This window comes from Actinoplanes sp. HUAS TT8 (assembly GCF_051380535.1).
GTDB lineage: Bacteria > Actinomycetota > Actinomycetes > Mycobacteriales > Micromonosporaceae > Actinoplanes.
Genome location: NZ_CP195646.1, coordinates 2014964 through 2072516 on the forward strand (window position 1 = coordinate 2014964; position 57553 = coordinate 2072516).

Genomic DNA, 57553 nt, shown 5'->3' on the forward strand with positions numbered 1-57553 from the left:
CATTGTGGCGCTCGTGCTGGCCGGCGTGTCCCTGTTCCTGGTCCTGTGTGACTTCGGTGTGTCGGCGCTGGCCGCGGTCGTCGTCGGTGTGATCCACCTCCGGCGAACCGGCCGTGGTCAGCCCGGCCGTCGCCCTGCCGTGGCCGCGATCGTCATCGGCGCCCTCCTTCTGGTTCCGTCGGTGGTGCTGAGCATCGGTTTCTACTTCGTGAGCTTCGGGCCGTAGGGCACACGCCTGGTCATGAGGAGATCATCGATTCGACATGTGTGAGTCGCCGCCGGAACCGGGCGTGTGCCTACGTTCGGAGGTCATGAGTGCGCTGCCCGAGTGGGCCGACCCCGCCGTACCGGAAAATGATCTTGATCTTCAGGGTCTGAACCGCCGTGGCATCCTGAAGCGTGCCGGCCTGTTCGGCGCCGCTTTCGCCGCGACGACCGCGCTGCCCGGCGCCGCGCCCGCGTCGGCGACGAGCAAGCCGCCGGCGGATCATGACCCGGAGCTGGTCTACCTGGTCGGCGACCACCACGTGCACACGCAGTACAGCCACGACGCGAAGTACACGCTGTCGCAGGCGGCCCGCCGTGGCGCCCAGTTCGGCCTGGACTGGATGGTCCTCACCGAGCACAGCAACTTCGGGCACGAGAACATCGGTGCTGCTCAGGAGCACGCCGAGATCGTCAATGCCCGGGTGGAGAACCCGCGGGTGCTGATCTTCCAGGGCCTGGAGTGGTACATCCCGGGCGCCGAGCACGCGACGGTCTTCACGCCGCCCGGCGAGCACGAGGTCGACGTGCTCCGGCAGTTCGAGCAGACGTACGACGGCAAGCTCCTCGCCCGCACCGAAGGCACCCCCGCGAACGAGGCCCTGGCCGTTGCCGCGATCAAATGGCTCGCCGCGCAGAAGGCGTCCGGTTACGTCGACGACGCGCTCGTGCTGGCCAACCACCCGTCGCGGCTCGGCATCGACTCCCCGCACGAGATGCGTGCCTGGCGGGACGCCGCCCCCGACATCATGATCGGGATGGAGGGCGCGCCGGGCGCCCAGGGCGCGGCCCTGCCAGGTCTGCGGGGCGCGAACAGCATCCGCGGCGAGTACGAGAACAAGCCGTCTGCCCAGTCCTACGCCGGTTACCCGATCGGGGCCTACGTCACCTACGGCGGCTTCGACTGGATGACCGCGACGGTCGGTGGCCTGTGGGACGCGCTGCTCGCCGAGGGCCGGCTGTTCTCGATCACCACCAACTCGGACAACCATCGGACCGTGCACGACACCCTGCGCAACGGGGATTACCCGGCCGGCACGACCTTCGACAGCCTCGGCAAGGTGCCCGACCCGGTCGAGACCGGCGTCGAGCAGCCGGGCAGTGATTTCTGGCCGGGACAATTCAGCCGTACGCACGTGGGTGTCACCCGTTACGGATACCGCGAGGTGATGGCGGGCCTGCGCGCCGGGCGGGTGTGGGTCGACCACGGTCAGCTCGTCGACGGCCTTGACGTGCGGCTCTCCTCGGACCACGGCCGCTCGGCGACGCTGGGCGGCCGGCTGCGCGTGCGCCGTGGCGAACGCGTCACGCTGACCGTGACGGTGGACAGTGCTTCCCGTCCGAACTTCCATGGTGTTCTCCCCAAGCTTGCTCATCTGGACGTGATTCGTGGCGTGGTGACCGGTCGCCCGGCCGCCGACCCGGACTCGTGGCGCGCGCCGGACACCCGCGTCGTCGAGACGGTGGACGTGTCCCGCCGCAGTGGCCGTTACACGATCCGCATTCCGCTCGGCGTTGTGCGGGCCTCCGGTTACGTTCGAGTCCGGGGCTCGGACGGCAACCGGCACGGCGCCGGAGTGCTCGGCGCCGCGATCGATCCGCACGGCCCGATCGCCCACACCCCGGGTGACGGCGACCCGTGGCTGGACACCTGGCTGTACGCGAATCCCATCTTCATCGACGTTTTCTGAGTTGTCGGTAGTGCTGGCGTTACCTCGAATACTCACCCTGGCGTGATGGTCCGGGCCGGCCGGCTCCGGCAGGCTTGGACGCATGACGCAACGGATTCCCGCAACGCTCACCGCACTGGCCGCGTTCCTCGTCGCCGCGTTCGTGGTCGCCCCGGGTCCGCTCTCCGGCAGTCTGCCGGGCGGCCTCGGGGCGGCGCTTCGCGCGTCGTTCGAGGAGTACTGGCACGCCGACCGGAGTGACCACCTGCAGACGGTGGTCGACTACTGGTTCCGATATCACCTGTTCAAAGGCACGATCGCCGCGCTGCTCCTGGCTGTGCTGATCGCGCTCGGCGTTCTGCTGTGGAGAGCGTTCCTCCGTTCCGGCGGGCCCGCCCGTGCGGTGGCCGGTGTCGGCACGGGGCTGCTCGGCCTGGTCGCGCTGGCCGCAGTGATGGCCAACATCCAGGGCGCGGTCGCGCCGTTCGCGTCGCTGTTCCCGATGCTGCAGGGCAACGCGCTCGACGTGGTCGGCCCGCAGCTGAACGCGGATGCCCACCCGCCGGCGGCGGTCGCGACGATGGTCGACGACTTCGCGCGCTACCACGTGGCGATGGCGGTCATCGCCACTGTTCTCGCTGTTGTCTTCGTCGGCGGGAGCGTGCTGGCCGGCCGCCGGTTCGTGAGAACGGATCCGTCCGACCGGCGTGCCCGCCTCGCGATCGGCTCGTTCGGTGCGGTCGCCGCCCTGCTGTCCGTGGCCATGATCGTCCTGGCGGTGGCGAACACGACCGTCGCGGCGAATCCCGATCCGGCCTTCGCCGCCCTGGTCAACGGCAGTTGGTGAGCCTTGGACGAATGCCCCCAGAACCCCCGAGGGGAGCAAGCCTCAACGACGGGGAGACCGGCAATCCGCGTGGTCCGTGTGAGGTCCGTGAGGTCGAGCCTCAGCTGACCGGAACACGGTGATCTGCGGGCGGGTGCGAGTGCTTCCGGGCCGCGGGCGGCGGTTACGAGCGGCGGCGGCGACGCAGGAGAGCGGCGGTGACGGCGATGAGGACAGCCGCTCCGGCCAGCAGGAACAGGACCAGGGGGAGACGGGAGGACGACTCGGCGGCGACCGGGGCGGCGGCGAGGGCCGGCGAGGGTCGGGCGGACGGTGGGGCGGGCGACGCCGGAGCCGCCGCGGACGGGGACGAGGTCGAGGTAGGAGGTGAGGGGAGTGGATAGCGCAGGAGCGAGGGCTTCGAACCCTCGGAGACGGTGAGCAGCGCGGTGCCGTCGACCGTGTAGGCGACCGACTCGCCCTGGGGCTCGTCCGGCAGCGGGATCTGGCGCGGGGTGCCCGAGGTGAGGGCTGCGACCACGTCGCCGCCGGTCACGTCGTACTCGAAGGCGTCGGCGTAGGTGCGGAGGACCACGCGGGATCCGTCCGGGCTGGTGGCCGCGCCGGTGATCACGAGGCGGCCGGCGAACGAGAACGGGTTGCTGGTCGCGGTGATCGGGACCGAGACCGAGCCGGCGAGTTTCAGCTTCGTGGTTCCGCTGGCTTTCAGAGGGCCCGACAGTACGTAGATGCCGGCCGCTCCCGGGGTTTTCGTCACGATGATCGGCGTCCCGTCCGGGGCGATCAGCAGGGCTTCGGCGTTGTGGGCGCCGTCGGGGTACGACAAGCGGAACAGGCCCGGCTTGGACGAGCCCGGCGCCAGCTTCCACAGCGCGATCGTGTCCCGGGACGCGCCGTTGTCGCCGATGTCGCCGACCCAGAGCGTTCCGTCCCGGCCCAGCTGCAGATCCTCGGTGTCGCGGGGGCGGGACGGGTAGGAGACCGTACGGCGAACGGAGCAGTTCTTGGTCAGGTAGAAGATCTTCCGATGCGAGGCCTCGTCGGCACCGTCGTTGACCGTCACGTAGCCGTCGGCGGTGGCCACCAAGCCGGACAGCTCGTCCAGGCGCTTGTCGTCGATCTTGCAGACAGGGCCGGCCGCCACCGCGGCCGCGAGCAACGGGGCGAGCAGCATGCCTCATTCGACCACGCGCGTGCCACACCCGGGAAACGCCGGACGAAGTGGACCGTCCGCACGGCGCTCGCTCCGCCAGGGAAGACGCCGGGCGAGGTGGACCGTCCGCGCGGTGCGCGCTCCGCCAGGGAAGATGCCGGGCGAGGTGGACCGTCCGCGCAGCGCGTGCCACATCCGGGAAAATGCCGGACGTAGTGGACCAGTCCGTGCGGCGCGCGCCAGGCGGACCGGGAAGGGACGGCGGGTCGGGTTACTCCTCCGGGGATTGCGGCTGGAGGGGCTTGGTGCAGAGTACGTCGGGTACCGGCAGGTAGCCGTGCCGCTGCCAGAATCGCAGGCCGGCCTCGTTGTTCGGCATCACGAGCAGGTTGATCCGTGGGCAGCCGAGGGCTTCGAAGCGCGCCTCCAGCTCGTGGACCAACCGGGTCGCGATGCCCTCGCGGCGACGTGCCGGGTCGACAGCGAGGCGGAAGATCCATCCGCGGCGGCCGTCCCAGGTGCCGAGAATGGCGCCTGCCACGGCGTCAAGGCCGGCGCCGCCCGCGATGCCGTGGCCAGCGCTGGCCGCGGTGGTCGGGGTGTCGTGGCCAGTGCTGGCCGCGGTGTTGGGAGCAGTGCCGGTCGTGGTGTCGTGGCCAGTGCTGGCCGCAATGTTGGGAGCAGTGCCGGTCGGGGTGTCGTGGCCGGCGCTGGCCGCGGTGTCGGGGCCAGCGCCGACCGCGGTGTCGAGACCGAGGCCGGCCGGGGTGCCGGGGCTGGAGGTGGGGCTGGAACCGGGGCTGGGGCTGGGCGCGGGGTCGTCGGCGACCGCGACCAGGAACAACTCCGGGTCTCGGGTCAGCTTGGTCTCGAGTTCGGCGCGGGACAGGACGTCCGCCCCGGTCGCCGCCCACACGGCGGCGACCGAGTCGTAGTCGTCCCAGTCGAAGGTGCGGATCACTTGCGGGGCAGCGCGTCGGCCAGCAGTTGCACGAGGTGCACGCCCGACACGTCGGCCAGGTCGTCGGCCTGGGTCCGGCACGAGAAGCCGTCGGCCAGGAAGATGTCGCCTTCTTCGGCTTCGGCCAGTGCGGGCAGCAATTGTTGTTCGGCGACGGCCACCGACACCTCGTAGTGCCCGCGTTCCACCCCGAAGTTGCCGGCCAGGCCGCAGCATCCGCCGAGGCGTTTCACCGTCGCCCCGGTCTGCTTCAGCAGTTTGGCGTCGGCTTCCCAGCCCATCACCGCATGGTGGTGGCAGTGTGGTTGGGCGACGACTCGTACCCCCGCGAGTGAGGGCGGAGACCAGCCGGGGGTGGCGGCCAAAAGCTCGGCCACCGTCTTGGTCGCCGCGGCGACTTCGCGGGCGGCTTCGGTGTCGACGAGTTCGACCGCGTCCTGCCGCAGCACGCCGGTGCACGAGGGTTCCAGCCCGACGATCGGGATGCCCTTTTTAACGGCTTGATGCAGTTCGTTCACGGTGGTGCCGAGGATGCGCCGCGCCGCGTCGAGCTGCCCGGTGGAGATCCAGGTCAGTCCGCAGCATGCTTTCCGGCTGGTCACCTGTGGTGCGTATCCGGCGTCGACCAGCAGGTCCACGGCCGCCTGGGCGATCGCCGGCGCGAAGTGGTCAGTGAAGCTGTCCACAAACAGAATGACCGGCTTGCCAACTTTTACCGGCTTGAAAGACGACTTGAAGGTTCGAGGGGCGAATGTCGGGATCGACCGCCGCGAGTCGACTCCGGCCAGGTAGAGCGCCAACCCGCGAATACCGGGAAGGCTCGTCATCAGGTTCGCCAGGGCCGGCATCCGCGACGCCAGCCGCGACCAGCGCGGCAACCACCCCAGCGAATAGTGTGACCGAGGCCGCGTCCGCCCCTTGAAGCTCTGATGCAGGACCTCGGACTTGTACGCCGCCATGTCGATCCCTGTCGGGCAGTCCGAAGCACACCCCTTGCAGGACAGACAAAGATCCAGAGCATCGTGTACGGCATCCGAGCGCCAGTCCGGCGCCAGGTCCCCGTCGAGCATCTCCTGCAGCACCCGCGCCCGCCCGCGCGTCGAGTCTTTTTCGTCTTTGGTGGCCAGGAACGAGGGGCACATCACGCCCCCGAGGGTGGTCGTGTCGGCCCGGCACTTGCCCACGCCGGTGCACCGGTGCACGGCCTGGTTGAAGTCGCCGCCGTCGTGGTGGTAGGCGAGCGCGAGTTTCGTGCGCACCGGCCGGGCCTGGGACACGCGGATGTTCGCGTCCACCGGATCCGGGTCCACCAGGTTGCCCGGGTTGAGCAGATTGCCGGGGTCGAACGTGTGCTTGATCTGCCGGAACAGGGTCATCGCGGCCGGCGAGTACATCCGGCTGAGCAGTTCGCTGCGCGCCCGCCCGTCCCCGTGCTCCCCGGAGAGTGACCCTCCGTAGCTGACCACGAGGTCGGCCGCGTCCTCCAGGAACGCCCGGAATTTGCCCGGCCCGCCCGGCTTGTCCAGCGGGAAGTCGAGTCGCACGTGCACGCAGCCGTCGCCCAGGTGCCCGTACGGCATCATGCTCAGCCCGTGCCGCTCACCCAGCGCATCGAAATCCCGCAGGTACGCCCCGATCTTGGCGGGCGGCACCGCCGAGTCCTCCCATCCCGCGTGCGCCGGCAGCCCGCTCGGCGCGCGCCCGGCCAGCCCGGCCCCGTCCTCGCGGATCTTCCACAGCGGCGCCGCCTTGGCCGGATCCTCCTCGATCAGGTGGTCGATGGCCTGCGACGCCTCGATCAGCTTCTCTGTGCGGAATCGGACATCGTCGGGGTCATCGCCGGCGATCTCGACCATCAGCCAGGCGGTGCCGCCGGGCAGCGGGGGAACGGCGTCGGGCCCGCGACGGGTGCGGACCACGTCGCAGATCCGGTGGTCGAGCCCCTCGCACGCGGTGGGCTTGAACTCCAGGATGGCCGGGATGACGTCACCGGCCGTGCCGAAGTCCGGGTAGCCCAGCACGACCAGCGTGCGGTACTTCGGGTCGGCGACCAGACGCACCGTGGCCTCGGTGATCACGGCCAGGGTGCCCTCGCTGCCGACCAGGAACTCGGTCAGGTTGAACCCGTTCTCGGGCAGCAGGTGCTCGACCGCGTACCCGGAGACCTGCCGCCCGAACGTCGCGAACTCGGTCCGCCCGACGGCCAGGTTGGCCCCGATCAGATCCCGCAGCGCATCGACGACCTTCGACGACGCGAGGTCTTCGCCGTCGATCGTGAAGGCTTTCAGATCAAGAACATTGTCGGACGTACGGCCGTAGCCCAGTGTCCGCGACCCGCAGGAGTTGTTCCCGATCATGCCGCCGATCGTGCAGCGCGTGTGCGTCGACGGGTCCGGCCCGAACCGCAGCCCGAACGGCCGCGCCGCCGCCTGCAGCGTCGCCTGGACGGTGCCCGCCTGCACCCGGGCCGTCCGCGCGTCCCCGTCGACGTCCAGGACCCGGTTCATGTGCCGGCTGAAGTCCAGGATCAGGCCCGGACCGATGGCGTTGCCGGCCACCGACGTGCCCGCGCCCCGCGCCGTGATCGGAATCCCGAGCTCCCGGCCGACCGCCAGGGTCGCCAGCACGTCGTCGTCGTGCCGCGGCCGCACGATCGCCTGCGGCACGACCCGGTAGAGGGAGGCGTCGCTGGCATAGGCCGACCGGTGGGCCGCATCGGTCAGCACGTCGGTCACGCCGGCCCGGTTCAGGCTCCGGACGAGGTCGGTCGAGATAGCAGCGGTCGTCACGTTATTCCAGAACAATCTGTAGTCGGGCAGTCCCCGCACATTACCGACCGGCCCGTTGCCCGTGCCGGAGCCTTCCCGCAGCTCGGGACTACATCACACGGCTCGGGCCCGGGAGGATCAGTCCGGCAGGGTGGCGCTCAGGTCGGCGTCGTCGAGCGAACCGGGCGCGACCCCGTCGGCGAGAGCGCGATGCATGCGTGCCTGCATGGCCGCCGCCCCCGGCGTCGGCACCCCGTGCAACCGGCCGAGCAGCACGATCTCGCCGTCCAGGTAGTCGGTCTCGGGCAGCACGGCCCGGGTCAGGCTCTGCCGGGTCGAGGCGCCGACCGTCGGGTGCGACGCGATCACGCCTTCCCGGAAGTCGCCGAGGTCCAGCTCGGCCGGCTCGATCCCGGCCGCCCGGTAGACGGCCCGGGCCTCGGCCTGGAGCTTCTTCACGGCGGCGGCCCGCAGCGGACTGGCCGGGTAGAGCGCGTCGAGGGTGTTGGCCATGTTCCCGAGCAGCTTCCCGGCCTTGTAGGCCCGGATGTCGTCGACCACCCGCACGGTGAACCGGCCGGCCCGCAGCCCGTCGGCCACCCGGTCCGTGACGGCGTCCGGCCCGCCCGGGTAGCGCCCGAGGTGCAGCACGGCCGGAACCGGCTCGGCGTGGTTGACCACCTCACCCGGCACCACGAAGGTCGCCGGGATCGACACCACCCCGCCGATGACCTGCGCGAACGACCGCAGGACGGTCCGCTCGTTGTCCATCCCGTTCTGCAGCGTCACGATCGGCAGCTCGCCGGCCGCCACCCCGTCGCGCCCGTCGGCCCGCTTCACGGGCTGCCAGGCCCATTCCCGTACGGCGGAAGCGGTGTCCTGGGTCTTGGTGCTCAGCACGAGCACGTCGTCGCCGGTCAGCGCGACCTCACCCGGACCGCCGGCCACCGGGATCGTCAGCGTGTACTCGCCGTCCGGCCGGATGTACCGCAGCCCGCCGGCCCGCAGCGCGGCCAGCTGCGCACCCCGCGCCACCAGCACCACCTCGGCCCCACCGCGAAACAGCTCGGCCGCCACCGAAGCCCCGACCGCTCCCGCACCGATAATCACGAACCGCACAGCCCTCAGCCCCGTCCCCAGAGTTCCCGCCGCGCCCCGGAGTCGAATTCCGGGCGCCAGTTCACTTCGGTCAGACTAGCGATGACCGGACAAACCGGCCGACGCGCCACCGGCCGCGCGGGATCGGGTCGTTCGGCCGCAGGTCAGCTCCAGGTGACGCTCGTGGTGCGGCAGCGGCAGGTCGCGTCCGGCCCTCGACGGGTCACCCATTCGCCGCACCGGTGGCAGTTCAGGGCCAGGAACAGGGTCCGTGCGTTCTGCGCGAAAGAGCGGGCTTCGCCCCAACTCAAGGCTTCGGCGTACGGGTTGTAATGCGCTCCGGCCAGGTTGCGCAGCGCGGAGACGTCGTCGATCTCGCGGATCAGGGCCTCGATCGAGGACCGGCGCAACGCTTTGACGAGCCCGGGCCACAGGTCGCCCAGGGTGTACCGGTCACCTTCGGTGCGCTGGACACTGATCCGGAATCGCCAGCTCATCTCCGACCCGATGCGTTCCAGCAGGTGCCCGGCGGCTCCGACCGCCAGCGCGGGGTTCTCGCCGGCGAGGGCGGCGTCGACCCCGGCGAGCGGGCTCGGTGTCGCGGTGGACAGGCGCGGGCCGTCCCGGAACGTCCAGTCGATCAGACGATGCTCGGTGAAATCGTGGCCGCGTTTCTGCATCAGGGACCGCAGCTGCTGATACCAGAGCTGGTCGTGGATGGTGACGATCAGCTGCCAGTCGGCGAACTGTTCGAGGACGTGCGCCATCAGGCCCAGCCGGACTCCCGCATCGACGCTCTGGAACACGTCGTCCAGGGCGAGGACCCGGGCCTGGCCGCGTTCGACCGAGGCCCGGGCGACGGCCAGGAAGAAGAGCAGGGCGAGCAGGTCCCGGTAGCCCTCGCTGAAGATCTGCTGCGGGAACACCTTCTCGCCGTTGTTCAGCTCGACGACCATGTCCAGGCTGACCGGGCCGGACTCCCCGGCCAGCACGTGGATCTCCCGGACGTAGTCGGCCTTGGTCACCTTGAGGAAGCTGGTGGTCAGCTCGGCGCCCACCTCGGTCATCACGTGCCGCAGCTGGGCCGCCTCACGGTGGTAGGTGATCGGGTTGAGCATGTTGCCGGCCTGCTCGATGCCCTTCTTGGCCCGGCGGTAGTCGGACAGGGCGTGCTGGAGGGTGCCGATGAGGTCGCGCAGGTCCTGGTCGAGGCGGTCCCACACGCCCTCCTGGACGGCCTGCTCCTGGTTGAGTCCGCCGAAGACCCGGTCGCGGAGCGTCTTCTTCAGCGCCTCGGCGGTCTCGACCAGCTCGAACGGCACGCCGAGGCGTTCGCTCAGGTCGGTGGCGAGGGTCTTGCGGCGGACGCGGGCAGCGAAGAGCTCGTCCTGGAACAGAACCTGCCGTTCCTCGGGGCGGACGCCCATCCGTTCGGCGTCGCCCGGGAAATAGTCGAAGAAGACGGCACCCCGGGAGAGCGGATCGGTGTCGAGGAACCGGAGCAGGTCGGAGCGTTTGAGGGTGATCGGCGCCCAGCGGAATCCGGCGGTCGGTGGGGCGCCGTCGGCGACGAGCCGCCCCTGGTCGTTGTGCTCCAGGGTGCGGCTCACCACGGTGCCGTCGGACAGTTCCACGGTGGCGACGGCTTGCCGTTCGGTGTTGAGGTTACGCAGGACCGGCGCGAACGAGGAGTCGAAGTCGTGCGATCGCCCGACCCGTCCCTGGAGCGCGAACTCGATGCCGTCCACCAGGGAAGACTTGCCGACGCCGTTGTCACCGAAGATGAGGACGCTGGCCGGTCGTCCTTTGCGGCGGAAATCCATGCCCAGTTCGGAGCCGACGCCCCGGAAGTCGGACAGGGTGACGCCGGCGATCCGGATCCGGCTCTGCGACATGTCGGTCGCACCGATGTCGTCGCCGTCACCGGCCGCCTGTTCCCGGGCGCCGCGCAGCAACAGCGCCGCCGTGGACTCGGCGTTGCGCGGCGCCGACTCGGCCAGGACGGCCAGCTGCTGGTCGACCGGCGGGTGCAGAATCTCGCCGATCTGGCGGGCGGCCGCGCGGAAGTCGGACTCGGGGACCCCGAGCGCCTCTTCCCACGGGCTGCGGGGAACGCCCTTGACCTTCTCCCGTTCCGCGTTCAACCGGTTCAGGAACGGTGGTGGCTTGGCGACCGGGTTGGTGAGCAGGGCAGTGGCGTCGACGACGGCCGCCCGGTCGCCGGGCCGGGCGTCGCGGCCGCCGTTCAGGGCGATCAGAGCCTCGGCGGTGGCGATGACCGCCCGGCCCAGTTCCGGACGGCTGCGGCCCGAGGCGCTCTCGAGAAGCAGCCGGGCGTACGCGAAACGGGCGTGCACGGCGTCGGCCCAGGCCACCGAACCACGCAGCGTCAGGCGCAGCCTGTCGGCGCTCATGGCTCGGTAGCGTTCGTGGAGCCGGCGGTTCGGCTGCTTGGCGGTGACGATCCGGTCGATCACGTCCACCAGGGCATCGATCCCGGCCGGGGGGTGGTGCTGGAACATCCGGCAAGTATCCGTATCGGGCCCGGCCCACCGGCTCGGGGTCGGCGCCTACAGAGCTTTGCCCGGGTTGAGGATGCCCTGCGGGTCGAAGACCGCTTTGAGTCGGTGCTGCAGGTCGAGCGAGAACGGGCCCACCTCGCGGGCCAGCCACTGCCGCTTGAGGACGCCGATGCCGTGTTCGCCGGTGACCGTGCCGCCCAGGGCCAGGGCCAGTTCGAAGATCTCGTCGGCCGCCCGGGAGGCCGCCGCCGGGATCGGGGTTCCGTAGGCGCCGGCCACGATGATCGGGTGCAGGTTGCCGTCGCCGGCGTGGGCCAGCGTGCAGATCGGCACGTCGTGGCGGGCGGAGATCTCGCCGATGGACCGGACCGCCTCGGCGAGCCGGGAGCGGGGCACGGCGATGTCCTCGATCAGCGGGCGGCCCAGGCGTTCGATCGACGGCAGGGCCTGCCTGCGGGCGTACAGCAGCCGGTCCGGATCGTCGGAGACCTGGACCGAGACCGCGCCTTCGGCCAGTACGGAAGCGGCCTCGGCCGAGCCGTCGTCGGTCTGCACGATCAGCAATGCCGAACCCGACGACCGCAGGCCGGGGTCGATCGCGTCCAGGGTGGCCTGGTCGAGGAGTTCCGTCAGGACCGGCTGGATCCGCGCCTCGGCCAGGGCGACCGACGCCGCGGCGGCCGACTCGATGTCCGGGTAGTAGGCGGCGATCGTCGTGTCCGCGGCCGGCAGCGGACGCAACCGCAGCGTGGCCGAGACGATCACCCCGAGCGTGCCTTCGGATCCGACGAAGAGCCCGGTCAGGTCGTAACCGGCGACGCCCTTGAGCGTCGACCGTCCCGTCCTCAGAAGCTCACCACCGGGAAGAACGACTTCCAGCCCGAGTACGGCGTCACGCGTCACGCCGTATTTCGCGCACCGCAGGCCGCCCGCGTTGGTCGCGATGTTGCCGCCGATCGTGGACAGTTCCAGGCTGGCCGGGTCGGGCGCGTAGCGCAGGCCGTGCGCGATCGCCGCCCGGTCCAGGTCGGCCGTGATCACGCCCGGTTCGACGACGGCCACGCCGTCGGCCGGCCGCAGGTCGAGGATGCGGTTCAGCCCGGCCAGGTCGAGCACGACCTCGCCGGTGCCCGCGGTGGTCGCTCCGGTCAGCGCGGTTCCGGCTCCGCGCGGGACTATCGGGGTACGGGTCTCCTGCGCGCCCTTGAGCACGGCCTGCACCTCGGCGACCGAGCGGGGGAAGGCGACCGCCGCCGGCGTGCCCGCGGGCTCCCATCCGGACCGGTCGAGCCGCCGGGAGGCGAGGACGCCGGGCTCGGCGCTCCACGGCACACCGGTCCGCGCCAGCCACTCCAGGGTCACGGCTGCTCTTCGCGGGGCGAAGCGCCGGCCGGGACGGAGCCGGCCGGGGACGGGCCGGTCGCCGCGGGCCGCGACGGGTCCGACGACCAGGCCGACCACGAGCCCGGGTACAGGGCGGCGTCGATCCCGGCGACCGCCAGGGCGGCGATCTGGTGCGCCGCGGTCACCCCGGATCCGCAGTAGACGCCGACCGGCCCGCGCACGTCGGCGAAGCGTTCCCGCAGCTCGTCCGCGCTCTTGAAGTACGGGATCCCGCCCTGCAGGTTCTCCCCGGTCGGCTTGCTGATCGCCCCGGGGATGTGCCCGGCCCGCGGATCCACCGGCTCGACCTCGCCGCGGTAGCGCTCCCCGGCCCGCGCGTCCAGCAGCGTCCCGGTCCGCGGCAGCGCCGCCGCCTCGTCCGCGGTCAGCACCGGCAGATGCCCGCCGTCCAGCACCACGTCCCCGGCCGCGCGGGGCCGCGCCGATCCGGACGCCTCCGCGAAACCGGCCGCCCGCCAAGAGGCAAGACCACCATCAAGCAGGCGTACGTCGTCGAGCCCACCCCACCGCAGCAGCCACCAGGCCCGGGCCGCGGCGAGTCCGCCGCTGTTGTCGTAGACGACGACGGTGGTCCCGGCGTTGATGCCCCAGCGCCGGGCCGCCGCCTGCAGCTGCCGCGGCGAGGGCAGCGGGTGCCGTCCGGCCAGGGGTTCGTGCGGTCCGGCCAGTTCGGTGTCCAGGTCCACGTAGACCGCCCCGGGCAGGTGGCCGTCCCGGTAGTGCTTCTCGCCGTCCGGGTCGCCGAGCGCCCAGCGCACGTCGAGCAGCACGGGCGGGTTCGGTTCGGCGGCCCGGCGGTAGACCTCGTCGGCGTCGATCAGGACCGGCCGGCGCTCGTCCGGGAGGGCGAGGGTCGCGGCGAGGTCGTCGTCGCCGAGCGAACCGGCCGCGGTGCCCTCGGCGATCGCCCGGTGCACGCGGGCCTGGACCGCCGTGGCGGCCGGCGTCGGTACTCCGTGCAGGCGCCCGAGCAGCACGATCTCGCCGTCCAGGTAGTCGGTCTCGGGCACCGCCGCGCGGGCCAGGCTCTGCCGGGTCGAGTTGCCGGCGCGGGGGTGGCCGGGGATCTCGGCGAGTCCGAAGCCGCGCTGGTCCGGGGTGGCCGGCACGATCCCGGCGGCGGCGTAGACGGCGCGGGCCTCGGCGCGCAGCTTCTCGACGGCGGTGTCCCGCAGCGGGCTCGGCGGGTACAGCGCGTCGAGCGAGTTGACCAGGTTGCCGAGCAGTTTGGCGGCCTTGTGGGCGGTGACGTCGGCGACCACGTGGACGGTGATCCCGCCCTGGCGCAGCCCGGTGGCGACGCGTTCGGCCGTCTGATCGGGAACGGTCGCGGGGTAGCTGCCCAGGAACAGGACGGCCGGGACCGGGTCGGCGTGGTTGACGACCTCGCCGGGCACCACGTAGGTCGCCGGGATCCAGACCACCGCGCCGACCACGCGGGCGAACGAGCGCAGCGCGATCCGCTCGCTGGCCAGGCCGTTCTGCAGGGTGACGATGGGCAGGTCGGTGGCCGCGACCCCGGCCCGGCCGTCGGCGCGCTTGACCGGGCGCCAGGCCCACTCGCGGGCCGCGACGGCGGTGTCCTGGCTCTTGGTCACCAGGAGCAGGATGTCGTTCTCGGTCAGCTCGACCTCGTCCGGTCCGGCCGCGACCGGGATCCGCAGGTCGTGTACGCCGTCCGGGCGCACGTAGCGCAGCCCGTGCTCGCGCAGCGCGGCCAGTTGGGCGCCGCGGGCGACCAGGAGCGTGTCGACTCCGGCCCGGTGCAGTTCGGCGGCGATCGACGCGCCGACCGCGCCCGCGCCGATGACCACATACCGAGAGGAGTGGCCGACATCACCGATGGTTTCAATAGGAATTGGGGCCGAAGTCATGCAGGTCAGCATGGTCGTCGCGCGGCGGGTCTGTCCAACACTGAAATCCGATCGGAATCGAATGCGTTTGCTTATCGATGCGCTGCTAGCGTCCGCGGCATGGGACAGATCCTGGACATCGTCGCGCTGCGCAGCCTGGTCGCGGTCGCCGACTGCGGCGGTTTCCACCGGGCCGCGGCCACGTTGCGGATCAGCCAGTCGGCGGTGAGTCAGCACGTGCGCCGCCTGGAGAAGGTGCTCGGCCGGCCCGCGGTCGAACGCCAGGGGCGGGCCGCCGTGTTCACGCCCGAGGGGCAGGCGCTGCTGGGGGAGGCCCGGCGCATCCTGACCGCGCACGACGAGGCGCTGCGGCGGCTGATCGGCCCCGGCCGCCCGACGATCACCGTCGGCGCCACCGAGCACGCCGCCGACCTGATCCTCCCGGCGGTCACGGCGGCCCTGCCCGGGCACCAGGTCCGCTTCCGCATCGACCGGACCCGCCGTCTCGACGCCGCGGTGGACCGGGGGGTCCTGGACCTGGCCGTCCATCTGGCCGAGGCGTCCTCGGTCGACGGCGTCCCGATCGGCGCCCTGCCCCTGAGCTGGTACGCGGCTTCTTCCTGGCAGCCGCCGTCCGGCCCGGCGGTCCCCCTGGTGGCGATCGAGGAGCCGTGCGTGCTGCGCCGCCGGGCGGTGGCCGCGCTCTCGGCCAACGGTCGTGACCCCTATGTGGTGTGCGACAGCGGGTACGTCGCGGGCGTCTTCGACGCGGTCCGCGCCGGTCTGGGCGTGGCGTTGATGGCGACCGCGGCGTCCACTCCCGAGGGCCTGACCGAGCGCGCCGATCTGCCGCCGGTCACGCCGGCCCCGGTCAGCCTGCGCATCCGTGCGGGCGCCGACCCGCACCTGGCCGAGCTGGTCCGCGAGGGCCTGCAGGCTGTGCTGGCGCCCGCCTGAGGTCTGTTGCTCTGACCGCAACCACCCGACCACGTCGCCCTTGCGGGCCTCGCGTTCTGGCCGCGCCAGCGGCCTGCGAGGGTCGCAAGGGTCCCCGCGGGAGCGACGGTCTGTACCCCGGCGGACCGGGGCAATGAAGAATTTGAAGTTGATCTTGATCGGAGCCACCGGCGGACCGATAAGCGCACGCGATCGCAGCGATCGCGGAATCGTGTTGGACAGCGGAAACAAATCTCTACTAGTTTGGTGGGCGTTCTAGGGTTTGCCTACGGAAGGTCCCCAACCCATGACTCTCGCCTCCGAGGACACCGTCCTCACCTGGACCGAACCCGACCCGATCCCGCTGCGCGGGACGCTGGTCCTGCTCCCCGGACGCGGCGAGTCCGCCCAGGTCTACGAGCGTTTCGGCCGGCGCCTGGCCGCCGACGCCTACCGGGTGCACGCGATCTCGGCCCCGTCGGACGACCCGGCGCGCGTCGCCGACCGGCTCACCGACCTCCTGGAGGGCGCCGACCCGGAGAAGCCACGGATCGTCGTCGGCTCGGACGCCGGCGCCGCGTTCGCCGCCCACCTGGCCGCCAACCGCCGGCTGCCGCGCGCCTCGGCCCTGATCCTGGCCGGTCTCCCGGCCGGTCCGACCGCCGCCGCCAACCGCGACTGGGACGCCGAACTGGACGCCCGCAGCTCCTGCCCGACCCACCGCGGCCGGATCAGCGAGGCCGGCGTCCGCCGCGGCGAACTCTTCACCGACCTGCCGGCCGACTGGTTCGACCCGGACGTGCCCGGCGAGATCACCGTCCCGGTCCTGGGCCTGCACGGCGCGAACGACCCGATCAGCCCTCTCGACGGCATCCGCGGCTGGTACGCCGCCGTGCCCCGCGCCGACCTGGTCAGCATCGCCGGCGCCCCGCACGACGTGCTCAACGACCAGACCCACCGCACGGCCGCCGCGACCGTCGTCCTGTTCCTGGAACGCCTGCGCAACGGCGCGCCGCTCGCCCGCACCGAGAGGACCTACTCATGAGCATCCCCGATTTCGGTGAGACCCTGCCCGCGACCGCGTCGCCCGAGGCCGAGTTCATCAGCCTGACCCACCTGAACCCGTCGACCGAACTGAACCCGATCCCGAGCCGGGGCATCGACTTCGACTTCTTCAAGAAGTACGTGGCGACGCTCGAAGAGTCCGGCTATGACTACACGCTGCTGCCCTACGGTTCGAACAGCGCCGACTCGTTCGTCACCGCCGCCGCGGTCGGCCAGCTCACCGAGCGGATCAAGCCGATCGTGGCGCTGCGCCCGAACACCACCCCGCCGACCGTCGGCGCGCAGAAGCTGGCCACGCTCGACCAGCTCACCCAGGGCCGCGCGGTCGTCCACCTGATCTCCGGGGGCAGCGACGCCGAGCAGGCGCGGCAGGGCGACTACCTGCCCAAGTCCAAGCGGTACGCCCGCACCTCCGAATACGTCGACGTGCTGCGCCGCTCGTGGACCGAGCCGGCCGCGTTCAGCCACGAGGGCGAGTTCTACAAGTTCGACGAGTTCGGGCCCGGCTTCGCGCCCTACGCGGGTCCGATTCCGATCAGCATCGGCGGTCAGTCCGACGAGGCGTTCGCGGTCGGCGGCGCCAAGGCCGACATCTTCAGCTTCTGGGGCGAACCCCTGGACGACCTGCGCAGCGAGATCGACCGGGTGCACGGCATCGCCCGCGACGCCGGCCGGACCACCCTGCCCCGGATCTGGGTCACGTTCCGCCCGATCATCGCGAAGACCGACGAACTCGCCTGGGCCAAGGCCCACGACTACGTCTCCAAGATCGCCGAGAACTTCGCGAGGGTACGGCCGTTGCTGGCCGGGACGAATCCGCAGAACGTCGGATCCCAGCGCGCCCTCGCGTTCGCCGACCGTTCCGAGCTCTACGACCGCGCGCTCTGGACCCGCACGGCCGCGGTCACCAACGCCGCCGGCGCCTCGACCGCGCTGGTCGGCTCGCCCGAGACGGTGGCCGCGGCGATCCTGGACTACATCGACCGGGGCGCGTCCCTGGTGTCGATCCGCGGCTACGACACCCTGGCCGACGCGGCCGACTACGGCAAGCACGTGCTGCCGCTGGTCCGGCAGGAACTGGCGCACCGCAAGGCGACCGGTCAGCGCGGCCGGCTGCAGGCCGAGCACCTGGGCAACTACGGCACGGAATACCGCGAGTTCGCCACGGCCGGCCAGCCGTGACCAGCGCCGGAATATCCAGCCGGACCTTCGTGGCGCCCGATCTGTCGGACGCGGCCCTGGCGAAGGTCACCGCGGAGATCGCCGCCCACGCCGCCGAGTTCGACCGCACCGGCGACATCCCGTGGCCCGGTTTGGAGGCGGCGCACCGCGCGGGCCTGCTCACGGCCACGGTCGGCCCGCGTTTCGGCGGCCCCGGCGTCGGGCCGCGCGACACGGCCCGCATTCTCACCGCGATCGGCGAGGGCGACGCCTCCGTGGGTCTGCTCGCCGCCAACCTGCTCAACACGCACGCCGCTCAGGCTGCCCATCCGACCTGGCCGGCCGCGTACTACGACGACCTGCTGCGCCGGTCGGAGGAGGGCCCGGCGCTGGCCAACGCGATCCGCGCCGAACCCGAGCTGGGCGCCCCGGCCCGCGGCGGTCTCCCCAAGACCACGATCACCCGGGACGGCGATGGCTGGCTGCTCAACGGCCACAAGGCGTACGCCACCGGCGGCTCGGCCCTGGCCTACCACATCGTGTGGGCGGTGGCCGAGGAGCCGGCTGGCGCTGACGGCTCGGTTCCGGGCTCCGGGACAGCCGTGAGCACCAGCCGGGCACCGCGAGTGGGGCACGTGATCGTGCCCGGGGACAGCGACGGCATCACCTGGATCGACACGTGGGACCACATCGGCCTGCGCGCCTCCAACACCCACGACGTCGTCTACGAGAACGTCCGGTTGCCGCTGGACGCGTTCGTCGAGATCCCCCGCGGCGCCGACGGCGTCTACCGCGACCCGGCCGCCGCCACCGGACCCGGCAGTTTCGGTCACCCGGCCCTCTACATCGGCGTGGCCCGGGCCGCCCGCTCCGCTTTCGCCGACTACGCCCGCTCCCGGGTCCCCACCGCCCTGGGCCGTCCGATCGCCGAGACCGAACGGATCCAGTCGGTCGCCGGCGAGATCGAACTGCAGATCACCCAGGCCGAGACCCTGCTGCACGGCGCGCTGCTGCGCCTGGCCGCCGGTGACCAGCCGGACCTGTCGGCGATCAAAGTCGCGATCGCCCGGTCGGTGATCGCCGCGACCCAGACCGCGGTCGCCGCGCTCGGCAATCCCGGTCTCTCCCGCCATCACCCCCTGGAACGCCACCTGCGCGACGCCCTCTGCATCCGGGTCCACCCTCCCCAGGAGGACGCCGTGCTGCTGGCGAGTGGACGCCGCGTACTCAAAAAGGATAATTCATGAAAAGTAGATATACCGCCGTGGCCCTCGCCGGCCTGCTCGCCCTCGCCGGTTGCGGCGACGGCGCCGGATCGGCCGACGCCGCCCAGAAGACCCTCAAGGTCTCCTTCTGGCCGGACAACCCCACCTTCTCCTGCATCGACCCGTTCCAGGTCTACTGGATCGAGAGCCGCACGATCATCCGCAACTTCGCCGACTCGCTGACCGACCAGGACCCGAAGACCGGGAAGATCGTCCCCTGGCTGGCCGAGAAGTGGGAGATCGGCCCGGACGGCAAGACCTACACGTTCCACCTGCGCGACGGCGTCACGTTCGCCAACGGCAAGAAGCTCGACGCGCAGGCCGTCGCCGACAACGCCACCGGCTGGATCGACACGGTCAAGGCCACCAACGGCGCGGCCTACGGCGCGTCGTACATCCAGGGCCTGACCGGCGCCAAGGTGATCGACCCGCTGACCGTCGAGTTCGACCTGAGCGCCCCGAACTCGTCGTTCCTGCAGGCCACCTCGACCACCAACCTGGCCATCACCGACCCGGCCGAGTTCCAGCTCACCCCGGCCGACCGCTGCACCGGCAAGGGGGTCGTCGGCTCCGGCCTGTTCGCGCTGGACCACTACACGGCCAAGGTGGAGACCGTCCTGACCAAGCGGGCCGGCTACACCTGGGGTTCGGAGACGTCGACCAACCGGGGCGAGGCCAAGCTCGACAAGGTCGTCTTCAACTACGTCGCCGAGGACAGCGTCCGCACCGGCAACCTGGTCAGCGGGGCCACCGACATCGCCTGGCCGCGTAACCCGTTCTCGCCGCAGGACGAGCAGCTGATCAAGAAGTCGGGCGACACGGTGGAGAGCCGGTCGCTGCCGGGCGTCGCCTACAACCTGTACGCGAACACGGCGGCCGGTCACCCGCTGGTCGACCCGGCGCTGCGGCAGGCACTGAGCAAGGCGATCGACCGCAAGACGTACGCGACGACGATCTACGGCGCCGACTACCCGACCGTCGAGGGGCCGTTCGAGACCACCACGCCGTACTTCAAGTCCCTGGCGGGCAAGCTGGGCTACGACCCCGAGGGTGCGAAGAAGCTGCTCGACGGGGCCGGCTGGGCCCCGGGCGCGGACGGCATCCGGGTCAAGGACGGCAAGAAGCTCACGATCGACTTCCCGATCACCGCCGGTTTCGCCGGGCCGGAGCTGCTGCAGGCCGAGCTCAAGCAGGTCGGTATCGACCTGGCGCTGCGCACACTGACCACCGCGCAGCAGGCCACCTACCTGAAGGAGGGCTCGTACGACCTGACGAGCACCTACTTCACCCGGGCCGACCCGGGCGCCCTGCAGTTCATCCTGAACCCGGAGGTGGCCAACTCCAAGGCCCTGGCCACGAACGCCACCACCCCGGACGTCACCAAGAAGATCCAGGACCTGTTCGCCAAGGCGCTGCAGACCACCGACACCGCGCAGACCGAGGCGGCCTACGCCGAGCTGCAGGACTACCTGGTCGACCAGGGCGTCACCATCCCGCTGTTCGAGCGGCTGCAGAAGGCCGGCGTGAGCAGCAAGGTGCACGGGTTCGCGTTCACCTCGGAGAGCTTCCTCAAGCTCAACGACGTCACGAAGGACTGAGAGGACGCGACCCATGATCCGCTATGTCGTGGGTCGCGTCGTTCAGGCGATCGCCGTCCTCTGGGCGGCGTTCACCCTGACCTTCGCGATCCTGTACCTGCTGCCCAGCAACCCGATGCAGTTGCAGCTGGCCGCGGCCGGCATCCAGGAGGACAGCCTCACCCCGGACCAGTACGCCGCCATGAGGCACAAGTTCGGCCTCGACGAGTCCATCGCGGCCCAGTACTGGCACCACCTCACGGGTGTCCTGCACGGCGACTTCGGTGACTCGCTGACCCAGCAGGTACCGGTCACCGACCTGATCGGACAGCGGATCGGGCCGACCCTGCTGCTCAGCGTCACCGCCGCGGTGGTGTCGCTGATCGCCGGGTCGGCCCTCGCCTACCTCGCCACGTTCGTCCGCTGGAACCCGCTGCGGATCGTGCTGACCCGCCTGCCCGCGCTCGGCGCGTCGTTCCCGCAGTTCTTCATCGCGCTGTTCCTGATCCAGTTCCTGTCGTTCCAGCTCGGCTGGCTCCCGGCCACCGGCATCGAGGGTGTCCCGTCGCTGATCATGCCGGTCCTGACCATCTCGGTGGTGACGTCCTCGGTCCTGGCCCAGGTCCTGATCAAGAGCTTCGACGAGACCCTCGCCCAGGCCTACGTGACAACAGCAAGAGCAAAAGGCCTTTCCCGTACGGCGGTGCACCTGCGCCACGCGTTCCGCAACGCCGCCCTGCCGGCCATGACCATTCTCGGCGTGATCGTCGGCCTCACGGTGACCAGTTCGATCGTGGTCGAGACGGTCTTCACCCGGGAGGGCGTCGGCAAGCTGGCCCAGGAGGCCGTGCTGGCCCAGGACGTCCCGGTCGTCCTGGCCGTCGTGACGCTCGCGGCCACGATCTTCGTCACCGTCAACCTGATCGTCGACCTGCTGTATCCGCTGCTCGACCCGCGGATCTCGCACACCCCGGAGGTGGTGCCGGTATGACCGCCGTGGTCACCGAGGCGGTTGTCACCGCCACCGACGAGCACACTGTCCGGCGTGTCGGAAAAATCTGGACATTGATCCGCAAGCCCGGCTTTCTGCTGGCGTCCATTTACGTGGCTTTTGTCGTCGCAGTCGCCTTCCGGCCGGGCCTGTTCACCGGGCAGGATCCCTACGCGACCGATCCGGCGACCGCCATGCAGGCGCCCAGCGGAAGTCACCTGTTCGGCACCGACGTCTACGGGCGCGACCTGTGGAGCCGCGTCCTGCACGGCTCCCCGCTGACCATCAAGGCGACCCTGATCGCCCTGGTCATCGCCTTGATCGCCGGTCTCGGCCTGGGCATCCTGGCCGGCTTCTTCGGCGGCCTGACCGACTCGTTCCTGATGCGGATCATCGACGTGCTGCTGGCCATCCCCGGCCTGCTGCTCGCGCTCTCGATCGTCACCGCGCTCGGCTACGGCACCATCCCGGTCGCGGTGGCGGTCGGTGTCGGCATCGTCCCCGGCTTCGCCCGGACGACACGAGCCGAGGTGCTCCGGGTCAAGACGTTGCCGTACGTCGAAGCGGCCCGGGCCGGCGGTGCGAGCTGGGGTCGGGTCCTGCTGCGGCACATCCTGCCCAACTCGTGGGGCCCGGTGGCCGTGCTGGCCGTCCTGGACGCCGGTGTGGCCATCATCGCGATCGCGTCGCTCAGCTTCCTCGGTTTCGGGGCCGCGCCGCCGGCCGCCGAGTGGGGCACGCTGATCGCCGACGGCCGCAACTACCTGGTCACCGCCTGGTGGCTGAGCCTGCTCCCGGGCCTGTTCGTCGCCCTGCTCGTCCTGAGCCTCAATCACATCGCCAAGACGTTCCAGGAGCTGAACCGATGAGCCTCGTGGAGATCAGCGGACTCGACGTCGGCTATGTCCGGCACCGTCACCTGCAGCCGGCCGTGACCGGTCTTGATCTGACCGTCGGCGAGGCCGAGGTGGTGGCCATCGTCGGCGAGTCCGGCTCCGGCAAGACCACCACCGGCAACGCGCTGATCGGCCTGCTGCCGTCCAACGGCCGGATCACGGCCGGTTCGATCGTGGTCGACGGTGTCCAGACCGCCCACGCCGGCGAGCGCACCCTGCGCCGGCTGCGCGGCTCCACGGTCGGCCTGATCCCGCAGGACCCGATGGTCGGCCTGAACCCGACCAAGCGCATCGGGGCCCAGGTCGCCGAGGCCGTCAAGCTGCGCGGCATCGCCGGCCCGGCCGCGCACGCCGAGGTGATCGAGCACCTGACCCAGGCCGGCGTGCCCGAGCCGGAGCTGCGCGCCCGGCAGTACCCGCACGAGCTCTCGGGTGGCCTCCGGCAGCGCGTCCTGATCGCCATCGCCCTGGCCGGCCGCCCGAAAATGATCATTGCCGACGAGCCGACCAGCGCCCTCGACGTCACCGTCCAGAAGCGCATCCTCGACCACCTCGGCGGCCTGGTCCGCGAGCAGGGCATCTCCCTGCTGATCATCACGCACGACCTGGCCGTCGCGGCCGACCGCGCCGACCGGGTCGTCGTCATGCGGCACGGTCGCAAGGTCGACGAGGGCGACCCGGCGACCATTCTCAACACTCCGCGGGAGGGCTACACCCGCCAGTTGATCGCCGCCGCGCCCCGGCTGGCCCATGGAGGGCAATTAAAAGCCCATTTCGACGTACGGGGTGAGCCCACGCCCGACCCGATCCTGACGCTCACCGGGGTCGGCAAGACGTTCGCGGTCACCGATCCGCGCCGCGGCCGGCGGGGCTTCAACGCCCTGGAGGACGTGAGCGTGTCGGTGCCCCGCGGCCGCACCCACGCCCTGGTCGGCGAGTCCGGCTGCGGCAAGACGACCACCCTGCGGATCGCACTCGGCCTGGAGTCGGCCACCACCGGTTCGATCGTCCTGGACGGCACCGAGATCCGCGGACTGTCGTGGAGCCGGATGCGGCCGTTGCGGCGGACCGCGCAGCTCGTGCACCAGGACCCGTTCGCCACACTCGACCCGAAGTTCACCGTCCGCCAGTCGGTGACCGAGCCCCTGGTGTCGTTCCGGATCGGCGACCGGCGCAGCCGCGAGGCCCGCGCCCGGGAACTGCTCGACCAGGTCGCGCTGCCCGCCGCGTACCTGGACCGGCTGCCGGCCGAACTCTCCGGCGGCCAGCGCCAGCGCGTCGCCATCGCCCGCGCCCTCGCCCTGGAACCTCGGCTGCTGATGCTCGACGAGCCGGTCTCCGCGCTCGACGTGCTGGTCCAGGAGCAGATCCTGCGCCTCCTGGCCGACCTGCAGGAGCGGCTCGGACTCTCGTACCTGTTCGTCTCGCACGACCTGGCCGTGGTCGCGCAGATCTCGCACACCGTCTCGGTGATGAGTCAGGGCCGGGTCGTCGAGGAGGGTCCGGTCGCGCAGGTCTTCGGCGACCCGCGGAGCGAGTACACCCGCGAGCTGATCGACGCCATCCCGGGCCGCCGTGTCGACGCCTGACCTGCGCCGGAGGTCCGCCCTCGCCGCCCAGCTGGCCGGGGCCCGCGTCAACCCGGGAACGGCCGTCGTCGCCACCGTCGCCGGCCTGATCAACGGATCGACCATGGTGGCCGGTGCGTCGGCGATCGCCTGGGCCACCGATCACCTGGTCGTCCCGGCGCTCTCCGGCCGGCCCGTCCCGGCCCGCGCGTGGTGGCTGAGCGCCCTGTTCATCCTCGGGGTCTCGGCCACCCGGTGGGCCACCATCCTGATCCGCGGCGTCAGCACCGGCCGCGTCCAGTTCCGGGCCCAGGCCGAGACCCGGCGCGCGGTCGTGCGCCGCTACCTCGACCTGCACCCGGACTGGCACCGCGAACGACCACCGGGCAAGCTCCTCGCGCACGCGGGCGGGGACGTGGACGCGCTCTGGTCGCCCATGCAGTTCGCGTACTTCGCCGTCGGCATGGTGTTCATGCTGTTCCTGGCCCTGTCCGAGCTGTTCCGGCGGGCGCTGCCGCTCGGGCTGATCGGGCTCGCGCTGGTCGTGCTGGTGCTCGGGCTGAACGTGACCTATCAGCGGCTGCTCGCACCGCGCGCCCGCGACGCGCAAGAGGCCCGCGGGGTGGTCAGCGGCGTCGCGCACGAGTCGATCGAGGGCGGTCCGGTCGTACGCGCGCTGGGGTTGATCGAGATCGAGGACGCCCGGCTGGCCTCCGGAGTCGAGCGGCTGCGCACCGCCGACCTGCGGATGGCCTCGGTCAGCTCGGTCTTCGACCCGCTGCTCGAACTGCTGCCGACCGCGGCCGTGCTGGTCGTGCTCGCCGTCGGGGCGCCGCTCGTGCAACGCGGGAGCCTCACCGTGGGTGACCTGGTGGGCGTGGTCTATCTGCTGATCACCATCGCGATCCCGCTGAATGTGATCAGTCGATTCCTGTCCATGCTGCCGATGTCGGCCGCGGGCCGCGAGCGCGTCCAGGGTGTGCTGGGGAGTGCTCACGTCGTACCCAATGGTGATCTTGATCTGGGGTCGTCGCGGCCGATGCGGGTGGAGCTGCGTGGCGCCGGGGTCAGCCGGCAGGGTCGCCGCATCGTCTCCGACCTGGACCTGGTGCTGGAACCGGGCACGATCACGGTGGTCGTCGGGCCGGTCGGCTCGGGCAAGACGACGCTGCTCGACCTGGCCGGCGGGCAGACCCACGCGGACACCGGCGCGGTGCTGCTGGACGGCCTCGACGTGCGCGACCTGACCCGCGACGCGGTCCCGGCCCACGTCTCGGTGCTGTCGCAGAGTCCGTTCCTGTTCGCCGAATCGATCCGCGACAATCTGACGCTCGGTGGTGGTTTCACCGAGCCGGAGGTGTGGGAGGCGCTGCGGCAGGCCGCGGCCGACGAGATCGTGCGCGGGCTGCCGGACGGCCTGGACACCGTGGTGGGGGAGCGCGGCGCGACGCTGTCGGGTGGGCAGCGGCAGCGGATCTGCCTGGCCCGGGCCCTGCTGCGCAAGCCGCGTCTGCTGATCCTCGACGATGCGACGTCGGCGCTCGACGCCCGGGTCGAACGGCAGGTCCTGACCGCCCTCGCCGCCCTGGTCGCCGCCGGTGGCCCGACCGTCCTGCTCAGCACCAACCGCCCGGCCCCGCTGACGATCGCCGACCAGGTCGTCACCCTGCGGGCCGGCCGGCTCGAAGTCCCCCAGGAGTCGACAAGTGTCCACTGAGCTGCTCACCGACCTGTCCCGGGTCGGCCCGCGCCGCCTGATCGCCACCGCCGTCCGGGTCTCCCCGCAGCTGCGCCAGGGACTGTGGGTGACCGCGCTGCTGGCCCTGCTGGCCGGCGCCGGCCGGATCATCGCGCCGCTCACCGTCCAGCACGTGATCGACTCCGGCGTCGACCCGGACACCGTCGGCCCGGCCGTCGCGGTCGGCGCCGCCGCGGTCGTCCTCGCCGGAGTCTCGTCGCTGCTGCTCAACCGCCGCCTGCAGACCAAGGTCGAGGCGGCGCTGGCCGGTCTGCGCCGCGACGGCCTGCGCCGGGTCCACGACATGGCCGCGTCCACCGCCGACCGGGCGCCCAGCGCCGACCTGGTCACCCGCCTGACCAGCGACCTCGACCAGGTGACGACGTTCCTGCAGGGCGGCGGCATCCAGTTCCTGACCAACGCCGCCCAGTTGCTCATCGCCACCGGCATCCTGCTCGTCTACAGCTGGCAGCTGGCCGTGCCGGTCCTGCTGATCACCGCCGTACTGCTGGCCGTGATGACCCGGACCCAGCGCCTGATCGCCCGCCGTTACGACCGCGCCCGCCGCGACCTGTCGGCCCTGCAGAGCGCGGTCGCCGAAGCGGTCACCGGCGGCCCGCTGATCCGGTCCACCGGCACCCAGGCCCGCACCCGCGCCCGCCTCGACCAGGCCGTCGACCGCTCCCGGGACAGCCTGATCGGCACCCAGATCCCGCTGCACGCCAACGCGTCCCTGGGCGAACTGGCCATCTCCGCGATGACCGTGACCGTGCTGCTCGGCGGCGTGTGGTGGGGCCGGCTCACGTCCGGGCAGGTCGTCGCCATGGTGTTCCTGGTGACGTTCTTCGTCCGCCCGCTGCAGTTCGTCGTCCAGAGCCTCGGCGAGGCCCAGAACGCGCTGACCGGCTGGCGCCGCGCCCTCGAACTGGTCACCACCCCGGCCGCGCTGCACGGCGACGGCATCCCGCTGCCCCCGGGCCCGGTCGGCGTACGCCTGGACGGCGTCTCGGCCCGCTACGGGACCGGCCCGCTCGTCCTGCACGACGTCACCGTCACCATCCGGCCGGGCGAGCACGTCGCCGTGGTCGGCCGCACCGGCTCCGGCAAATCCACCTTCGCCAAACTCCTCACCCGGCGCCTGGACCCGGCCGCCGGCGACATCCACCTCTCCGGCGTGCCCCTGGCCGACCTGGCCGACCTGGCCGGGCGCGTCGCCATCGTCCCCCAGGACCCGTTCCTGTTCGACGGCACGATCGGCCACAACATCCGCCTCGGCGCGTCACCCTCGGCCGACGCCCACCAGATCCTGGAACGCCTCGGCCTGCGCGACTGGCTGGCCACCCTCCCGGACGGCCTGGACACCCGGGTCGGCGTACGCGGCGAACGCCTCTCCATCGGCGAACGCCAACTGGTCGCCCTGGCCCGCACCGCCCTGGCCGACCCCGACCTGGTCATCTTCGACGAAGCCACCTCCGGCATCGACCCGGCCACCGACGCCGTCGTCCAGCAGGCCCTGACGTCGCTGACCCGGGGCCGCACGACGATCTCCATCGCGCACCGGATGTCCCTGGCCGAGGCGGCCGACCGCGTCCTGCTCTTCGCCGACGGGCGGCTGCTCCAATCCGGGCCGCCCGCCGCCCTGCGCGAGACGCCGGGCCCCTACGCCACCCTGGTCGCGGCCTGGCAGACCTCGGCCTGACGCGTTTGTCCCGCCGGTCCGTCACCCGGCCCGGTGGCCGGGCCACGGCCACGAATCGGCGGCAGCCATCCCGCCCGCGGCGGCGAACGCATCCCTGATCTGCCGACGGTCGGCGCCGGTGGCCATGGCCAGATGCAGCAGGATCCGGGCCTTGTACGGATGCAGCAGCCCGGCCCCGACCAGCCCGCGATCGAGCAGGTCCCGCTCCGACCCGGAAAAGCCGTAGGTGTCGCTGAGGACCGCACCGGCGCCGGTCCGGGAGGCGAGCACGACCGGGATCCGGGCCGCGGCCTCGGCCAGCGCGGGCACCCAGCGCTCCGATACGTGCCCGACCCCGAACCCGGCGACGACCAGGCCGTCCACACCGGTCGCGACGGCCCGGAGCACCCGGTCGTCGTCGCCGAGCGTGGCGGTGTACAGCGCCACCACCGGCGTGGCGGCTGCCATCACCGGCAGGACGTGGCGCCCGGCCGGCCGGTTGATCAGGTGCGGCCGTCCCTCGATCACGTAGCCGACGGCCCCGCCGTCCGGCGACCCGAACGCCGCCACACTCGTCGAGTGCAGTTTCCGCACCCGGCGGGCCGCGTGGATCTCGTCGGCCAGCACGACGAGACAGCCGTGGCCACGAGCGGCCGGGTCGGCGGCGACGAGGATCGCGGCCAGCAGATTCGCCGGCCCGTCGGCCCCGGCCATCATCGGGTTCCGCATCGCCCCGGTGATGACCACCGGTTCCGGCCGGGCGTGCAGCAGATCGAGAACGTACGCGGTCTCCTCGATCGTGTCCGTGCCCTGCGTGACCACCACCCCGGCGACGCCCGTGGCGAGACGCTCCCCGATCACGCCGACCAGCTCGACAAGATCGTCGATGGTCAGTGAACCACCCGGCCGCGTCCGAAACGTCAGCGCCTCGACCTCGACCCCGGCCCGGTCCAACCCGGGAACCGCGTCGAGGAGCTGCCGGGCCGACAGGGTCGGCGCGACACCGCCGTCCCCGCTCGACGTCATCGCGATCGTGCCACCCAGCCCGACCACGAGAACCCGCGACCCGCCCGGCTCTGCAGCCAAAACCCGGCCTCCCTCACCGACGGTGACCAATATCGGTCAGCCTAACGGTTCGCCGTTGGGCCGGCGCTCGACACGGACCAGCCGCCACGTCGTATGGGACGATGTCGCGCGTGGAGTTACAAGCCGGTGGCCTGGTCGTCTGGGATGTGGACGGCACACTAATCCCGGCGGATCTGCGGTGGCTGCGCCGGGCCATCTCCAGGACGTACAGGCTGGACGAGGCGGCCGTCGTCTTCCCCGGGCAGAAGGTGCACGGCTACACCGACGAGTCGATCGTCGTGGACACGGCACTGGCGTCGGGCGTTTCCCCGGCCGACGCCGAGAACGGCATTGCCGAGTTCCCGGCGATCCTGGCCGCCGTGATGGAATCCGGGCGGGACGAGCTGCGGCAGGATCAACCGCCGTTCCCGGGCGCGCTCGCCACCATCGAGGAACTCCACCGGCGAGGATTCGTCCAGACGGTTCTGACCGGCAATCTCCGTTCCGCGGCCGAGGTCAAGCTCGACACGGCCGGCCTGAGCGAGCACCTGGATCTCGATGTCGGTGGCTACGGCTCCGATGACCGCGATCGATTCCGCCTCCCGGCCGTCATCGGGCGGCGATTCACCGAGAAATACGGGGTCCCGCTGGAACCGAGGCGTACGGTCGTCATCGGCGACGCCCCGAACGACATCGCCTGCGCCCGGCACGCGGGTTTCTGGGCCATCGTGGTGACCCACCGAGCCACCCGCGACGAATTGGAACCCTACGATCCCGATGCCCTCGTCGACCGGCTCGCCCCGGAAACGATCGCGTCGCTGATCGACTCCTTCGTGAACGGCGATCACATGCCGCCCACGAGCTAGGCCGCGCGCATCCGTTCGTCCAGCTGACGGACGGCCGGCTCGGAATCGGAACGGGCCAGCCGCAGCCTGGCCAACCGGGCTCGCTTGATACCCCGGATATTTCCCGCCGATTTCAGTTGCTCATAGGTGCTGCCCAAAAGCTGGCAACCCGCATCGAGACTGCCGGCCCGGACGTAAGCGCCGGCGAGGTCGACCCGGGCGGCGAGGGCGACATTGGCGTTCTTTCCGTCGCTCGCCAGTTCGCGGATGGCTCTCTCCAGAGCTACGACGGCCCGGCTGGGCCGGCCGAGGAGCAGATGACATGTTCCCTCGTAGACCAGGACCCGATTGGGATTCCAGTCGCTGTAGAGCCCGATCCGATCGCCGGGGTCGATCTCCGCTGCGGCCTTCCGGGCGCGGCCGAGCGCGTCCTCGGTCTCTCCGCGGAGGCTCAGCGCCGCGTATGTCTGCGCCTGTTCCGCCGCAATTCGCGCGCGAGCGGCCGGGCTCAGGTGCTCCGACGCCTGGGCCGCTTCGTCCAGGAGTCGCAGTCCGACGATCATGTCCCCGCCGGCGCCGATCAGCGCTGAGGCTTCCGAGTGGAGATTGCTCTCGAAGATCCTGGCGGTCGCGCCGAGACCGGGATTCTTCAGATCGTCCGCGAGGGTGCGGGCGTAGGCGCAGTGGGCCAGCGCGTTGGCGCGGTTTCCCTGTGCGCTCCACAGCCGGCTTGCCACGATGGAGGCCTCACCGAGCATCACGCCGATCTTTTCGCGCAACGGGTCCGAGCCGGCACTGCGAAACAGCGTCGACAGGCATTCCCGGTGTGCTTCGACCAGACTCAGCAGAGCGGCCGGGGCCACGGCCTGCCTCTGTCCGGCCAGCATTCGGGTGACCCGCGAGAAACTGTTCCAATCGCCGCCCGGCCGGGCATCGATCGGCTCGGGCGTGAGGGCCGGCCGCTGAAGTGCTGTACCGCTGATCCGGACGACGGAAATCCGCTGCCGGTTGACGTCGGCGATGATCTGGTCGTACGCCTCCACGAGGGAACGCTCGGTCCTGAGAACTACGTCGCAGCTTTCCCAGAACGTTCGTCCGATGATTTGCCGCCCGCATTCCACGTTGGCGATCGTGCTGCGGCCGTAATGGATGCGGCTGTCGTCTGCCAGCGAATCCTGGGTGAATCCCGCGGCCTTGCGATACGCCGCCAGCTGTCGGCCCAGTGCCCACCATGCGCCGTCGGCATCGGATTGCGAGGCTGATGTCATCGGCGGCCCCCGGTCGTCTCGACTGCCGCGGCCGTGCGGTGGCCGCAGGGTGTGGCGCGACTGTAGCCGAATCGAGTGTCGCCGTCGGCGAGCAGCCGTCATCTCCGACAATTCTCCGACAATGTCGGGCCGACGTGAATGTCGGCAATTTGTTGCCGTCAGCGCTCAGCACTTTCCGACATCGCGATCGGTGTCCGACCCTGAACCCTGTTTCCAAGTGGCTCGGGGGCGGGTGCCGCTGTCATCGCCGCCCGCCTCGGAGCAGTTCTGATCTCCATGCGATCGAGTCTGAAGGTGGCGGATATTGATCACGCAAAGTGAGTTGATCGCGGCGTTGACCGCGCTCGGCATCGACGCCGAGGTTCAGGTGGGTCTCGACGGCATCCCGTTGGGCATCGCCGGGCTGAGTCTGGACGAGCGGCGTGGAGTGATCTTCCTGCGGCCGCATCCGGAGAAGGTGCCGGACGCGCTTCGTCGTTTTGTCGCGGCTGTGGTCACCGCGCGGGACGACGGCCGTCAGGAGCACGCGGTGCGCCGTGACGCTCGCGGGCATTTCGAGCTGCTGCACGACGACGAGTAGGCGATCCGGGTGGGAACCACGGTGATGCTGATGGGGGCCCGGGAGATCGCGAATCGTCTCGGGCTGTCCCGGCAGCGGGTTCAGCAGCTGGCCGACCGGGACGACTTTCCCGCGCCGTTCCAGACACTGTTCATGGGCCGGGTGTGGCTGAGTCACGACATCGAGTTGTGGATCCGGGCCTCGCGGGCGGGCGACGTCGCCGCCGAAGGGGTTGCGGACTGTCCGGCCGCTCACGACTGCGCGCTCGTCGAGGACGAGCAGCTCGACGGGCGGGCGGAGGTCAGAACATCGGACCTATAGCGCCGCAGCCCATCGATGAGGCTTGCTTTGGGGCTTTTTCTTTGATAGACATCCGATCTATTACGTGTGTGTTTCCGGCGGGCGCCCGCTGAGAACGGTCGAGGCGCCGCGTCTCCCGAACAGCAAACCTCAGCAGCTCCCCCTCGTACGTGAATCGAGGACCACGATGAGGCACACCGGAACCCTGCTCGCCATCATTCTCCTGGCCTCCGCGTCGGCCGCCGCCTGTGGTGACGGCGGCGGGACCACCACCGACGGGAAGGGCGCGCCGGTCGGCGTGGACCTGCCGCGGGCCGATTCGGATTTCTGGAATTCCTACGCCAAGTATGTGCCGACGACCGCGTCCGAGCTCGGCATCAACCTGATGACCCCGACGAATTCGCAGAACGACGTGTCCAAGCTGGTCGCCAACACGCAGGCCCTGGTCAGCCAGGGTGCGAAGGCGATCGTGATGGCGCCGCAGGACACCGGCGCGATCGCGTCGACGCTGACCACGCTGGAGAGCAGGAAGATCCCGGTGGTCACCGTGGACACCCGCCCGGACAAGGGCAAGGTCTTCATGGTGGTGCGGGCCGACAACCGGGCGTACGGGCAGAAGGCCTGCGAGTTCCTCGGCGGGAAGCTGAACGGCCAGGGCAAGGTGATCGAGTTCCAGGGTTCGCTGTCGTCGATCAACGGCCGGGACCGGTCGGAGGCGTTCGCCGACTGCATGAAGTCGAAGTTCCCGGGGATCACGGTGTTCGCCGAGCCGACCGACTGGGAGGGTGCTAAGGCGGCGGCCGCGTTGCAGACCCGGCTGGCCCAGCACCCGGACATCAAGGGTATCTACATGCAGGCGGGCGGCGTGTTCCTGGCCCCGACGCTGCAGGTGTTGAAGTCGAAGGGTCTGCTGGTGCCGCCGACCGATCCGAAGCACATCTTCGCGGTCTCCAACGACGGTATTCCGCAGGAGTTCGAGGCGATCCGCAAGGGCGAGATCGACGCGACCGTGTCGCAGCCGGCCGACCTGTACGCGAAGTACGCGCTGTTCTACGCGAAGGCGGCGATCGACGGGAAGACGTTCAGCGCCGGCCCGACCGATCATGACAGCACGATCGTCGACGTCGGCAACGGCAACCTGGAGGACCAGTTGGCCGCGCCGCTGGTCACCAAGGACAACGTGGACGACACGGCCCTGTGGGGAAACCAGGTCGGCAAGTGACCGAGGTCGCGGCCACGGGGATCACCCGACGGTACGGTGCCACCACCGCTCTGGACGGCGTCGATCTCGCGGTCCGGAGCGGTGAGATCCACGCCCTGGTCGGCCGGAACGGCGCCGGGAAGTCGACCCTGGTGTCGATCCTGACCGGGTTGCAGCGGGCCGACGCCGGGGAGGTCACCTTCGACGGCCGCCCGGCGCCGCCGCCGGTCGATCGTGGTGCCTGGCGGCAGCGGGTCGCCTGCGTCTACCAGCAGTCGACGGTCATCCCGACGCTGACCGTGGCCGAGAACCTGTTCCTCAACCGGCAGCGCACCCGGCGCGGCCTGATCGACTGGCGCGGCCTGCGCCGGCAAGCCGCCGAGCTGCTGGAACGTTACGGCGTGGGCATCGATCCGGCCGTGCTCGCCCGGGATCTGACGGTCGAGCAGAGCCAGCTCGTCGAGATCGCCCGGGCGCTGTCGTTCGGGGCCCGGCTCATCATTCTGGACGAGCCGACGGCCCGGCTCGACGGCGCCGCGATCGGCCGCCTGTTCGAGCGGATGCGTGACCTGCGGGCCGACGGGGTGACGTTCCTGTTCATCTCGCACCACCTGCAGGAGGTCTACGAGATCTGCCAGACGGTCACGGTCTTCCGCGACGCCCGGCACGTGCTCACCGAGCCGGTCGCCGACCTGCCCCACGAGGCGCTGGTGCGGGCCATGACCGGCCACGACTCCCGGTCGGCGGCCGACGCGTCGCCGGCCGCGAAGCCGGGCGACGAGGTGGTGCTGACGGTCGACGACCTGCGCCTGCCCGGCCACTTCGACCACGTCGACCTGCGGATCCGGGCCGGTGAGCTGGTCGGTCTGACCGGTTCGGGCAGCAGCGGCAAGGTGGCCCTGGCCGAGACGATCGCCGGGCTGCGGCGCGCGCAGGGCGGTTCGGTCGCGGTCAATGCCACCACCATAAGATCCGCCGACGTACGGGCGGCTGTCGCGGCCGGCCTCGGCTACCTCCCGCAGGACCGGCATCGTGAGGGTCTCGTGCCGCTGCTGTCGGTCGCCGAGAACGCCACGATGACCGTCACCGACCGTCTCGGCCCGGCCGCCCTGGTCCTGCCGGCCCGGCAGCGCGCCGCCGCGAACCGCATGATCGCCGAGTACGACATCCGCACCGAGGGCCCGGACCAGCGGGTCGACGGCCTGTCCGGCGGCAACGCCCAGAAGGTGGTGCTGGCCCGGGCCCTGGCCCGCGACCCGAAGGCCCTGGTGCTGGTCAGCCCGACCGCGGGCGTGGACGTCCGGTCCAAGGAGTCCCTGCTCGGCGCGGTCGTCGCCGCCGCCGCGAAGGGCACCGGCGTCCTGATCGTCTCCGACGAACTGGACGACCTGCGCGCCTGCGACCGGGTCCTGGTCATGTTCCACGGCCGGATCGTCGCCGAGAAGCCCCGCGGCTGGACCGACGCCGACCTGGTCGCCGCTGTCGAGGGCCTGCCGTCCGGCCCGGCGAGAACCGAGGAGAGGACACCGTGACACAGACCCTCACCGCGCCGCCCGCCCAGCGGCCCCGGCTGCGCCTGACCCGTTTCCGTGACCTGGCCCTGGTCCCCGCGATCGTCCTGCTGGTGCTGGTCGGCGCCCTGATCGACCCGGTCTTCCTGAGCCGGGCCAACATCCTCAACGTCCTGCAGCAGCAGACCGAACTGTCGCTGCTGGTGCTGGCCGAGGCGGTGATCCTGATCGCCGGCAAGTTCGACCTGTCCCTGGAGTCGACCATCGGCCTGGCCCCGGCGCTCGCGCTCGGCCTGGTCGTCCCGGCCGCCAGCCATGGCCTCGGCACCGACTGGCCGACCGCTCTGGCGATCCCGTTGTGCCTGCTCACCGGCGCGCTGATCGGGGCGTTCAACGGGTTGCTGATCCTGCGGTTCAAACTGTCGGCGTTCATCGTCACGCTCGGCATGCTCATCGTGCTGCGCGGCCTGCAGATCGGGCTGACCGGCGGGCAGAACCTCTTCGACATCCCGCAGTCCGTGCTCTACCTGGGCAACGCGGTGTGGCTGGGCGTTCCGGCCTCGATCTGGATCTGCGCGGCACTGTTCGCGGTCGGCATCGTCGCGCTCGGGTTCGTGCGGCACGGCCGGGCCGTCTACGCGATCGGCGGCAACGTCGACGCGGCCCGCGCGGCCGGGATCCGTACGGAAAGAATCGTCTGGTCGGTGTTGATCGTCGGCGGTGTCCTGGCCGCGCTGGCCGGCCTGCTGATGACCGGACGGCTCGGCTCGGTGGCGGCCGCGCAGGGCCAGGGCATGATCTTCACCGTGTTCGCGGCGGCGGTGATCGGCGGGGTGAGCCTGGACGGCGGCAAGGGTACGCTGTTCGGCGCGCTGTGCGGCGTCATCGTGCTCGGACTGATCAACAACATCCTCACGCTGGGCGGGGTGTCGGCCCAGTGGATCCAGGCCATCTACGGTGGGATCATCCTGGTCGCGCTGATCCTGGCCCGGCTGACCTCGGGAAAGGCGCAGGACTAGCCGTGGCGGTGACCGACGAGGCGATCGAGAAGATCAAGGCGATGATCGTCTCGGGCGATCTGCGGCCGGGCGACCGGCTGCCGCGCGAGGCCGACCTGGCCGAGCGGCTGGGGTTGTCGCGCAGCTCGCTGCGGGAGGCGGTCAAGGCGCTCTCCCTGATCAGAGTCCTGGACGTGCGCCAGGGCGACGGCACCTACGTCACCAGTCTCGCGCCGCAGCTGCTCCTCGACGCGCTCAGCTTCATCGTCGACTTCCACCGCGACGACACGGTTCTGCAGTTCTTCGAGGTGCGGCGCATCCTGGAACCGGCCGCGACCGCGCTGGCCGCGCAGCGGATGACCGACGCCGACATCGCCGAGCTGCGGAAAGTCCTGCACAGTCTGCGGGACGACGCGACCGTTGACGAGCTGGTCGCCAACGACCTGGACTTCCACCACCGGATCGCCGCCGGGGCCGGCAACGACCTGCTCTGCTCGCTCATCGACAGCCTGTCCGGGCCGACCACCCGCGCCCGGATCTGGCGCGGGCTGACCCAGGCCGGCGCGGTCGACCGGACCCGCGAGCAGCACGCCGCCATCCTCGACGCGATCGCCGCCCGGCAGTCCGACCTGGCCCGCTCGTGGGCCGTCGTTCACGTGGCCGGGGTGGAGGAGTGGCTGAGGCTGGCACTGCGCGGGGCCTGACCGTGCTGGGCCACGAGCCGGCCCAGCAGCGCGCTGACCGGTCGGGTCTGCACCAGCCGCATCACGCCGGCGACCACCCGGATGCCGGTCCGGGTGCGCGGGGCATACATGGCGACGCGCCCCGGGAACATCCGCTGCGCGGCCTCCGCCCGAGGTTCCATCACCTTCTCGTACGTCTCCAGGGCCTGCGGGTCCCCGGAGAGCAGGGCCGTGGCCAGCGCCTGCGCGCCCTGCAGGGCCAGGGCGGTGCCCAGACCGCTGAGCGGGCTCGCGCACCAGGCGCTGTCGCCGAGCAGCACCACCCGCCCGCGATGCCAGCCGCCGCCGACCACGATCTGGTCGTAGGTGTCGAGCGCGAAGTCCTCGGCCTCCCGGGCCGCGGCCAGGAACTCCGCGGTGCGCCAGCCGACACCGGCGAACGTGCGCTCCAGCAGCGCGAACCGGGCCTCCCGGTCGTGCCGCGGGGGCAGCGAGCCGGCGCGGAACGACATCCCGACCTCCTGCTCACCCGGGTGCCCCGGGCGGGCCGCCACCAGGAGACTGCCCGGGACGTTGCACAGCGTCATCCAGCCGTCCAGGCCGGGCGTGCCCGGACGCTCGGTCAGCGTGAACCAGGCGTGCGCGAAACCGAGCGGCCGCCGAAAGTCCTCCTCCGGCCCGAAGACCAGCGACCGCACCCGTGAGTGGGCGCCGTCCGCGCCCACGACCAGGTCGAACGTCTCCGGTTGCCGGTTACGGAACACCGCCCGTACGCCATCGGGGGTCTCCTCCAAAGCGTCCACGGTCTCGCTGAACAGGTGCGTGACGTGCTCGGAGGCGGCGCGGTGGAGCACCCGCGCGAGATCGGTGCGCAGCAGTTCCTCCTCGGAGACGAGACCGTGGCCGCCGAACGCCTCGACCGGCATCTCGGCCAGCCGGCGCCCGGTCTCGTCGATCCAGGTGACGCCGCGCTGCGGGACCAGACGGGCCAGGCACTCGTCGAGCAGGCCCAGCCGATCGAGCACGTCGCGCGAGTCACCTCGCAGGTCGACGGTCTGCCCGCCGGCCCGCAGCCCCGGCGCGATCTCGGCGACGGTGACGTCCCAGCCGGCGCGTCCGAGCAGCGTAGCGAGTGTGTCGCCACCGATGCCGGCGCCGACGATCAGGACCTTGGCCATGACTGCCTCCCTCTTATTGCGAATCACTTCGCATTTAACGTACGGCGAGGAAGGCTACAAACGCAACCCGATTCGCGTTAAAGTCGTCGGCATGACACAAGCCACCGGCACCGCACGCCCCGGAGGCCGGACGGCCCGCACCCGCGAAGCCGTCCACGCGGCCGTCCACGCCCTGCTCGCCGAGTCCGGTGACGGCGTCATCCACCTGCCCGAGGTCGCCGCGCGGGCCGGAGTGCACCCGGCCACGCTCTACCGGCGCTGGCGCACGGCCGAGGCGCTGCTGCTGGACGTGGCGATCGCCGACGTCAACGAGCGCTCCCCGGTCCCGGCGACCGGTGACCTGCGGGCCGACCTGCTGGCCTACGGGAACCGGCTGGAGGCGAGCGTGTCGCGCCCCGGCGGTCTCGGCCTGCTGCGCGCGCTGATCTCGGCCGCCGCCGACCCGGAGGTCGGCCTGCTCGGCGCGGGCGCGTTGAGTCAGCCCCGGTTGGCCCAGTTCCAGGTGCTGCTCGACCGCAGCGGCACCACCGAGCTGACCCCGATCGACCTGTTCGAGCTGATTCTGTCCCCGATCTACATCGCCGGGATGATGCGCCAGGGCACGCCGTCCCCCGACGCCCCGGAGTTCCCCGGCCGCGTCGACCGCCTGGTCGACAACGTCCTGGCCGTCCGCAACCACCGCCGCGCCGCCACCCCCTGACCCGGCTGGTCCTCACGGTCGCTCCCGAGCAGAAAAACAGCCGTGAGCACCAGCCGGGGCCTCGGCTGGTGCTCACAGCTGGATCCGGGCTTGAGAACGACCGTGAGCGCCGGCCGGGTGGGCTACTCGGTGCGCAGGGCTGTGGCGGTCCGGGTCCGGGCGGCCCAACCGGCCGGGAGCAGAGCGCCGATCAGGGCGATGGCCGGGCCGCCCAGGAACAGGGCGGTGAGCAGGAGCGGGCCGTAGACGTCGAGGAGTGAGTCCGGCAGGTGCAGGCCGCCGCTGGCCGCCATCGCGGGCACGACCAGGCGCTGCAACGCCACCCCGGCCGGGGCCCCGAGCAGTCCGCCGGCCAGGCCGATCCCGGCCACCGAGGCGACCACCATCGTGATCGTCTGGCGCGGGGTCATCCCGAGAGCCTTGTGCACTCCCAGGTCGTGGACCCGGTCGCGCAGGTCGAGGATCAGCATGTTGAGCACGCCGAGCGCGGCCACGGCGATGAGCAGCAGGGTCAGCGTGGCGGTCAGGCCCTGCACGACCAGCAGGATCGGGTCGATCTCGGCGCTGTTGGACCGGGCGGTCAGGTTCCACCTCGTCAGCGCGCCGCTCAGTGCCTGGGCGTACGCGCCGGTGTCCGTGCCCGAGTTCAGCGCGATCCGATACTCCATCGGGTCCAGTCCGGTGACCGCGCCGGTGAACACGCCGGTTCCGGTGTCGAAGACCTCACCGACCAGGCGCAATCGCAGCGGTTGGCCGTTCAGCTGCACGGTGACGGTGTCGCCGACCCGCGAGCCGGTCGCCTTCAGGAACGGCGCGCCCGCGACCGCCTCGCCGGGCGCCGCGAACCAGCGGCCGGACACCATCACGAAGCCGTCCCAGGTCGCGTCGCCGGTGATCGCGTTCAGCGCGAGCGGGTCGCTGTAGCCGGACGCGACCACCGGCGCCTGCGCCAGCCCGTAAGCCGCCCGCGTCCCGTTCGTCGCCGTGATCGCACCCAGCACCGAGGCCGGGTCGGCCCCGGAGGCGTCGGACCTGCCGCCGGAGGTGCCGGACGTGCCGGGTCCGCCGGCCGAGAGGCCGGAACCCCGGCCGGGGTCGGCGCGCACGACGACGTCGGCCGCGTCCTGCTGGGCGGCCGACTGGATGTGCAGCAGCGACGCGCCGAGCCCGGTCGCGAACGTGACCGCGGCCGTCCCGGACGCGACGGCCAGCAGGATCGCGCCGGTGCGGACCGGCCGGGCGAACGGCCGGGCCAGCCCCAACCCGATCGGCCGGGGCAGCGGCAGCCGCGCGGCCAGCCGGGCCGCCCGACGGCCGCGGACCGGCCCGGAGGCGCGTCCGACGGCGATCGCCTCGACCGTGCGCAGGCGTCCGGCCCGCAGCGAGGCCGCCCACGCGGTCGCCGCGACCACGGCGAGCACGCCGGCGGCGGCGACCAGCGTGACCCACCAGTCGATCGCGGTGTTGGCCGAGCCGTACACCTGCTCGGTCTCGGCGAGCACGGGCAGCGCGATCACGTTGCCCACGACCGCGCCGGCGAGCGCACCGGCCGCGGCCGGGACCACGGCCTGGGTCACGTAGGCGCGGACGATCCCGGCCGGGGTGCAGCCGAGCGCCTTGAGGATGCCGATCCGCCGGGTGGCCGCGCCGACCGTCCCGGCCACCACCGTGCCCACCACCAGGACCGCCATCACCATGCCGAGCAGCGCGAACGCGACCAGGAAGGGCACGAAGACGGCGGCGTCCTCGACCGCGTGCTGCCGGACGTCGAGCCAGGAGCGGGCGGCGACGACCGCGCCGGGCGGCAGGGCCGCGGTGATCGCGGCACGACCGGCGTCGACCTCGGCCGCCGTGTCGGCGGCGGCCAACCGGTAGAGCATCTGGTACCCGTGGTCGGCGTCCGGCCGGTCCAGCGCGGCGACGGTCGCCGGTGACGCCCAGGCCGCGGCGGTGGCGCTGACCGAGCGGGCCACCCCGACGACCGTCAGCTTCCTGCCGTTCGCGCTGGTCAGACGGGATCCGACCGGGAGCCGGACCGCGCCGCCGCCCATCACCAGCTCGTCCGGGCCGGTGGCCCAGCGCCCCGAGCTGAGCTCGACCCGGTCCACCTCGCCGCCCGCGTCGGCCCGGCCGACCACCGTCAGCGACAGCGCCGGCATCCCGTCCGAGGATGCGAAGGCGACCACCACCATCCGGTACGGACCGGAGGCCGCGACCACGCCGGGCGCCGCCGCCGACGCCGTGAGCTGGGCCTCGGTGACCGCGGCGGGATCGGCCCGCACGCTCAGGTGCGCTCCGCGCTGGGCCTTGAACGCGTCGTCGTACGGCGCCCGGGACGCGACCAGCAGGCCCGCGCCGAGCACGGTCGCGGTCACCGCCGCGGCCGCGACCAGCGCGATCACGACGGTGTGGACGCGCCGGCGGCGTACGCCGGAGCGGATGACCGTGCCCAGCCCGGTCATCGGATCGCCTCGATCAGGCCGTCGCGCATGCTGACCGTGCGGGTCGCGCACGCCTGCGCCAGCCGCGGGTCGTGGGTGACCAGCACGATCGTCTGCCCGCTGGCGTGCAGGTCGTTGAGCAGGTCCCGGACGTCCTGGCCGGCGGCGGTGTCGAGCGCGCCGGTCGGCTCGTCGGCCAGCAGCAGCGACGGCCGGTTGATCAGGGCGCGGGCGACGGCGACGCGCTGGCGCTCCCCGCCGGAGAGTCGGCCCGGGTAGGCGGCGGTGTGCTTGGCGATGCCGAGCGAGTCCAGCAGCCCGGCCGCGCGTTCCCGGGTTCCGCGGCCGGACGCGCCGGCCAGCTGCGCGGGCAGCAGCACGTTGTCCAGCACGGTCAGGTCGTCGAGCAGGTTGAAGAACTGGAAGACCAGGCCGACGTGGTCGCGGCGGAACCGGGCCGCGGCCGCCTCGCCGAGCCGCTCGACCCGGGTGCCGGCGACGGTCACCTCCCCGGCGTCCGGGCGGTCCAGGCCGGCGATCAGGTTGAGCAGGGTGGACTTGCCGCTGCCGGAGGGGCCGACGACGGCCACGCTCTCGCCCTCGGCGATGGTCAGGGAGATGTCGTGCAGTGCGGGCGGGCCCTCGTCGTAGCGGCGGGTCACCCCGGTCAGTGCGATCATCGGCTGCGTCATGGCGACGACGCTAGGAGCGAGGGCGGGGCGCACGCGTCGGCCGGGCGGGGCAACGGCCGTACCGTCGCAAGTGGATTTTCGGTGACGTCATCCTTGCGATGTAGTCGCCCTGCACACCGCGAGGGACGACGGGCCTCGCGGGAACCGGCCAGAATGGCCGGATGAGGTGGATGGAGGCGGTCGGGCCGCTGCCCCGGCCGGGCTGGCGGGCGCTGCTGTTGGACGCCGCCCTGGCCGCGGTGCTGGGGCTGATCTGTTTCCAGACCGCGACCGACGACGTGTCCGTTCCGCGGCCCCCGGTGCTGCCGCTCGGCCTGCCCGAGGTGGCCAAGGCGCCCGGTTCGGCGTTCGGCGCGCTGATCCTGGTCTTCGTCATGTGCGCGCCGCTGGCGCTGCGTCGACGCTACCCCCTCGCGGTTCTGTGGGCGACCATGGCCGCGTCCTCATTGGTGCTGGTCACCGGCGGTGCGGACCAGCCCGACCTGTATCCGTGCGTGGTGCTGGCCTGCCTGGTCGGCGTCTACAGTGCGGCCGCGCACAGCCCCTACCGGTTCGCCGCCCTGGCCACCGTGCCCCTGGCCGCGGTGCTGGTGACCGTGCTGCGCGAGCTGATGCTGATCACCGTGCCGGCCGACTACCTGCCGTTCGTGCTGCTCGCGCCGCTGGTGGCGGCGGCCGGCGGCTACCACGTGTGGCGCCGGCGGCTGGGGGAGGACCGGCAGCGGCTGGCCGCCGAGGCCCGCGCGCAGGAGCACGCGCTGCGCGACGCGGTCGCCGGCGAACGGGCCCGGATCGCCCGTGAGCTGCACGACGTGGTGACGCACCACGTGAGCGTGATGGTGATCCAGTCCGGTGCGGCCCGCGCGGTCCTCGGCACCGAGCCCGAGCAGGCCCGGGAGGCGCTGCTGGCGGTCGAGGGCACCGGCCGGTCGGCGCTGACCGAGCTGCGCACCGTGATGGGCCTGCTCGCCGAGACCGCCTCGGACGGGCCGGAGGAGCCGCAGCCCGGCCTGGACGCGGTGCCCGAGCTGGTCGCGCGGATGCGGGAGGCCGGCGTGCCGGTGCGGCTGACCGTCGCCGGGGAGCAGCGGCCGGTCACCTCCGGGATCGGGCTGGCCGCGTACCGGGTGGTGCAGGAGGCGTTGACCAACATGGTCCGGCACGCGCCGGGCGCGGCGGCCACGGTCGTCGTCGAGTACACGCCGCAGGCCCTGCGGGTCGAGGTCGGCAACACCGCCGCCCGGAGCCCGGCCGCGGCCGGCCGGACCGGTGGGCGGGGGCTGATCGGCCTGCGGGAACGGCTCGCCCTCTACGGTGGGACCCTGCGCACCGGCGCGCTGCCCGGCGACGGCTACCGGGTCGAGGCCCTGATCCCGCTGGAGGCGGCGTGAGCGTACGAGTGGTGATCGCCGACGACCAGGCCCTGGTCCGCACCGGCTTCCGGATGATCCTGACCGCCAACGGCGTCGAGGTGGTGGCCGAGGTCGCGACCGGCGCCGAGGCGATCGCCGCGGTCCGGCGCACCCGCCCCGACGTGGTGCTGATGGACGTGCGCATGCCTGAGCTGGACGGCCTGGAGGCGACCCGGCGCATCCTGGCCGACGCCGGGTCGCCGCCGCGGATCATCATCCTGACCACGTTCGACCTGGACCAGTACGTGTACGCGGCGCTGGCCGCCGGGGCCAGCGGCTTCCTGCTCAAGGACGTGACCCCGGAGCAGCTGGTGGCCGCGGTGCGGATGGTCCAGGACGGTGACGCGCTGCTCGCCCCGGCGATCACCCGCCGGCTCGTGCAGCGGTTCGCCCGGCGCGACCCGCAGACCGCCGGGCGGCACCGCGACCTGGCCTCGCTGACCCCGCGCGAGACCGAGGTGCTGCGCCTGCTGGCCGGCGGTCTCAGCAACGCCGAGCTGGCCGCGCACCTGACGCTCTCCGAGGCGACGGTGAAGACGCACGTGGCCCGGATCCTCGGCAAGCTGGGGCTGCGCGACCGGGCCCAGGCGGTGGTCGTCGCCTACGAGACCGGGCTGGTCAGCCCCGGATCCGGGTCGGCCGAGGGCTGAGTGTCCGGGCCGGCCGTGGGCTGACCGGGGCGGCGGCGGGCGGCGATCTTCGCGCGGACGCGGGCCTCCTTGACCGCCTTGCGCAGGGTGTCGGCGTCGTACGCGTCGTAGTGCCGGCGCCCGTTGATGAAGAACGTCGGCGTGCCCGAGACCCCGCTCAGGTCGGCCGACTCCACGTCCTCGTCGATCCGGGCGGCCGTGGCCCCGGCCAGCATGTCCTCGTGGAACCGGTCGGTGTCCAGGCCCAGCTGCTCGGCGTACCCGAGAATGTCCTTGATCTTCAGATGGTCCTGCCGGGACAGCAGCAGGTCGTGCATCGCCCAGAACGCGCCCTGAGCGGCCGCCGCCTCGGCCGCCTGCGCCGCCATCTGCGCCTGCGGGTGCACGTCGGTCAGCGGCAGGTGACGCCACACATACCGCAGGTCGGTGTCGGTCAGCAGCTCACGGACGGACGGCTCGGCCAGGCCGCAGTAGGGGCACTGGAAGTCCCCGTACTCGACCACGGTCACCGACGCGTCGGCCGGGCCGCGCACGTGATCGCGCTCGTGGTCGACGTCCGGGACCAGGTCGGTCAGCTGGTCGGCGTCGCCGAGCAGCAGCACCGCCTTGCGGGCCGGGGACAGCAGGAACGTCACCCGGAACACCGCCCAGGTCACCGCCGACGAGGCGACCGCGGCCAGCAGCACGCCCAGCTTCGCCTCGGCCAGCGCGTCCCCCTCGAACGCCAGGTTCGCGATCAGGAACGACACGGTGAAACCGATCCCGGCGATCGAGCCCGCCCCGAGCACCGACGACCAGCCCGCCACCGGCCGCATCCGGCCCCGGCTCAGCCACGTGACCAGGGCCGACACCCCGGTCACGGCGATCGGCTTGCCGAGGACGTAGGCCAGGAAGACGCTCACCGTCAGGGGCGAGGTCAACGCCGTGCGCAGGAAGTGCGCGTCGATCCCGATCCCGGCGTTGGCCAGGCCGAACAGCGGCACGATCAGGTAACTCGTCCAGCCCTGGTAGGTGCGCTGCAGCCGGTCGTTGGGGGAGAGCGCCTGCACCAGGCTGACCCGGGCGTACCGGGCCAGTTCCACGGTCGGCTGCTCGCGGAACGACCGGAACAGATCACTGGCCTGGCGCAGGGCGTCGCGGGCCGGCGTGTAGGCGGGCGCGATCAGCCCCAGCGCCAGCCCGGAGACCACCGGGTCGACGCCGCTGGCCAGCATCGCGAACCACATGGCGACCCCGATGGGGAGGTACGCGTATCCGGAGCGGACTTTCAGGCGTACGAGCGCGAACGCCACCGCGAACAGCACCGCGGCCACGACCAGCGGCATCATCTCGACGTGCTCGGTGTAGGCCACGGCGATCACCAGCAGCGCCACCAGGTCGTCCACCACCGAGACGGTGACCAGCAGCAGCCGGGCCTGGTCGGGCACCCGGCGGCCGACCAGCGCGAGCAGGCCCAGCGCCAGCGCCGTGTCGGTGGACATCGCCACACCCCAGCCGGCCGCGTGCGGGCCGCCGTGGTTGACCGCCAGGAAGATCGTCACCGGCAGGGCCATGCCGACGATCCCGGCCAGCGCCGGCAGGACGAACCGGCGCCGGTCGCGCAGGTCACCCAGGTCGAACTCGCGCCGCGCCTCCAGGCCCACGACCAGGAAGAAGAACGTCATCAGGCCGCTGTTGACCCAGTCCCGCAGGGGCAGGTCGACGCCGTGCTCGCCCAGGCGCAGCGCCAGAGGGGTCTCCCAGAACCGCTCGTACGACCCGTCGGCCACGTTCGCCCAGATCAGCGCGGCGACGATCGCGGCCAGCAGGACGCCGGCGCTGCCCGCCTCGGTGCGCAGGAACGCGCGGACGGCGGTGTCCGGCCGTCTCGTTCTGACTGTCTCGCCCCGCAGTTGCCCGTTCACGCCCCCACCCAAGCACGACGGCGGGCGATGATCCACTCCTGGTTGCCACCGAATCGCAACCGGTACCCGTTCACGACGGGGGCATTCCGGCCGTTGAAGACGTACATGCAGCAGACCGAGCGCGAGGCCGCCCGCCTCGCCGCCGTCGACAGCTACGGTCTGGTCGGCGGCGCCCGCCCCGAGATCCTCGACGGCCTCACCCGGATCGCCACCGAGGTCTTCGACACACCGATGGCGTCGGTCACCCTGGTGCACCGCGAGCAGCAGTGGTTCGCCGGAAGCACCGGGCTGGCCGAGCCGGGCACCAGCCGGGCCGTGTCCTTCTCGGCCCGGCTGCTCGACGACCCGCGGCCCCTGGTCGTCGCCGACACCCGGGACGACCCGCTGTTCCGCTACCTGCCGCACGTGAACCAGGCGCCGCCGATCTGCTTCTACGCCGGCGTGCCGCTGATCGACGCCGACGGTCACGTGCTGGGCTCGGTGGCGGTTTTCGATCACCGCCCGCGGCTGGTCGGGGAGACCCGGATGGCGTTGCTGGAGAGCCTCAGCGCGCAGGCCGGCGCGTACCTGCAGGCGCGCCGCAACGCCGAGGTCCTGGCCTCACTGCGCGCACGGCTGGGACGGCTGCGCGACCAGGAGGACGACGTGATCGCCGCGGTCTCCCACGAGCTGCGCACGCCGGTCGCCACGATGCTCGGCTATGTCGAGATGCTGGGCGATCTGGCCGGGCATCAGGATCTGCTGGAGCCGCTGGGGCAGGCCGGCCACCAGCTGATCCACACGCTGGAGCGGATCCTCGGCATCATCAGATCCAACCCAGCCTCCTAGGACACCTCAGGCGTTGTGCGGCGGCCCGCCGTCGAGCTCTGGAATGATCAGCTGATGGATCTGCACCTGCGCGACAAGCGCGCGATCGTCACCGGAGCCAGCCGCGGTATCGGCCTCGCGGTGGCCGAGGCCCTGGCCGCCGAGGGCGTGCGCCTCGCCCTCGTCGCCCGGGGCGCCCCGGCCCTGGAGAGCGCGGCCGAACGCCTGCGCAAGGACGGCGCCGACGTGGTCGTGCTGCCCGCCGACACGACCGACGACGCGGCCGTCCGGGCAATGGCCGACGCCGCCGTGGCCGCTCTCGGGGGAGTGGACATCCTGGTCAACGCGGCGGCGGAACCGGCCGTGCCGGGCACCCCGCACGATCTGGCCCGGCTGGTCGACCAGGACCTGCGCGACGAGATCGAGACGAAGGTGCTGGGCTATCTGCGGACCGCCCGCGCGGTGGCCCCGCACATGGTGGCCCAGCGCTGGGGCCGGATCGTCAACGTGAGCGGGCTGGCCGCCCGGTCGTCCGGTTCGCCGTTCGGCTCGATCCGCAACGTGTCGGTGGCTGCGCTGACCAAGAATCTCGCCGACGAGCTCGGCCCGCACGGTGTGAACGTCACCGTCGTGCACCCGGGACTGACCGTGACCGAACGGCTCCCGGCGCTGGCCGAGGCCCGCGCCCGGGCCGACGGGTCCACTCCGGAGCAGGCCCGGCTGGCGCTGGCGAGCGGTGTCTCGATCGGCCGGCTGGTGACGGCGGCCGAGGTCGCCGATGTGATCGTGTTCCTGGCCAGCCCGCGCAGTGTCGCCGTGAACGGGGATGCCGTCGCGGTCGGTGGCGGCGTCAAGGGCCCGATCCATTACTGACTTTCCAGGCGGTGGCAACCTTTCTCCGGTCTCGGGGCGTATGTAGGACCCGTGAGATGGAGATCAAGGGTGCGGGGGCCTGATGCGCGATCACGATGAGGAGGTGACGGCTTTCGTCCGGGCGCGGTACGGCGCGCTGCTGCGGACGGCCTACCTGTTGTGCGGTGATCGGGGCCGGGCCGAGGATCTGGTCCAGACGACGCTGGCCAAGACCGTGGTGGCCTGGTCCCGGCTGCAGCGTTCGGACGGTATCGATCATTACGTGCAGCGGGTCCTGTTCAACACGTTCGTGAGCAGTCAGCGGCGTCGGTCCTGGTGGGAGCAGCCGCTGGGTCGTCTGGTCGAGGGCCGGGCCCGGGACGAGTACGTGGCGGTCGAGCAGCGTGACTGGCTGCGCCGGGCCCTGGACGGGTTGTCGGCCCGGCAGCGCGCGGCGGTCGTGCTGCGCTTCTACGAGGACCTGTCGGAGCAGGACACGGCCAGAGTGCTGGGCTGCTCGGTGGGCACGGTCAAGAGTCTTTCCTCCCGGGGTTTGCAGGCGTTGCGCGCGCAGTGGGCCGAACACGAGGTGCGGTATGTCTAGTCCGACGGAGTTGCGAGAGGGCCTGGCCGAGCTGGCCGAGCCGGTGATCCCCACCGAGGGTTTCGAGGCGCTGATCTTCCGGCGGGCTCGTCGCCTGCGGGCCCGGCGGCGGTTCGCCGGTGCGACGGCGGTGGCCGTCTGCCTGGCGGTCGTGGTGGCGACGTTCCGGCTGGTCGCGGTCGGTCCGGCCCCGCAGTTGGCGGCGGTGCCGCCGGACGGCCCGTTCCTGGGCTGGTCGGCCGCCGGTGACGTGGATGCCGGTCTGCTCCGGGAGGCGACCGAGGTCTGGGATCGGGGCGGCCCGCACACCGCGGTCCGGCCGCTGGTCGCGGCCCACGACCGGGAGCTGCACTCGGTGGTCGTCCTGCAGGGCTACGACGAGCGCAACGCGGCCCGGCTGGCGTTCTTCACCAGTGACACGACCGCGGCCGACGCGTTGCGGCTGCGCGCCGACCGCCCGGCCCCCGACCCGGTCCGTACCCAGGTGGTCAGTCTGATCAGCTCCCGGCTGAAGGGTCCGGCCGGGCGGGCGGGTCAGTCGTTCTGGGACACGTACGCCATCGCGGTCGCCATGCCCGGGGTCACGTTGGTACAGATGTCGACCACGACTCTCGACGACGAGTACCGGCAGGGCCCGGAGACGGCCACGGGGCGTTTTGTCGTCAAGGCGCTGCCCGACGCGACGGCCGAGACGACGACGGTCCGCGGCTTCGTGAAGCCGGCGAAACTGTTCGCCCAGTGGCGGAGGGTGTTCGCGGTGCCGGGCGACGGTGGCGCCTCGGGTGATGCTCAGGGGGTGCGCGGCCAGGTCGTGCGGCGCAGTGATCAGCAGATCGTGGTGGCCGTCCGTGCGGTGCGGCCTGGTCAGCTCGCGGTTGTCGCCGAAGGGCTGGTCGGGCGGGTGGCGTCGGTCGACGAGGCCCGCGGTGAGGCCACGATCGACCTGGTGACCAGCCCGGCCTTCACCATGGCGGCCTGGACCAACATCAGCAACGTGCCCGGGACGGTCCGGGGGACCGGGGGGAAGCTGCTCATGACCGGTGTCCCGGCCGGCGAGAAGATGGAGATCAACGTGACCAACCGGGTCGTGGTGGCCGACCCGTCGCAGGAGAACGGGATCGGCGCGGTGACCATCGGCCGGGCGACCGTCGCCAAGCCGGCCGACGCGGACACCGTGGAACTGACCCCGACGGCGAACCTGGCCGGCCTGCGCGAAGTGTCGATCATGACCCCGCCGGCGGTGGGCTGAGCATCTAAAAGTAACGAATCCTTCGTATTGTGGCGGCGTGAATGATCGGCTGCATCTTCTGCCGCCCGCCGAGCAGCAGGCCTACCGCCTGCTGCTGCGGATGGCCGGCGCCGGCCCCGACGACCTGGCCGCGCAGGCCGGGATCGAGGCCGGCGAGGCCGCCGCGCTCCTGGAGGCGTTGCGGGACAAGGGTTTGGCCACCGGCGGCCCGCCGTTCGACGCGTTGCCGCCGGATGTCGCGCTGGGCGAGGTGCTGTTGCGGGAGCAGCAGGATCTCGACGCGGCCCGCCGGATGGTGGCGTCACTGAGTGAGGAGTACCGGTCGACCGCCCGCCGTCGCAGCGCCGATCACCTGGTCGAGGTGGTGGTCGGGGTCGCGGCGTTGCGGCAGCGGTTGCGGGAGATGCAGGATTCGGCGCGGGAGGAGATCCTCTGGTTCTGCCGGGCCAATCCGATCGCCATGCAGGGCCCGGAGAACACCGAGGAGACCCCGGCGCTGACCCGTGGTGTGCGGTACCGGGCGATCTACGAGCGGGAGTTGCTGGAGAAGCCGGGGGAGTTGGAGAGCATCGTCGAGGCGGTCCGGCTGGGTGAGCGGTCGAGGACGTTGCCCACCCTGCCGGTGCGGTTGGCCATCGCCGACCGGACGATGGCCATCTGCCCGCTGGTGCCGGACGCGGTGCGGGGTCTGGGGGAGCCGACGGCGGCGGTGATCCGCTCCAGTGAGCTGCTCGACGCGCTGATCGCGCTGTTCGAGAGCTACTGGGAGCGGGCCACCCCGTTGTTCTCCGACGGCTCCGCCGAGGAGCCCGACCGTCTACTGTTGTCGCTGGTCGTGGCCGGGATGCCGGACAAGTCGATCGCGACGCATCTGGGGGTCAGCAAGCGGACCGTGCAGCGGCGGCTCGACCGGTTGATGGATGTGGCGGGGGTGGACAGCCGGGCCGGTCTGGCGTTCCAGGCGGCGCGGCGGGGCTGGTTGTAGGCCCCATTCGATCGGGATCATGATCGTCCGTAGGCGCGGAGCACGGTCTGCTTGACCGTGTTGCCGTCGCGGTCGGTGGCGGTGACTTTGATCGACACGGTGCCCTTTCCGGCCGGCACGACAAACCCACTGCCTATGGCGTACGTCGTTTTCCAGGTCTTTCCCTCGTCGGCCGAGAGTGACACGGCCACCGTGCGGGCGCCGGGAACGTTGATCCCGAGCAGGTGGGTGCGGGTGGTCGCGGTGCCGTTGAGCGAGACCGGTGCCGCGTATCCGATCTGCAGCAGCGGCAGGGTGCCCGCCCGGGCCGACCGGAACGTCCACTCGGTGCTGGTCGAGCGCCCGTACTGCCATTCGTCGCCGCCCCGCGCGGTGGTCAGGGCCAGCCGGTAGGTGGCGGCCGCGGCCGGGATCGGGATGTCGCGCCAGGCGTCGCGGGTCTCGCTGATCAGGGTGCCGTCGCGGTAGAGCCGGGCCGCGGACTGGTCGGCCTCGTCGATCGTGAAGTGCTTGTCGCCGGCGTCGACGAAGTCGGCCACCCGCAGGTTGAGCACGTTCCCGGTGCGGGTGTTGGCGTATCCGGCCGGGGTGGCCGGCCGGACCACCGGTGCGGCCCAGGTCTCGGTGGCGGCGCCGGGTCGCGGGTAGGAGCGGGGCCGGTCGGCGAATCCGGTGTCCAGGGCCGAGTCGAGGTCGCTCCACGGGTAGTCCTGGTGCACGTGGTGCTGCCAGAGGCTGTCGCCGGAGGAAACCCATTCTTCGCGTACGGAGGGTGTCGCGGCGGCCCGCTGCCGGTCGTTCCACGCGTAGTCCTGCCACGGCCGCCACCCGAAGCGCTGCTCGCGCACCCAGGCGAGCCCGCCGTTGTACGAGTATCGGCTGGTGACGCGGTAGGAGTTGGCCGCGGTCACCTTGTGGACGATCTGGGCGGGGACCCGGCCGGTGGAGACCTGGATGACGTCGTACAGATAGGGGCTGTCGGGTGTCATGGTTATGTCGATCTTGTCGGAGGTGATCCGGATGTCGTCGGCGATCAACAGGGCCGGGATCGGCAGGCGCTCCTCGGCCGAGGGGTCCCAGGTGCTCCAGGCGGCCATGTCCGGTCCGCGTCGCAGCAGCACGAGGGCGGCTCCGGCGTCGGCGGCCCGCTGAACGGCCTCGTACTCGTCGCCGTCGACCGGGATGATCATGGCCCGGTTCTTGCTGGCCGAGGGGGACAGCGAGTACTGCCGGGTTCCGGTGAAGACCGGGGTGGTCGGCATCGGCCGCAGGTCGTAGGTGCCCGACCCGGCGAACGTGGCCCGCGCGAACGGCGCCACCAGCTGCCATCGGGACGAGAACTCGTAGGCGCCCGCGCGCAGCGGCGCGGTCGGTGTCACGTTGACCTTCTCGGTCGCGCTGAAGTCCATGAACCCGTTGTCGATCTGCCGTCCGGTGCCGGTGACGCGGTGCACGTAGTAGCTGAGCACCGCCTGCTGCTCGGCCGGTTTCGGCGTCTCGATCCGGATCGGCCGGGCCTTGCGGGCGTCCAGGACGACGGTCAGGTCCCGGTCGATGTGCAGTTCGGGGATGGTGACCAGGGCGTCCTCGGGGTGCCGGCCGGTGCCCGCGGCCAGGGTGGCGTCGACCAGGTAGTCGCCCTCGGCCACGTCGACCCAGCCGGATTCGCCGCGGTCGAGGTAGCCGAGGGTGTCGAAGCGCTGGTCGTCGCCGAACATCTGGAACACCGGCACGGCGGTGGGTTGTCCGTCCTGGCCGACGGCGGTGAAGGTGACCCGGTGGTGCGGCGGGTCGACGGTGGCGCCGAGCGCGGTCGTGACCAGGACGCCGCCCGGTCCGGTGGCGGTCAGCCAGCCGCCGAGCACCCCCTTGCTGCCGGTCGTGCGGTCGAGGGTGAGCGGCACGGTGGTGCTGGCCCCGGCCGGCACGGTCACGCTCGCCGCGACGGTCACGCCGGGCATGCTCGCCGTCAGGGCCAGCGTGATCGGGGTCGTCCCGGTGTTGCTGTAGGTGACGGTCCGGCTGACCGTCTCCAGGCCGAAGTCGGCCACGCCGGTGCCGGTCACGGTCTGGGTGGTGGCCCGGGTCAGGTCGACCCGGCCGGCGCCCTGTCCGTACACGGTGGCGGTCTTGGTGGTCAATGCGGTGCTGACCAGCGCGTCCTTGAGGACGTGGCCGGACCAGTCCGGGTGTTGCTGGGCCAGGATCGCGGCGGCTCCGGCCACGTGCGGGGTCGCCATCGACGTGCCGGACGCGGTCGTGTACAGGTCGTCGACCGGTGTTCCCATCGTGGTGCCGGCCGCGCGGGCGGCCACGATGTCCACGCCGGGGGCGGTGATCTCCGGTTTGAGTCCCTGGTCGCCCAGGCGCGGCCCGCGGCTGGAGAAGCCGGCCAGCTGGTTGTCGGCATCGACCGCGCCGACGGTCAGGGCCGAGGTCGCGGCGCCGGGCGTGCCGACGGTGTAGTCGCCGCCCTCGTTGCCGGCCGCGACGACGAACAGGGCGCCGCGTCCGCTGAGTTCGTCGACGGCCGCGCTCATCGGGTCGGTGCCGTCGGTGGCGCTGCCGCCGAGACTCATATTGATCACTTTGGCGCCGCTGTCGACGGCCCACTGCATGCCCTCGATGATCCCGGATTCGTAGCCGCTGCCGGTGTCGTCGAGGACCTTGCCGACCAGCAGCCGGGCGCCGGGCGCGACACCCTTGGCGCCGACCGCGATCGAGGCGACGTGGGTGCCGTGGCCGAAGTGGTCGACGGTGTTGCCGCTGCCGCTGAAGTCCTGCGCGGCGGCGACCCGCCCGGCCAGGTCGGGGTGGCCGGCGTCGATGCCGGTGTCGAGCACGGCGACGGTGACGCCGGCCCCGGTCAGCCCGTTCTTCCAGGCCGTGGGCGCGCCGATCTGCTCGATGCCCGGGTCGGTGGTCGCTTTCACCCGGCCGTCGAGCCAGATCCGGCCCGGCGCCGCCGCGGTGCGGGCGTCCTTCCGGCTTCGCCAGAAGGACGACAACGAGAGCTTGTCGGCGCGCACGGCCACTGCCCCGACGCTGGGCAGTGCGGTGGTTCCGCCTGAGGCGAGGGTACGGAGGTTGCCGGCGCCCGCCGACTGCACGATCAGTGGCAGCGTGGTGCTGTCGGCGTCGCCGTAGCCCTCGGCGAGCAGGTGCTGAACGTCGAACAGTTCGGCGTCCAGCTGACCGCTCTTGATCAGCGGCACGGCGTCCAGGGGCAGCACCTGCAGTCCGTTGCCGGCCTCGGTGGTGCGGAACGCGATGTTCTCCCGCCCGGGGGCCGGTCGCACGGTCGCCGCGTACCGCCCGTCGCCCGCGTCGGTGACCGACACGACGTCCCCGGTGATCAGCGTGATCGCCTGCGCTCTGGTCGTCGCCGTGGTCTTCGCGGGCGCAGCGGCGGCTGCCGTCTGGCTCAGTGCTGTTCCGGCTCCGATCAGGACACCGACCACCACTGCCGCGGTTCCAGCTCTTCGTCGCACGGCCGTCTCCTTTGCGTAACCGGCGCCCCGCGTGATGGTGGGGCGGCGACTCGCATTTTCAAGAACGCCGATACGTACGGAACAGCCTCCTGACCTGCCCGACCCTTGCCATGGCGCGATGTGGACAGGTCAGGGGTGCTGGCTGTGCAGGGCGAGCAGCGCGCCGTCGAGGGCCGCTTCGAGGGGCTCGATGGAGTTCTTGGCCTGCATGACGAGCAGCCCGCCCTGCAGGGCGGTGAAAACCATCAGGGCGAGACGTTCCGGGTCCGCTTCCGGCTTGATCAGGCGCTTCGCGCGCAGTTTGCGTACGCCGGCGGTCAGGTGATCGAGCCAGCGGTCGGCGTAGGCGCCGATGGCGGCGGCGAGCTCCGGATCGGTGGGGGTGACCTCGTTGACGAACGCGGTGAGCGAACAGTAGAGGTGGGTGAGGCCGCGGTAGTGCGCGACGACCGCATCGCGCCAGCCCTGCCAGGACTCCCAGCTGTCCAGGTGGTCGAGCCACGGGCGCTGGGCCTGCTCGACCCGGCCGCTCTGGAACTCGGCGATCGCCGCGACCAGGTCGCGCTTGCCGTCGGGGAAGTAGTGGAACAGCTGGCTCTTGCTGGTGGCGGTGCCGGCGCGGATCTCGTCGAGGGTCATGCCGCCGACGCCGCGTTCCAGGATCAGGTCGGTGGCCGCCCGTACGATCCGGTCCCGCGTAGCGGCGCCTTTGGGGGTCAGCTTGTGCATGGTCTCACCGGTCTCTGGGCTGAAGGGTAGATGATACCCCGCATTTTCTAGACCGCCCGGTCCATGTCGCGATGGTCACTACCACGGGTTCTGGACTGGCAGGTCTATTTTTTTGCGGTCATAGTTTGGACCGCACAGACCAGAAAATGATCGGGGAGCGCGACATGAACCACTACTACCTGCTCGGACGGTCCGGCCTGCGGGTCAGCCGCCTGGCGCTGGGCACGATGAACTTCGGCGTCGACGGCTTCCACGCCGCCTACGGCAAGACCGAACCGGAGGCCGAGCCGATCTTCCGGCGGTACGTGGAGTCCGGCGGCAACTTCATCGACACCGCCGACTTCTACACCGCCGGGCAGAGCGAGCAGATCCTCGGCCGGCTCATCGCGAAGGCCGGCAACCGCGACCGACTGGTCCTGACCAGCAAGTTCACCAACACGGTGGACCCGGCCGACCCGAACGCCAGCGGCAACGGCCGCAAGCACATGATCCGCGCCCTGGAGGGTTCGCTGCGCCGGCTCGGCACCGACTACCTGGATCTGTTCCTGCTGCACACCTGGGACCGGATCACCCCGGTCGAGGAGGTCGTGCGGACCTTCGACGACCTGGTCAAGGCCGGCAAGATCCGCTACGCCGGGCTGTCCGACGTCCCGGCCTGGTACGCGGCCCGCGCGCAGAGTTACGCCGAGGCGCACGGGCTGACCCCGATGGTCACCGTCCAGCTGCCGTACTCGCTGGTCACCCGCGGGATCGAACCCGAGTTCGCGCCGATGGCGCAGACCCTGGGGATCGGCCTGACCGCCTGGAGCCCGCTCGCCGGCGGCCTGCTCTCCGGCAAGTACACGCGCGGCGCGGCCGGGATGGCCGGCGACGGGCGCCTGACCAACCCGGACGCGCCCGGCCTGCCCATCACCGAGCGGCACTGGCAGGTCATCGACGCCCTGGAGAAGGTCGCCGGCGAGCTCGGCCAACCGATGGCGCAGGTCGCACTGAACTGGGCGGCCACCCAGCCGGCGATCTCGTCGCTGGTCATCGGGGCCAGCAGTGCCGAGCAGCTGGACAAGAACCTGGCCGCGCTCGACTTCGAGATCCCGGCCGACGCCCGCCGCGTCCTGGCCGAGGCCAGCGCCCCGGAGGTCCCGCAGCTGTACTCGATGTTCACCCCGCAGTACCAGTCCTGGATCGTCAGCCCCGGCCTGCGGATCGGCGACAAACCGGCGACGTTCACCGCTCCGGTCGTCAACGGCTGAACCCGGGCCCCCGGGCCGCGTCGGTGAGAGTATGCGCATGTTCGACCACCTGGCCGGAACCCTCACCGGCCGGCCCGGGGACCGCCCACCGCTCGTGCTGCTGCACGGGCTGACCTTCGACCGCCGCCAGTTCGGGCCGCTGCGGCGCGAACTCGACGCGCTCGACCCCGACCGGCCGGTACTCAGCCTCGACCTTCCCGGGCACGGCGGGTCGCCGCGGCAACCGGACTACCGGATGGACGGTGTGGCCCGGCTGCTCGCCCGGGCGGTCGAGGCGGCCGGACTGGACGCGCCGGTGCTGGTCGGGCACTCGATCGGCGCGGTGATCGCCACCGAGTACGCGGCCCGGTTCCCGGCCCGCGGCGTGCTCAACCTGGACCAGCCGCTGCTGCCCGGGCCGTTCGGTGCCCTCGTCCGCGAGGCCGAACCGACCCTGCGCGGGCCGCGGTGGCGCACGGTCTGGGAGCGGCTGCGGGCCGGGATGGGCATTGACGCGCTGCCGGCGCCGGCGCGGGAACTGGTCGAGCTGACCGAACGGCCCCGGGCCGACCTGCTGCTCGGGTACTGGGCGGAGATCCTGCGCGACTCCGACACGGACCTGCGGGCGCGCCGGGCCGACGCACTGGCCGCGATCGCGTCCCGCGGGATCGGGTATCGATGGGTGACGACGTCCGGGCCGGCCGCGCCGTACGCGCAATGGTTGTCGGGTCTTGTCCCGGGGATCGAGACGACCGTGCTGCCCGGGGGCCACTTCCCGCACCTGGGTCACGCCGCTGACGTGGCGAAACTCGCCACCGGGAGGTTCGGGTGAAAGCTGGCCTCTTTCGAGGTCAGCGCGGCCGGGAAACGGTGAAATAATGCCTGTGCCGTGGCGTTGCCGCGCCCGGGAGGTCTAGGCTCGATCGCTGTCAGCGGTGGCCTCCAGTCGCCGGCATGGAGGGAAGGCGGGTGATGGTGGCCGACGCCGCGTCAGCGACCCGGTTCGTGGCCCGCCCGTCCGACGGCCGGCGGATAGCCTTCGAGGTCAGCGGCCCCGCCGACGGCTCCCCGGTCTTCCTGCTGCACGGCACCCCCGGCAGCCGCCTCGGCCCGCGCCCGCGCGGCATCGTCCTGCACCGGCTCGGCGTCCGGTTGATCACCTACGACCGTCCCGGGTACGGCGAGTCCGATCGCGTGCGTGACCGCGACGTCGCCCACGCCGCGCAGGACGTCCGCGCCGTCGCCGACGAGCTCGGCCTGGAACGCTTCGCCGTCGTCGGCCGGTCCGGCGGCGGCCCGCACGCCCTGGCCTGCGCCGCCGACCAGGACCTGGGCGACCGCATCACCCGCGTCGCCGCCCTGGTCAGCCTGGCCCCGGCCGGTGCGCCGGGCTGGTTCGAGGGGATGAACGACGACAACAACCAGCAGTTCGCGCGCGCGGTCAGCGACCCGGGCGAGCTGGAATCGGAGATCCGCCGCCGTGCCGACGGCATCAGCACCGACCCCGACTACCTGCTGCGCCTGCTCACCGAGCAGATGACGGTCGCCGACCGCCGGGTGGTCAGCGACGCGGCGATGCGCCGCCAGCTGCGGCTCTCCTACCGGGATGCGATCAAGAACGGTCCGTACGGGTGGATCGACGACCTGCTGGCCCTGCGCCGCGACTGGGGTTTCGACCTGGGGTCGATCACCGTCCCGGTCCGGGTGTGGCACGGCGGCCAGGACACGTTCGCCCCGGCCGTGCACTCGGAATACCTGGCCGGGCGCATCGGCGGGCGCGCCGAGCTGGACGTGCGGCCGGGCGCGGCGCACTTCGACGCCATGCCGGAGCTGCCGCGCACGCTGCGCTGGCTGGCCGGGCAGCCCACCTTCGCCGGGCCGCGGGCCGCTCTGAACTGATGGCGTCATGAGCGATGAGATCACCCGGCTCCGGCAGCCCGGCGGTGAACTGACGACCGTGCGCCGGACACGGGACGACGGCCGGGTCACGGTGGTGCGGGCCGCCGCCGGCTCGTACCGGGAGGACGTCGCGTCGGCCCTGCTGGACGTGGTGGCGCCGGCCGGGACGACCCAGCCGATCGACGTTCCCGGCTTTGCGCTCGATCGGGCCCTCGTGCTCGGCGCCGACGCGGGGGAACGGGTCGTCGTGGCCGTACATCGCAGCGAAGTTCTTGATGGTGAGAGCGAGAAAGCGTTCCGCAACGCCATCTCGTCGCACGGCACCGGTCTGCTGCCGCGTCTCGACAACTGGGAACGTGTTCCCGTCCCCCGGGCCGACGCGCGGCTGCTCGACGACTGGCCGGGCGGCATGATGCGGCCCTCCGAGCGGTTCCATCCGTGGCCCGCCGAACGGATGCTCACCCTGGTCGCGCCGAGCGGGCCGGCCGACGTCCGCGTCGAGATCCGCAGCATGGGCGGGCACGCCCTGGTCCTGCAACGCCGGTGGGATCGCGGGGTCGGCACGCTCACCCACCCCGACGGCACGTCCGTGCCGGTCGACCTGCCGCGGCGCGCCCTGTGGGAACGGCTCGGCCCGGTGTTCCTCGGGGACGATCTGACCGGCCTGGTCACGGTCGACGCGGGCACACCCGAGACCGACGTGCTGGAGATGCGCTACCAGACCGAGGACCGCGGCTGGGCGTCGCTGCCCATGCTCGAAGCGCTCGACGGGTGCGTGGCCCGCCTCGACCGGCAGATCCTGCGGGCCGCGGGGAACTGGGCGGTGTTCACGTCCCGGTCCGACGCGGTGATCCAGGTCGAATGCACCGAGAGCGGCCGGCTGTGG

The 57553-nt window shown here is 71.8% G+C and carries 47 protein-coding genes and 1 pseudogene (2 of these 48 cut by a window edge); 32 read left to right on the forward strand and 16 right to left on the reverse strand.

The features are described 5' to 3' along the window. The 3 genes from ACSHV8_RS08805 to ACSHV8_RS08815 form a co-directional block, all read left to right on the forward strand. On the forward strand, positions 1-226 hold the end of the coding sequence (locus ACSHV8_RS08805) for a DUF4190 domain-containing protein (protein WP_436531196.1). 413 nt of this gene lie to the left of the window's left edge; 226 of the gene's 639 nt are visible here — the last part of the coding sequence; its start codon lies off the left edge, out of view; the stop codon is at positions 224-226. 85 nt (positions 227-311) lie between these two features. Then, positions 312-1955 carry a PHP domain-containing protein gene (locus ACSHV8_RS08810; RefSeq protein WP_436531198.1) on the forward strand — a complete coding sequence of 548 codons (1644 nt, stop codon included), beginning with the start codon at positions 312-314 and terminating at the stop codon, positions 1953-1955. Between the two features lie 82 nt (positions 1956-2037). Continuing rightward, positions 2038-2781: a hypothetical protein gene (locus ACSHV8_RS08815; protein WP_436531199.1), complete on the forward strand. Its 744-nt coding sequence runs from the start codon at positions 2038-2040 to the stop codon at positions 2779-2781. A gap of 163 nt (positions 2782-2944) precedes the next feature. Here the strand turns inward: ACSHV8_RS08815 and ACSHV8_RS08820 are convergent, their stop codons facing one another. The 8 genes and pseudogenes from ACSHV8_RS08820 to ACSHV8_RS08855 form a co-directional block, all read right to left on the reverse strand. Continuing rightward, entirely contained in the window at positions 2945-3955 is a 1011-nt protein-coding gene (locus tag ACSHV8_RS08820; protein WP_436531201.1) for a hypothetical protein, read from the reverse strand. A gap of 250 nt (positions 3956-4205) precedes the next feature. Beyond that, positions 4206-4895, reverse strand: a complete 690-nt coding sequence (locus tag ACSHV8_RS08825) for a GNAT family N-acetyltransferase (RefSeq protein WP_436531203.1) — start codon at positions 4893-4895, stop codon at positions 4206-4208. Next, on the reverse strand, positions 4892-7684 hold the full coding sequence (locus ACSHV8_RS08830) for an FAD-binding and (Fe-S)-binding domain-containing protein (RefSeq protein ID WP_436531205.1): 2793 nt from the start codon (positions 7682-7684) through the stop codon (positions 4892-4894). Before ACSHV8_RS08830 ends, ACSHV8_RS08825 begins: the two co-directional genes overlap by 4 nt. A gap of 117 nt (positions 7685-7801) precedes the next feature. Then, the gene (locus ACSHV8_RS08835; protein ID WP_436531207.1) at positions 7802-8782 is read right to left on the reverse strand and encodes a ketopantoate reductase family protein; all 981 of its coding nucleotides are present in this window, start codon (positions 8780-8782) and stop codon (positions 7802-7804) included. Positions 8783-8925: 143 nt separating this feature from the next. Continuing rightward, the gene (locus ACSHV8_RS08840; RefSeq protein WP_436531209.1) at positions 8926-11283 is read right to left on the reverse strand and encodes an AAA family ATPase; all 2358 of its coding nucleotides are present in this window, start codon (positions 11281-11283) and stop codon (positions 8926-8928) included. A gap of 48 nt (positions 11284-11331) precedes the next feature. Next, complete coding sequence (locus tag ACSHV8_RS08845) at positions 11332-12645, reverse strand: FAD-binding oxidoreductase (protein WP_436531211.1); 1314 nt, start codon at positions 12643-12645, stop codon at positions 11332-11334. Continuing rightward, positions 12642-13508, reverse strand: coding sequence for a sulfurtransferase (locus ACSHV8_RS08850; protein WP_436536729.1), 867 nt, complete (start codon positions 13506-13508; stop codon positions 12642-12644). Before ACSHV8_RS08850 ends, ACSHV8_RS08845 begins: the two co-directional genes overlap by 4 nt. Before the next feature lie 102 nt (positions 13509-13610). After that, positions 13611-14573 (reverse strand): annotated as a pseudogene (locus ACSHV8_RS08855) (ketopantoate reductase family protein); the annotation flags it as partial. 87 nt (positions 14574-14660) lie between these two features. Between ACSHV8_RS08855 and ACSHV8_RS08860 the strand changes: the two are divergent. The 10 genes from ACSHV8_RS08860 (at position 14661) to ACSHV8_RS08905 (ending at position 27436) form a co-directional block, all read left to right on the forward strand. Then, the gene (locus ACSHV8_RS08860; protein ID WP_436531213.1) at positions 14661-15497 is read left to right on the forward strand and encodes a LysR family transcriptional regulator; all 837 of its coding nucleotides are present in this window, start codon (positions 14661-14663) and stop codon (positions 15495-15497) included. Between the two features lie 286 nt (positions 15498-15783). Beyond that, positions 15784-16521, forward strand: coding sequence for an alpha/beta hydrolase (locus ACSHV8_RS08865; protein ID WP_436531215.1), 738 nt, complete (start codon positions 15784-15786; stop codon positions 16519-16521). Beyond that, entirely contained in the window at positions 16518-17723 is a 1206-nt protein-coding gene (locus tag ACSHV8_RS08870) for an LLM class flavin-dependent oxidoreductase (RefSeq protein ID WP_436531217.1), read from the forward strand. Before ACSHV8_RS08865 ends, ACSHV8_RS08870 begins: the two co-directional genes overlap by 4 nt. A gap of 29 nt (positions 17724-17752) precedes the next feature. Beyond that, on the forward strand, positions 17753-18949 hold the full coding sequence (locus ACSHV8_RS08875; RefSeq protein ID WP_436531219.1) for an acyl-CoA dehydrogenase family protein: 1197 nt from the start codon (positions 17753-17755) through the stop codon (positions 18947-18949). Further along, positions 18946-20565: an ABC transporter substrate-binding protein gene (locus tag ACSHV8_RS08880; protein ID WP_436531220.1), complete on the forward strand. Its 1620-nt coding sequence runs from the start codon at positions 18946-18948 to the stop codon at positions 20563-20565. Before ACSHV8_RS08875 ends, ACSHV8_RS08880 begins: the two co-directional genes overlap by 4 nt. Before the next feature lie 13 nt (positions 20566-20578). Beyond that, the gene (locus ACSHV8_RS08885; protein ID WP_436531222.1) at positions 20579-21535 is read left to right on the forward strand and encodes an ABC transporter permease; all 957 of its coding nucleotides are present in this window, start codon (positions 20579-20581) and stop codon (positions 21533-21535) included. Further along, a complete protein-coding gene (locus tag ACSHV8_RS08890; RefSeq protein WP_436531224.1) occupies positions 21532-22404 on the forward strand; it encodes an ABC transporter permease in 873 nt (290 codons plus the stop codon). The genes ACSHV8_RS08885 and ACSHV8_RS08890 overlap by 4 nt, the downstream gene beginning before the upstream one ends. After that, positions 22401-24020: a dipeptide ABC transporter ATP-binding protein gene (locus ACSHV8_RS08895; protein ID WP_436531226.1), complete on the forward strand. Its 1620-nt coding sequence runs from the start codon at positions 22401-22403 to the stop codon at positions 24018-24020. The genes ACSHV8_RS08890 and ACSHV8_RS08895 overlap by 4 nt, the downstream gene beginning before the upstream one ends. Then, complete coding sequence (locus ACSHV8_RS08900) at positions 24007-25716, forward strand: ABC transporter ATP-binding protein (RefSeq protein WP_436531228.1); 1710 nt, start codon at positions 24007-24009, stop codon at positions 25714-25716. The genes ACSHV8_RS08895 and ACSHV8_RS08900 overlap by 14 nt, the downstream gene beginning before the upstream one ends. Then, positions 25706-27436, forward strand: coding sequence for an ABC transporter ATP-binding protein (locus ACSHV8_RS08905; protein WP_436531230.1), 1731 nt, complete (start codon positions 25706-25708; stop codon positions 27434-27436). The genes ACSHV8_RS08900 and ACSHV8_RS08905 overlap by 11 nt, the downstream gene beginning before the upstream one ends. 21 nt (positions 27437-27457) lie before the next feature. Here ACSHV8_RS08905 and ACSHV8_RS08910 read toward each other — a convergent pair whose 3' ends face one another. Continuing rightward, entirely contained in the window at positions 27458-28501 is a 1044-nt protein-coding gene (locus tag ACSHV8_RS08910; RefSeq protein ID WP_436531232.1) for an asparaginase, read from the reverse strand. Positions 28502-28611: 110 nt separating this feature from the next. Here ACSHV8_RS08910 and ACSHV8_RS08915 point away from each other — a divergent pair, with 110 nt between their 5' ends. Continuing rightward, on the forward strand, positions 28612-29346 hold the full coding sequence (locus ACSHV8_RS08915) for an HAD family hydrolase (protein ID WP_436531234.1): 735 nt from the start codon (positions 28612-28614) through the stop codon (positions 29344-29346). Here ACSHV8_RS08915 and ACSHV8_RS08920 read toward each other — a convergent pair. After that, positions 29343-30593, reverse strand: coding sequence for a helix-turn-helix domain-containing protein (locus tag ACSHV8_RS08920; RefSeq protein WP_436531235.1), 1251 nt, complete (start codon positions 30591-30593; stop codon positions 29343-29345). The two genes, ACSHV8_RS08915 and ACSHV8_RS08920, sit on opposite strands and share 4 nt — an antisense overlap. Before the next feature lie 304 nt (positions 30594-30897). On the opposite strand from ACSHV8_RS08920, the gene ACSHV8_RS08925 reads away from it, so the two are divergent. The 6 genes from ACSHV8_RS08925 to ACSHV8_RS08950 all read left to right on the forward strand — a co-directional run bounded on the left by ACSHV8_RS08925 (position 30898) and on the right by ACSHV8_RS08950 (position 35866). Continuing rightward, positions 30898-31173 (forward strand): hypothetical protein, encoded by a 276-nt coding sequence (locus tag ACSHV8_RS08925; protein ID WP_436531237.1) that lies wholly within the window; start codon positions 30898-30900, stop codon positions 31171-31173. 9 nt (positions 31174-31182) lie between these two features. Continuing rightward, positions 31183-31473: a helix-turn-helix transcriptional regulator gene (locus ACSHV8_RS08930; protein WP_436531239.1), complete on the forward strand. Its 291-nt coding sequence runs from the start codon at positions 31183-31185 to the stop codon at positions 31471-31473. Positions 31474-31639: 166 nt separating this feature from the next. Further along, positions 31640-32674 (forward strand): sugar ABC transporter substrate-binding protein, encoded by a 1035-nt coding sequence (locus ACSHV8_RS08935; RefSeq protein ID WP_436531241.1) that lies wholly within the window; start codon positions 31640-31642, stop codon positions 32672-32674. Continuing rightward, complete coding sequence (locus ACSHV8_RS08940) at positions 32671-34185, forward strand: sugar ABC transporter ATP-binding protein (protein ID WP_436531243.1); 1515 nt, start codon at positions 32671-32673, stop codon at positions 34183-34185. Before ACSHV8_RS08935 ends, ACSHV8_RS08940 begins: the two co-directional genes overlap by 4 nt. Next, positions 34182-35183, forward strand: a complete 1002-nt coding sequence (locus ACSHV8_RS08945) for an ABC transporter permease (protein ID WP_436531245.1) — start codon at positions 34182-34184, stop codon at positions 35181-35183. The genes ACSHV8_RS08940 and ACSHV8_RS08945 overlap by 4 nt, the downstream gene beginning before the upstream one ends. A gap of 2 nt (positions 35184-35185) precedes the next feature. Further along, entirely contained in the window at positions 35186-35866 is a 681-nt protein-coding gene (locus tag ACSHV8_RS08950) for a FadR/GntR family transcriptional regulator (protein WP_436531247.1), read from the forward strand. On the opposite strand, the gene ACSHV8_RS08955 is transcribed toward ACSHV8_RS08950, so the two are convergent. Further along, a complete protein-coding gene (locus tag ACSHV8_RS08955; RefSeq protein ID WP_436531248.1) occupies positions 35815-37023 on the reverse strand; it encodes an FAD-dependent monooxygenase in 1209 nt (402 codons plus the stop codon). The genes ACSHV8_RS08950 and ACSHV8_RS08955 overlap by 52 nt on opposite strands. Positions 37024-37114: 91 nt before the next feature. Between ACSHV8_RS08955 and ACSHV8_RS08960 the strand changes: the two genes are divergently transcribed. Next, positions 37115-37723 carry a TetR/AcrR family transcriptional regulator C-terminal ligand-binding domain-containing protein gene (locus ACSHV8_RS08960; RefSeq protein ID WP_436531250.1) on the forward strand — a complete coding sequence of 203 codons (609 nt, stop codon included), beginning with the start codon at positions 37115-37117 and terminating at the stop codon, positions 37721-37723. A gap of 122 nt (positions 37724-37845) precedes the next feature. On the opposite strand, the gene ACSHV8_RS08965 is transcribed toward ACSHV8_RS08960, so the two are convergent. Next, on the reverse strand, positions 37846-40185 hold the full coding sequence (locus ACSHV8_RS08965; protein ID WP_436531252.1) for an FtsX-like permease family protein: 2340 nt from the start codon (positions 40183-40185) through the stop codon (positions 37846-37848). Beyond that, positions 40182-40856 (reverse strand): ABC transporter ATP-binding protein, encoded by a 675-nt coding sequence (locus ACSHV8_RS08970; RefSeq protein WP_436531254.1) that lies wholly within the window; start codon positions 40854-40856, stop codon positions 40182-40184. Before ACSHV8_RS08970 ends, ACSHV8_RS08965 begins: the two co-directional genes overlap by 4 nt. Before the next feature lie 161 nt (positions 40857-41017). On the opposite strand from ACSHV8_RS08970, the gene ACSHV8_RS08975 reads away from it, so the two are divergent. Then, positions 41018-42247, forward strand: coding sequence for a sensor histidine kinase (locus tag ACSHV8_RS08975; protein ID WP_436531256.1), 1230 nt, complete (start codon positions 41018-41020; stop codon positions 42245-42247). After that, entirely contained in the window at positions 42244-42918 is a 675-nt protein-coding gene (locus ACSHV8_RS08980; RefSeq protein ID WP_436531258.1) for a response regulator, read from the forward strand. Before ACSHV8_RS08975 ends, ACSHV8_RS08980 begins: the two co-directional genes overlap by 4 nt. On the opposite strand, the gene nhaA is transcribed toward ACSHV8_RS08980, so the two are convergent. Then, positions 42870-44822 carry a Na+/H+ antiporter NhaA gene (gene nhaA / locus ACSHV8_RS08985; RefSeq protein ID WP_436531260.1) on the reverse strand — a complete coding sequence of 651 codons (1953 nt, stop codon included), beginning with the start codon at positions 44820-44822 and terminating at the stop codon, positions 42870-42872. The two genes, ACSHV8_RS08980 and nhaA, sit on opposite strands and share 49 nt — an antisense overlap. Before the next feature lie 105 nt (positions 44823-44927). Here nhaA and ACSHV8_RS08990 point away from each other — a divergent pair, with 105 nt between their 5' ends. The 5 genes from ACSHV8_RS08990 (at position 44928) to ACSHV8_RS09010 (ending at position 49319) form a co-directional block, all read left to right on the forward strand. Then, positions 44928-45650: a GAF domain-containing protein gene (locus tag ACSHV8_RS08990; RefSeq protein WP_436531262.1), complete on the forward strand. Its 723-nt coding sequence runs from the start codon at positions 44928-44930 to the stop codon at positions 45648-45650. A 54-nt stretch (positions 45651-45704) separates the two neighbouring features. After that, on the forward strand, positions 45705-46502 hold the full coding sequence (locus tag ACSHV8_RS08995; RefSeq protein WP_436531264.1) for an SDR family NAD(P)-dependent oxidoreductase: 798 nt from the start codon (positions 45705-45707) through the stop codon (positions 46500-46502). 82 nt (positions 46503-46584) lie between these two features. Then, complete coding sequence (locus ACSHV8_RS09000) at positions 46585-47085, forward strand: SigE family RNA polymerase sigma factor (protein WP_436531266.1); 501 nt, start codon at positions 46585-46587, stop codon at positions 47083-47085. Next, positions 47078-48334, forward strand: a complete 1257-nt coding sequence (locus ACSHV8_RS09005; RefSeq protein WP_436531268.1) for a rod shape-determining protein MreC — start codon at positions 47078-47080, stop codon at positions 48332-48334. Before ACSHV8_RS09000 ends, ACSHV8_RS09005 begins: the two co-directional genes overlap by 8 nt. Positions 48335-48371: 37 nt before the next feature. Beyond that, the gene (locus tag ACSHV8_RS09010) at positions 48372-49319 is read left to right on the forward strand and encodes a helix-turn-helix domain-containing protein (RefSeq protein WP_436531270.1); all 948 of its coding nucleotides are present in this window, start codon (positions 48372-48374) and stop codon (positions 49317-49319) included. A gap of 17 nt (positions 49320-49336) precedes the next feature. On the opposite strand, the gene ACSHV8_RS09015 is transcribed toward ACSHV8_RS09010, so the two are convergent. Both ACSHV8_RS09015 and ACSHV8_RS09020 read right to left on the reverse strand, forming a co-directional pair. After that, on the reverse strand, positions 49337-52810 hold the full coding sequence (locus tag ACSHV8_RS09015; RefSeq protein WP_436531272.1) for a S8 family peptidase: 3474 nt from the start codon (positions 52808-52810) through the stop codon (positions 49337-49339). A 129-nt stretch (positions 52811-52939) separates the two neighbouring features. Further along, on the reverse strand, positions 52940-53539 hold the full coding sequence (locus tag ACSHV8_RS09020; protein ID WP_436531274.1) for a TetR/AcrR family transcriptional regulator: 600 nt from the start codon (positions 53537-53539) through the stop codon (positions 52940-52942). A gap of 164 nt (positions 53540-53703) precedes the next feature. Between ACSHV8_RS09020 and ACSHV8_RS09025 the strand changes: the two genes are divergently transcribed. From ACSHV8_RS09025 to ACSHV8_RS09040, 4 genes are all read left to right on the forward strand, one after another. Then, positions 53704-54789 carry an aldo/keto reductase gene (locus tag ACSHV8_RS09025; RefSeq protein ID WP_436531276.1) on the forward strand — a complete coding sequence of 362 codons (1086 nt, stop codon included), beginning with the start codon at positions 53704-53706 and terminating at the stop codon, positions 54787-54789. Positions 54790-54826: 37 nt separating this feature from the next. Then, positions 54827-55600 (forward strand): alpha/beta fold hydrolase, encoded by a 774-nt coding sequence (locus tag ACSHV8_RS09030; RefSeq protein WP_436531277.1) that lies wholly within the window; start codon positions 54827-54829, stop codon positions 55598-55600. Positions 55601-55740: 140 nt separating this feature from the next. Then, the gene (locus tag ACSHV8_RS09035) at positions 55741-56667 is read left to right on the forward strand and encodes an alpha/beta fold hydrolase (protein ID WP_436536731.1); all 927 of its coding nucleotides are present in this window, start codon (positions 55741-55743) and stop codon (positions 56665-56667) included. 7 nt (positions 56668-56674) lie between these two features. Further along, positions 56675-57553, forward strand: partial view of a hypothetical protein gene (locus tag ACSHV8_RS09040; protein WP_436531279.1) — the 5' portion only. It continues 147 nt past the right edge of the window; only the first 879 of its 1026 coding nucleotides appear in the window; the start codon lies at positions 56675-56677; the stop codon falls past the right edge of the window.

What these genes read in the sequence shown, in the direction of transcription:
- ACSHV8_RS08810 (WP_436531198.1), top strand. Translation starts at nt 312, where the DNA reads ATGAGTGCGCTGCCCGAGTGGGCCGACCCCGCCGTACCGGAAAATGAT.
- ACSHV8_RS08815 (WP_436531199.1), top strand. Translation starts at nt 2,038, where the DNA reads ATGACGCAACGGATTCCCGCAACGCTCACCGCACTGGCCGCGTTCCTC.
- ACSHV8_RS08820 (WP_436531201.1), bottom strand. Translation starts at nt 3,955, where the DNA reads ATGCTGCTCGCCCCGTTGCTCGCGGCCGCGGTGGCGGCCGGCCCTGTC.
- ACSHV8_RS08840 (WP_436531209.1), bottom strand. Translation starts at nt 11,283, where the DNA reads ATGTTCCAGCACCACCCCCCGGCCGGGATCGATGCCCTGGTGGACGTG.
- ACSHV8_RS08860 (WP_436531213.1), top strand. Translation starts at nt 14,661, where the DNA reads ATGGGACAGATCCTGGACATCGTCGCGCTGCGCAGCCTGGTCGCGGTC.
- ACSHV8_RS08865 (WP_436531215.1), top strand. Translation starts at nt 15,784, where the DNA reads ATGACTCTCGCCTCCGAGGACACCGTCCTCACCTGGACCGAACCCGAC.
- ACSHV8_RS08870 (WP_436531217.1), top strand. Translation starts at nt 16,518, where the DNA reads ATGAGCATCCCCGATTTCGGTGAGACCCTGCCCGCGACCGCGTCGCCC.
- ACSHV8_RS08880 (WP_436531220.1), top strand. Translation starts at nt 18,946, where the DNA reads ATGAAAAGTAGATATACCGCCGTGGCCCTCGCCGGCCTGCTCGCCCTC.
- ACSHV8_RS08885 (WP_436531222.1), top strand. Translation starts at nt 20,579, where the DNA reads ATGATCCGCTATGTCGTGGGTCGCGTCGTTCAGGCGATCGCCGTCCTC.
- ACSHV8_RS08890 (WP_436531224.1), top strand. Translation starts at nt 21,532, where the DNA reads ATGACCGCCGTGGTCACCGAGGCGGTTGTCACCGCCACCGACGAGCAC.
- ACSHV8_RS08895 (WP_436531226.1), top strand. Translation starts at nt 22,401, where the DNA reads ATGAGCCTCGTGGAGATCAGCGGACTCGACGTCGGCTATGTCCGGCAC.
- ACSHV8_RS08920 (WP_436531235.1), bottom strand. Translation starts at nt 30,593, where the DNA reads ATGACATCAGCCTCGCAATCCGATGCCGACGGCGCATGGTGGGCACTG.
- ACSHV8_RS08935 (WP_436531241.1), top strand. Translation starts at nt 31,640, where the DNA reads ATGAGGCACACCGGAACCCTGCTCGCCATCATTCTCCTGGCCTCCGCG.
- ACSHV8_RS08955 (WP_436531248.1), bottom strand. Translation starts at nt 37,023, where the DNA reads ATGGCCAAGGTCCTGATCGTCGGCGCCGGCATCGGTGGCGACACACTC.
- ACSHV8_RS08960 (WP_436531250.1), top strand. Translation starts at nt 37,115, where the DNA reads ATGACACAAGCCACCGGCACCGCACGCCCCGGAGGCCGGACGGCCCGC.
- ACSHV8_RS08965 (WP_436531252.1), bottom strand. Translation starts at nt 40,185, where the DNA reads ATGACCGGGCTGGGCACGGTCATCCGCTCCGGCGTACGCCGCCGGCGC.
- ACSHV8_RS08970 (WP_436531254.1), bottom strand. Translation starts at nt 40,856, where the DNA reads ATGACGCAGCCGATGATCGCACTGACCGGGGTGACCCGCCGCTACGAC.
- ACSHV8_RS08975 (WP_436531256.1), top strand. Translation starts at nt 41,018, where the DNA reads ATGAGGTGGATGGAGGCGGTCGGGCCGCTGCCCCGGCCGGGCTGGCGG.
- ACSHV8_RS08990 (WP_436531262.1), top strand. Translation starts at nt 44,928, where the DNA reads ATGCAGCAGACCGAGCGCGAGGCCGCCCGCCTCGCCGCCGTCGACAGC.
- ACSHV8_RS08995 (WP_436531264.1), top strand. Translation starts at nt 45,705, where the DNA reads ATGGATCTGCACCTGCGCGACAAGCGCGCGATCGTCACCGGAGCCAGC.
- ACSHV8_RS09000 (WP_436531266.1), top strand. Translation starts at nt 46,585, where the DNA reads ATGCGCGATCACGATGAGGAGGTGACGGCTTTCGTCCGGGCGCGGTAC.
- ACSHV8_RS09005 (WP_436531268.1), top strand. Translation starts at nt 47,078, where the DNA reads ATGTCTAGTCCGACGGAGTTGCGAGAGGGCCTGGCCGAGCTGGCCGAG.
- ACSHV8_RS09020 (WP_436531274.1), bottom strand. Translation starts at nt 53,539, where the DNA reads ATGCACAAGCTGACCCCCAAAGGCGCCGCTACGCGGGACCGGATCGTA.
- ACSHV8_RS09025 (WP_436531276.1), top strand. Translation starts at nt 53,704, where the DNA reads ATGAACCACTACTACCTGCTCGGACGGTCCGGCCTGCGGGTCAGCCGC.
- ACSHV8_RS09030 (WP_436531277.1), top strand. Translation starts at nt 54,827, where the DNA reads ATGTTCGACCACCTGGCCGGAACCCTCACCGGCCGGCCCGGGGACCGC.
- ACSHV8_RS09035 (WP_436536731.1), top strand. Translation starts at nt 55,741, where the DNA reads ATGGTGGCCGACGCCGCGTCAGCGACCCGGTTCGTGGCCCGCCCGTCC.